The following is a 44158-nucleotide window of genomic DNA, read 5'->3' as shown; positions in this document are numbered from 1 at the left end:
GTGCTCAAATGAGGGCAAGGGAGGCGGGCCCCGTTATATAGGGCGCCCACATGTCCCTCGACCTCAAGCGCGTGGCCTCCGAGCCCCTCACTTCCGCCGCTCCCCTGGTGGAAGAGCTTCGCAAGGCGGAGAAGCCCCGGACCGAGCATCGGCTCGGGCTGGAGCACGAGAAGTTCATCTATCCGGTGGGGTCCGCCCAGCCCCCGGCCTACGAGGGACCGAACGGAATCGGAGCCCTGCTGGAGCGCATCGCCCCGGGCGGCTACGACCGCTTCCGGGAGACGCCCGAGTCGCCCGTCATCGCGCTGCAGCGTGGCATGGCGGCCATCTCCCTGGAGCCGGGCGGCCAGTTCGAGCTGTCCGGAAGCCCCTTCCGCACGGCGCGCGAGGCGCACCAGGAGAACCTGGCGCACCTGGAGGAGACGAAGGCGGCGGCGTCCAGCCTGGGCCTGCGGCTGGTGGCGCTGGGCTACCGGCCGGTGGGGACGCCAGGGCCTGGGGGCGTGGACATGCCCTGGATGCCCAAGACGCGCTACCAGGTGATGCGCCGCACGCTGCCGGAGCGGGGCCGGCTGGCGCTGAACATGATGCTGATGACGTCCACCGGGCAGGTGTCGCTGGACTGGGCGGATGAAGCGGACTGCGTGCGCAAGACGGTGACGGTGGCGCGCCTGACGCCGCTCCTGGTGGCGCTGTACGCCAACAGCCCGCTGTTGGAGGGCAAGCCCTCCGGTTACATGTCCTTCCGCAGCCGGGTCTGGGAAGAGGTGGACCCCACGCGCTGCGGCTACCTGCCGTCCTGGTTCGACGGCTCGTTCTCCTACAAGGCCTACGTGGACTGGGCGCTGGACGCGCCGCTCCTGTTCCTGCGCCGCGATGGCGAGTACCGCCACCCGAAGCTCACCTTCCGTCAGCTCATGAAGGAGGGCTACGAGGGCAAGCCTCCGGACATGGGGGACTGGACGGACCACCTGTCCACGCTCTTCCCCGAGGTGCGGCTCAAGAAGGTGCTGGAGGTGCGCGGCGCGGACTGTGCCAGCGCGGCCATGACGGGGGCCCTGGGCGCCCTGTGGCGCGGCATCCTCTACGACGCGCAGGCGCTGTCGGAGGCGGAGCTCTTGCTGCCGCGGCTCACCTTCACGGAGCACCTGGCGTTCCACGACACCGCGCGCCGCGAGGGCCTGGCCGGGAAGCTGGGGCCGCACGCGCTGCACCAGCTGGCCGCGGAGATGGTGTCCATCGCGAAGCGCGGGCTGCAGCGGTTGGATCCGGAGGACGCGCCGCTGCTGGCGCCGCTGGAGGCGGTGGCGGCTTCGGGCCGGTCCCCGGCGCAGGCGGTGCTGGAGGCGTGGAGGGAAGATCCGCGTCCGGAAGTGCTGATGTCGCGCTTCGAGCTGTGAGGCGGTGACGCCGCGTCCGCGGTGGTGTGCCGCGGACGCGGAAAGAGGACGCTAGAAGCGGCCGCCCACGGTGAGGTTGCCGTTGAAGAGGCTGCCCTTCGCGTCATCGTTGGTGCCGGGGACCTCGAACAGCTCCTCGCCACCGACGAGTCGGTAGGTGGCGCGCACGCCCGCGGACAGGTGGCCCATGCGGTATTCGATGCCCGCGGCCAGGGGCATCTCCGTCTGCCAGTCATTGTTGTAGACGTCCTGCGAGCCCGAGGACGCGTGCAGGTAGCTCAGGCCCAGGCCCACGCCCACGAAGGGGTGCCACTTGTGGTCGATGACGGGCCCCAGCTTGCCCAGGAACGTGCCGTTGTTGCGCCAGATGTTGTTGCCACCGAGCACGCGGGCATCGTCGATGGGGATGTTCTGGCCCTCGTAGCCGGCCTCCACGCCGATGTACTTCCACGGCTGGGCGTTGGCGGTGATGTTGAACAGCGCGCCCACGCCCGTCTCATCGCCCAGGTCGCCGGTGAAGCCGCCCAGGCCCACGCCCACGTCCAGGCCGGCCGAGGCGTCTTCTTCGCTGAAGCTGAGCTTGCGTGACACCTCGGTCGCGTCCACCGCGAGGGCCGGCCCCGCCACGCACGTTCCGGCCACCACCAGTCCTGCCACCATCGAAGTCCGTCTCATGACCAGGTTCCTCCCGCTTGAAGTGTGGGACCTGGAATGGAAGCTGGGACGGCGGGGCCCGACAGCGCACCTGCCCGCGCGGTGGAGCCAGGGGACCGGGGGCCTCTAGCGCCGGCCGAAGAGCTTCTTCAAACCGGAAAGCAGGCCGCTCGGCCGGGCCTCCGGTTCGGAGTGGAAGGGCGAGCGGGCGATGATGGCATCGCGGGAGGCGTCATCCAGGTCCTCCGTCGCGAGCGTCACCGGCTGCCGCTTCGCGCCGGGCAGGGTGGCGCTGAAGGCGATGGTGCCGTCGGTGGACAGCTCCAGGTGCACCTCCACCTCGCCGGGGCGCTCCACGGTGAGGGTGAGGGCGCCCAGCCATTCGTTCTCCACGGCGGTGGCGGCGGTGCCCTGGAAGAAGGCGAGCGACAGCGGACCGGGGACGGTGACGGGGATGACCAGCGTCTTGGCGGTGGGCAGGCGGGTGTTGCGCTCCAGCACGCGGCGGAAGGTGCCGGCGTCCTCGGCGACTCCGATGGGAGAGGTGAGGACTTCGGACACGCTGGCGGCGGGCTTGCCCGTCTCCGACAGCAGGAGCGCGTGGCCGAGCAGCGCGGCGCCGCGCACCACGGCGGTGCGGGCGTCCACGTCGTCGTCGCGCACGGGCACGCCCAGGCTCTCCTCCAGGCGGCGGCGCACGAGCGGAGAGCGGGACTGGCCGCCCACGAGGAGCACGGCGTCCAGTCCTTGAGGGGACAGGGCGTTGGACTCCAGCACCTCGCGGGTGACGGAGACGACGCGCTGGGCGAGGTCCGCGGTCAGGGCCTCCACGCGCTCGCGGTCGAGCCTGGGGCCGGGGCCGGTGGGCAGGGTGACGTCCACGGCGTCCCGCGAGGACAGGGACTCCTTGGTGGCTTCGGCGAGGGTGCGCAGGGGGCCCCAGTCGAGCGGGTGTTCCGGGCGCGGGTGGCCCTGTTCGGCGAGGTCGCTGACGAGCGCCTCGGCGATGCGGCCATCGAAGTCCATGCCGCCCAGGGTGGGGTCGCCGCCGGTGGTGACGACCTCCAGGTCATCGCCGGTGACCTGCACGACGCAGACCTCCAGGCCGCCGCCGCCCAGGTCCACGACGAGGACGCGCTTGCGCGCCAGGCCCCGGCCGTGGGCGTACGCGAGCGCCGCGGCGGCGCTGTTGGTGAGGACGCGGGGCACGTCCAGTCCGGCCATGGTGGCGGCTTCGCGAAGGGCGGCGCGCTGGCGTTCAGTGAAGTGGGACGGCGCGCAGAGGACGGCGCGCGTCACCTTGCGGCCCAGGTGCGTGGTGGCCGCGTGGTGCAGCTCGCGCAGCAGCATCGCGGTGAGGAGGGTGGGGGCGACGAACCGGTCACCGATCTCCACGCCCGCGTCGCCGTGCCGGTCGGTGGCGACGGAGAAGGGGAGCTGCGGGGAGAGCCAGCGCAGGTTGGGGGAGCGGGCGCGCACGCCGAGCAGGCGCTTGAGGCCGGCGGTGGCACGGCGGGGAGCGCGGGCGGCTTCGACGAGGGCGGCGGTGCCGACGAGGAGTGCTCCCCCGGCGTCCACCGCGATGACGGAGGGAAGGCCCGTGCCCTCGGTGCCGGGGATGGGGATGGGCGTGGCGACGCCGTCGATGAACGCGGCGACGCGAGCGTGCGAGGTGCCCACGTCGATGCCGAGCACGACCTCCGCCGCCGCGGGAGGCGCAGCGGACACGGCGGGAGCCATGTCGAAGAGCGTGCGGCGGCGGCTGCGCGCGGAGGCGGCGCTGCTCTGCGTGTCCGAGGTCGGAGGTGCTGCTTCGTCGGTGCGTGGAGGCTGCGGCGAGCCCGTGCTGACGGGCGCTGTGGCTTCGTTGGGCCGCTCGGCGGAGATTGGGTTCGAGCCCGTGCTGACGGGCGCGGCTTCGCTGGAGCGCGGGGATTCTGTCGCGGCCGGTGCGGGAGGCTGCGGCTGTTCCGAAGCCGTGTTGATGGGCGCAGCGGTGTCGCCAGCGCGCGGAGACTCAGTCGCGGCCGTTGCGGAGGGACGCACCTGTTCCGAAGCCGTGTCGCCAGCGCGCGGGGATTCAGTCGCGGCCGATGTGGATGGCTGAGGCGAGCCCGTGCTGCCAGGCGCGGCGGTGTCGAACTCGCGCGGGGATTCAGTCGCGGCCGATGCGGAAGGACGCACCTGTTCCGAGGCCGTGCCGACGAGCGCGGCTTCGCTGGAACGCGCGGATTCGGTCGCGGCGGATGCGGATGGCTGCGGCTGTTCCTTCGCTGAGGTGGCTTCGCTGGAGCGCGAAGACTCTGTCGCGGCCGATGCGGAAGGACGCGTTTGTTCCACCTCCGTGCTGATGGGGGCGGTCGAAGGCTGAGGCAAGTCCGCGCTGGTGTCACTGGCGCGCGAGGAGTCTGTCGCGGCCAATGCGGAGGGCTGCGGCTGCTCCTGTGCGGAGGTGGCATCGCTGGCACGCGTGGGCTCTGTCGCGGCCGATGCCTGGGGAGGCGGTTGTCCCGAAGCCGCGCTGATGGGCGTGGTGGCTTCAATGGACGATGCCTGCTGCGGCTCGGCCCGCGCAGGTGATGGTTCCGAAGTCGAGCGGACCGAACCGGCAGCTTCGGTAGCGCCAGGCTGGGGGTCTTCGTCCGAAGCGGCCGGTGACGAGGAGTCCTGCGCGGAAACCTGGAGGGACGTCGATTCCTCGACGGGCGACTCGGTTCCGGAAGCGAGCGTGTCCGAGGAGTCCAGGTCCGGCGGAGTGGAACCCGTTGGAGCCGGAGTCTCTTCGGTCGTCACCGTGGCCAGTGCTGCCGTGGATGCGGACCGCGTCTCTTCATGGGCTTCCGCATCCAGAGCCGAAGCGGGTGCTTCGTCTTGCCCGGGTGCTTGGACGGGCGCCGGTTCAGGTGAAGAAGGGGCGGAGGACCCAACGAGCGCCGTCCACGCATCTTCGGTCGGCAGTTCGACCACGACGACCGTCGATGCGTCCTCTTCCTCTGGAGCCGCGGAGACGGGCGCCCGGTCTGGAGGAGCATCCGCCGATGTCGTGACGGCTTGCGCGTCGTCAACGGGCTCCGTGGTGCCGACAGCCTGCTCAAGCGCAGCGCTGAACGGATCCACGTCCTCGGATTTCGTGCTGAGTGCGCTCGGAAGGGAGTCCGGGTCGATGCCCCATGCACGAAGGCGGTCGGCCTCCCTCTGGCTCGACGTCGCGACGGATTCGGGAAGAGGTGCCTCTTCCACGGCATCGGAACCCGAAGCATCCGCTGAAGAGAAGTCCTCCGGCTGCGGCGTCGTCTGGGAAAGGTCTTCTCCGGCGCCGGAGTCCGGCACCGCTGACGCGAGCGTTGCCTCCGGTTGCGTCGCATGGGCCTCCGATGCGAACGAGGGACCGGGTTCCGCGGGCGCGGGAGCCTCATCCGGCTCCATGCTGAGGTCGACGTCGAATGACGGAGCCGCGTCAGCCTGCGTCTCGCCAGACGCCGAGGCTGCTTCAACGCGTGCTGCTTCCGCTTCGCCTATCGCGGATGCGGAGCTCCACTCTGAATGCGTGGCTCCGAGCACGGCGTTCGGGTCAAACGCATCCACTGACGCGGGCGTGAACGCTTCGCCCGCACTGCCGTCATCAGCCTCGGACGCAGTCGATGCGCCCTCGGAAGCCTCGACTCGCGGAGGCTCCGTGGCCCACCCGGCTTCAACCGGGGGCGGCATCACGGCCGCGAAGGTGCCAGAAGCGGCGGGAGTCCGTTCCGTGGCCGGGGCCTCACCCGGCGCAGGAGGCCTCGGCTGGACCGTGAACATCTCCTGCGTCGCCCGTTGTTCGTCCACACCGACCGGAGGCTTCCGAGGCGTCCTCGGGAAGTCCACCGTCGGAAGTGGCGCGAGCTCTTCTTCCTCTTCCGCCGCGTGCTCCGGAAACAGCGACACCGGCTCATCCGGTTCCGCCAGGTCCGGCGGCGCTTCCACGACAGGCAGCTTCACCGCCGGCAACGTCATGGACGCTTTCGGCGTCCTCGCCTCCTCGCGGGAGACCTCCGGCACGGGCACCGGGGTGACAGGCCGTGCCGCCGGCGTCCGGCGCACCAACCCTGGCGGCAACGGCGCGGCAGGTGAAACCACCGGCGCCACCGTCCCACTCCGCCTCGCGACGATGCGATCGATGAGCGCCTTGCTCGCGGCGTCCAGCCTGGTGAAGCGCACCGTCATGCCCGTGCGCGCACTGCCCGCGTCCGGCTGTGCCTTGAGCACCACGCCTTCACCGCGCAACAGCCGCGTGCCGTCCGCGAGGACGAACTCGAACGCCAGCCCCGTGCCCTCGGGCTTGAGCGCGCGCGTGGCCACGAACACCCCACCGCGCCCCACGTTCGAGCCATACCGCTCGATGAACTCCTCCTCCCCTGTGTACGGGAGTCGGATGCGCAGGGGGAGGAGCTTGGGGGCCGGCCCGGTCATCGCAAGGGGATCCGCACGTCCCCGCCGGAGCCCTGCACCACGAGCGCCAGCCCATCGTCCTGCACCGCGTCCGGCGGCACCTCGAACAGCAGCACCACTTCCGTGCGCTGCTCGGGCGCCCACGTGGTGGGCAGGGGACGCGTGCCGGCCACCGCCTGCGCGTCACGCGCCAGCGGATACGTCTGCCCCTTCGCGTCCGTCACCTTCGCGCCATCCAACGTCAGCGGCGCGGGCGCTCCGCCCACGTTCTGGGTGATGAGCTCCACGCGCAGGAACAGGTCCTCCGTCGTGAGCCCCAGCCCCACCTTGCCGGAGCCGCCCTTCACCGAGTGCGACGTCTCCAGCCCCGTGACCTTGAACGCCACCGTGTCCACGTGCACGGTGTCGTTGTGCTCGGGCAGCCGCAGCTTGCGCGGCCCGCTGTCGCCCATGCCCGCCGCCAGGCCCGCGAGCTTCGACTCCTCGGGCTCCTGCTGGGGCGGCGCCGGACGCGTGGCCGGCGCTCCGCCCTGCTTCACCCGGTCCGCCTCCGCGCGCAGCTTCTGCAGCGTGCGCGCGTCGGCTTCCTGGCCCCCTTCGGACGTGGAGGTCTCCTTCGAGCAGCCCCCCAGGAGGAGGGCCGCCGTCAGGAACGCCAGGGTGCGGGATGAAGCGCGGGGACTCACGCCGGGCTCGCGCCCTTCACCAGCTCGAAGAGCTTCTCGAGCGCCACGGGCAGCTTGTCCGCGTCCGGGCCACCGGCCTGCGCCATGTCCGGCTTGCCGCCGCCCTTGCCGCCCACTTCCTTGGCCATCTCGCGCACCAGGTTGCCCGCGCTGATGCCCTTGGCGACGAGGTCCTTCGTGGCCGCCACCAGGATGACGGCGCGGCCGTCCTTCTCACCGCCAATGGCGATGATGCCGGAGCCGATGCGGTCGCGCAGCTGATCCGCCATGCCGCGGAACACCTTGTCGTCCGCGGGGTCCACGCGCGTGGCCAGCACCTTCATGCCGTTGACCTCGCGCGCCTGGTCCATGAGGTCCTTCTGCGAGGCCGACTGGGCCTTCACCGAGACCTCCTCCACCTTGCGCTCCAGCTCCTTCACGCGCTTCTGGGTGGCCTCGACGCGGGTGGCGACCTCCTTGGGGTTCGTGCGCAGCAGCGCCGCGACCTTCTTGAGCTCGTGCTCCTGCTCGCGGACGAACTGGAGCGCGCCCACGCCCGTCACGGCCACGATGCGCCGCACGCCGGAAGCCACGCCGCTCTCACTGGTGACCTTGAACAGGCCGATGTCGCCGCTGCGCTTCACGTGCGTGCCGCCGCAGAGCTCCGTGGACTCCGGGTGCACGGTGACGACGCGCACGGTCTCGCCGTACTTCTCACCGAACATGGCCACGGCGCCGGACTTCTTCGCGTCGTCGATGTTCATGACGCGCGTCTGCGCATCCGCGTTGTCACGCACCCAGGTGTTGACCAGGTCCTCCACCTGCTCCAGTTGCTCCTGGGTGGCGGGGGAGAAGTGGGAGAAGTCGAAGCGCAGGAAGTCCGGCGCGACGACGGAGCCCGCCTGCTTCACGTGCTCGCCGAGCACGCGCTTGAGCGCCTTGTGGAGCAGGTGCGTGGCGGAGTGGTTCGCGCGGATGGACTTGCGGCGCTCCACGTCCACGGACGTCTGCACCATGTCGCCGACCTTCAGCGTGCCTTCCTTCAGCTCCACGGTGTGGACGATGAGGCCCTGCACCGGGCGCTGCGCGTCCTTCACCTGCGCCACGGTCTTGCCGCCGTGCGCGACGATGCGGCCCGTGTCGCCCAGCTGGCCGCCGGACTCGCCGTAGAAGGGCGTGCGGTCCAGCACCACGTCCACCGTGGCGCCCGCGGAGACCTGCGGCACCTCCACGCCGTCCTGCACCAGCGCGATGACGCTGCCCTCGCCCTCGTGGCCCTCGCCCTCGTAGCCGAGGAACTGGGTGGGAGCGGTGCGCGACAGCACGGTCTGGAAGACCTCCGTGGTGGACTTCTTCTCGCCGTGGAAGTCCTGGCTGGCGGCCTCCTTCTCCTGGAGCACCTTGAAGCCCTCCAGGTCCACGTCGTAGCCGCGCTCACGCGCGATGATCTGCGTGAGGTCCCAGGGGAAACCGTAGGTGCCGTGCAGCAGGTAGACGACGTCGCCGGAGATCATCTTGCCGCCGGAGGCCTGGAGCTTGGCCAGCTCCTCGTCCATCAGCTTGAGGCCGCGGTCGAGCGTGCGGCGGAAGCCTTCCTCTTCGTGCTTCGCGACTTCGAGGATGAAGGTGCGGCCGTCGCGCAGCTCGGGGAACGCGTCGCCCATGAGCTCGATGACGCGGTCCACGACCTTGAAGAAGAAGGGCTCCTTGATGCCCAGCTGCTGATCCCCGTGGCGGATGGCCCGGCGCATGATGCGGCGCAGGACGTAGCCGCGCGCCACGTTGGAGGGCTGGACGCCGTCGGCCACGAGGAACGCGGTGGCGCGGGCGTGGTCGGCGACCACGCGCTGCGAAGCGCCGGTCTCCTGCGTGTAGGGCTTGCCGCACAGCTGGCTGACGGTGGCGAGGATGCCCTGGAACAGGTCGGTGTCGTAGTTGGAGCGCTTGCCCTGGACGACGGACGCGATGCGTTCCAGGCCGGCGCCGGTGTCGATGGACGGCTTGGGGAGCGGGATGAGCGGCGCGTCCTTCTCCTTGCGCTCGAACTGCATGAACACGAGGTTCCAGATTTCGAGCCACCGGTCGCAATCACACGCGACGCCCTGGCACTTCTTGCCCGCGGCCTCTTCGACACAGGGGATGTCGTCGCCCTGGTGGTAGTGGATTTCGGAGCAGGGGCCGCACGGGCCGGTGTCGCCCATGGCCCAGAAGTTGTCCTTGTAGCCGAGCTTCAGGATGCGGTCGCGAGACACGCCCTGCTTCGCCCACAGCTCGAAGGCCTCTTCATCCCAGGGGATGTTGTTCTCGCCGTTGAACACGGTGACGGCGAGCCGGTCGATGGCCAGGCCGAGCCGCTTCGTCACGAACTCCCAGGCGAACGCGATGGCGTCGGCCTTGAAGTAGTCGCCGAAGGAGAAGTTGCCGAGCATCTCGAAGAACGTGTGGTGGCGCGCGGTGTAGCCCACGTTGTCGAGGTCGTTGTGCTTGCCGCCGGCGCGCACGCACTTCTGCGAGGTGGTGGCGCGGCGGTAGTCGCGCTGCTCGCGGCCGGTGAAGACGTCCTTGAACTGGACCATGCCGGCGTTGGTGAACAGCAGGGTCTGGTCGCCAACGGGCACCAGCGAAGAGGAGGCCACACGGCGGTGGGCGCGCTCCTCGAAGAACTGGAGGAACGCCTCGCGGATCTGGGAGGCGGTGAGGGCGGAAGGCATGGTGTGGGTATATGCCACAAGAGGGCCGGGCGCAGCAGTTCCTGGACGGGTCATCCCCTGTGGGACGGGGCATGTAGGCAGGGCTGACGACCGGGGGGCAGGGGAGCGGACAGGGGCCCGGCCAGGCCAGCCCCTCCGCCACCGCCCCTCGCCATGTCAGCGCCCAGCCAAGGCGTTTCGCTCCATGGGGCGCGAGGACCAGTGCTCCTCGATGGCCTGGACGAACTCGGGGCGGACGATTTTCGCGCGCGCGAGCAGGAAGTCACCCTCATCACGGCGGAGGTAGAGGCCCTCCATGGGCGCATGAGTGAGGCGCGAAGGACCGAGCAGGTTCACCACGTCGTCCGCCGTGAGATGCGCGCGCGCGACGATGGGCACAGCCGCGAGGCCGAGCGAGGCCACGAGGGCGTCTCGTCTCAGGGCGGACCAGAATCGCCCGGCCCGCTTGTCGTAGACGTCGAAGGCGAGGAACCAGTCGGGCAAGGCGTCGTAGTGCACGCTGTGGACCGCGAAGCACCATTCGCCAAAGAGCATCAGGTGTTGGCCCAGTGTCTCGACAAGCTGCTGGCGCCTCGTCTCCAGCCAGGGCCACAGCGGCTGGAACTGGGGGGATGCTCCGGGACCGAGGTAGGCGCCGCGGTTCTGGGCTCGCAGCTCGCCGCCAGGGCCTATGGAGATGCCAAGGTTCGCCCCGTCTACCTTTTCCTCGATGAGGACCTCGCCATCGAGGAATTCGCGCGCCTCGGGAGGAGAGAGCACCTTGTCATGGCGTACCGGCCTGGCGGAGAGCCAGGCGAGGTGCGGGGTGTGGGGGAACTTGAAGAAGTCGTCAGCCATCACTCCCCACCCTTGCGCTCGTGGAGTTCCTCGATGTCCCTTGGGCAGAGAAAGTGGACGCGGACCCCACAGCGCTCGAACTCTCTCCGCAGCCCCCACCATTTGCTGTCCGTTGCCTGCAGGATGGGCGGTCGCTCCTCGTGGGCACAGCTCGCCGCGACGAACTTGCGGTCCGCTGGATCGAAGCCGGCAAGCGCTTCGTCGCGGGGAAACTCCTCGAAGTCGCGGGGATCGTCCTGGCGTGGCGTCAGCGAGACCTGGGCGCAGCGAGCCGGATTGGCCTGATGGGTCAGGACCCACTTGAGGAATCGGTCTCCCACTCCTGGTTGGCCTGTAGAAGACAGCTTGTGCTTGTACTCGTTGATGATGCGCCAGTCGTCATCAAGAACGATGCGTCCGCTCTGGGTTACTGCGTTGATCGCCCGGACACAGGCCTGAACGCAAGCGGGGCTGACCGTGTTCGCATTGTTGGCGGTGAGCGGCACATTGGTGTCGACGACGAATAGCGCAGGGGACGCGTTCATTGCGGGTCCTGCTCCTGCTGGCGCTTCATCGCCGCCTCGGTCATCGCGACAAGGTCGCCCATGTCATCGCCGAAGAAGTCTTTCGGCCAATTGATGATGTTGCCGTATTCGTCAAGCTTCAGCTTCTCGATGCGTGAGCCATCAGGCCCGGGTGAGCAGAAGTAGAGTGCGGTCTCCTCCGGCCGCAGTTTCCCTTCCGCGATGCGCCGCTGGATCCGGCGCAAGAGGTGCTCGGAGTGGCTCTCGATGAGCAGCTGGATGTTTCGAGGCTTCCCATCCTCACTGGCGTGAATCGCATCAATGAAAACGTCCGCGAGCTCCGTCTGTGCCTTTGGATGAAGGTGGAGCTCGGGCTGCTCGAAGAGCAGCGTGGAGCCGGGCTCGGTGTAGAAACACTGAAGCAATACAGGCATGACCTGGGACACACCGAACCCGACGTCCGGCAGACGAACCGCCATCGGGCTGCCAGGCGTGCGAACAAAGACTTCGTATTCTTTGCGATGAGGGGCGATGGGCCGCACCTCGAAGGAGTCCAGCAGGCCCATGCTGACCAGCCTCTCCGCGATCAACTGCGCGAAAGGACGGGCAGGGTGGCCCTCCACCTGGATTGAGCGCTCATTCGAAGCCAGAAGCGCTGCAACCGCGAGGCTGCCGTCATCGCCTACGCTCTCGGGGGCCTCACCCGACCAGAGATAGGTTCGATGCGGAGGTTGTCGCAGTGGCCCCAGATACTGGATTGCGTCCAGTTGGTCTTCGAGAGCGAGCGCAAGGCTGTCGAGATCGCCGAGGGACTTGTAGTGGGCTTCGGCTTCATGGGGGAAAGCATAGAAATGGCTGGGGGCTGAGAGCACCTTGCTGGCAGTCCCTTCTCTGGGGGGCCCCCAGTTCTCCAGAAGCAGTTCGTACCCTGGCCCATGAGTGCGCCTGGCCATGCCGACGCAGTGCGTGGAATGAGGCGTATTCAGTCGGTAGATGAACTGCTTGACCTCGACTCTGGCGGACTGTTTGTCTTCTTGGCCAATCAGGGCTTCAAAGGAGATGGTGTCCGGTCCTCCTTCCTGCTGCATCCTCATGCTCCACTCCATGTTGAAGCGGAGGAGCGCGGCAGTGTCCTGGCGGAAGAGCATTTCCGGGAAGGTGCCCATGTCGACGAGCGTGCTCTCATCGCCCAGGTGGAGCACCCGCTTCCGGTCTCGCGACTGTGCTGTCTGCTGCAGCAGGAGGAGGAAGTGCTGGATGCTCGACTTCCCCGAGCTATTCGTCCCGAAGAACATCGTCAGCGGCGCGAGCTGGATGTCGCCCGTGTCCTTCCACGCCTTGAAGTTCTGCAGGTGGAGCTTCTTGAGCATGCCTCCTGTTCTACCTCACTCCTGCTTCTTCGGAGTCGAGCCTCCGTGCTCAGCGCGTCGGGAGCACGACCTTGAAGGTCGTTCCTTCTCCCGGCCTGCTGAACAGCTCAATGCTCCCGCCGTGCGCGTCCACGATGCTCCGGACGATCCACAGCCCCAGCCCGAAGCCTCCGGCGTGGGACTTCGGCGACAGCTGCACGAACCGCTCGAAGACGCGCTGCTGCGCTTCCTTTGGGATGCCCGGCCCGCCGTCACTCACGACCAGGGTGGCGCTGCCCTCGCTGGCGTGCACCGACAGCTTCACGTCGGTGCCGGGGGCGTACTTGATGGCGTTGGACAGCAGGTTCGTCACCAGCTGCTCCAGGCGCATCCGGTCCCAGTGGCCCACGACCGCGCTGTCCGCTTGGACGCGCAGCCGGCAGCCGGCGCGCTGAAGCCCTTCCGCGAAGTCCTCGCTCACGCTGCGCGCCATCTCCGCCAGGTCCATGGGCTCCGGCTCGATGGGCAACGGGTCGTCCGACAGCGAGGCCCGGGACACATCGAGCATCGTGTTGATGAGGTTCTCCAGGCGCCCGCACTGCTCCTTGACCCGCAGGAGCTTGGGCGCCGCCTGGTCGGGCGTCAGCGTGCCCCGGTGGTTGGCGCGCAGCAGCGTCTCCACGTAGAGCTGGAGCGAGGTGATGGGCGTCTTCAGCTCGTGCGACGCCACGGAGAGGAACTCCTCGCGCATCCGGAGCGCGTGCTGGAGCTCCGCCGTCCGCTCGCGCACGCGCTGCTCCAGCTCGGTGTTGAGCTTGTGCAGCTCCGCCTTCGCGCTCTTCATCGACGCGCTCTCAATCAGCTCCCACTCGCCCGCCTGACGGATGAGCGCGAACTGGTGGTTGCGGACCACCTCGAGCACGTCCATCGGGCCGCACCGGTCCAGGCAGTAGCTGCACATCCCGATGATGTTGTGGCTCCTGAAGGTGTCGGTGACGCGGGCTTCGTAATCGACGAAGCCGGACCAGTCCTTCCGCTCCAGCCAGTAGGTGTTCCCCGTCAGGCGCAGCCCCGCGTACCCCTGCGCGAGCGCTCGTCCGTGGCGGTCCACCCAGCCCTGGAGCACCTCGTCAGCGCTCTTGCCGCCGGACTGCATGTACCAGTCGCGATGGTCGATGATTTCAATCTGGCCCCGCGATATCCGCTGATCCAGGTCGGGCACGGCGTTGCGCAGCATCGTCCGGGCGTCCTGGGCGCCGAACGGCTCGGAGGTCACCCACAGGCAGTGCTCGTTGTTCTCCAGGCCCGCCTTGAAATAGGGGACCAGCGAGTCCACGAGGTCATCCCGGTCGCCGTAGAACTGGCAGAAGTGGGAGCCCCAGGGCAGGTCCCCCACCGCGGGAATGCCACTGGGACGCAGGGGGAGGTTCATGGGGCTTGGTACCTTGTGCATGGGGCCACAACAACAACGCGACTGCATGAATCCGTTCAGCGCTGAACAGTAAGCCCGGCCAGCGTGCAGGCAGCACCGCTGGGAGTCAGGACCGCCGCGCTGCGCCACGCGCCCGGAGTCTCGGCTTCTCACGGCTTGAAACAGGGCACGCAACTCCCAGCGTCATTTGCCGACAATGTAGGCAAGCCTCTCCACTGCTCAACTCGGCTCCCCCTTCCGAGGTCCCCTCATGGTCCAGGTCACGCGTCCCACCAGCCTCACGCCGTCCACGCAGACGCGGGTTGCTCCGGAGGCTCCTGCCCGGGCGACGGGGCCTCAGGGCTTCAACGCCATCGTGAAGGGGGACAGCTTCACGTCGGGTGCGCGTGTCGGGGCGCAGCAGGTCAATGCCCTGCGCATTCCGCTCCCCTGGCCTGGCAAGGGCGAGGCGGACAAGATCGGCTGGATCCAGAAGGCGTATCCGCCGGCGAAGGACTCCACCGCGGAGTTCATGAAGATCAACCAGGCCGTGCGCGCGGGCCAGAACGTGATGCCGCCCGAGGCCAAGGACTGCGTGTTCCTGGCGGTGGGCGGCCTGCTGTCGGAAGCGGCGCCCAAGCAGGTCTACTTCGACAAGAACCTGGACGCGCTCGAAGCGCAGGGCCTGCAGGTGGGCCGCGTTCCCGTCGACACGGACATGGGCGTGGAGCACAACGCGGCCATCGTCCGTCAGGCGGTGCTGGAGGCCTCCAAGAACGGCAAGCAGGTGGTGCTCATCGGCCACAGCAAGGGTGGCCTGGACTCGGCGGCGGCGCTGTCGATGTACCCGGAGATTCAGGAGCACGTGCGCGCCCTGGTCACCATCCAGTCGCCGTACGGCGGCTCGCCCATGGCGCAGGATCTGCTGGACAACCCGCTGGTGCGCTACGGCGTGGGCGGCGCGGTCGAGGCGCTGGGTGGCAGCATCCAGGCCGGTGAGGACCTGACGTACGACTCGCGCAAGGCGTTCCTGGCGAAGCACCCGATGCCCGAGGGCATCCCCACCGTGAGCATGGCCTCCACCACGGCGAACCCCACGTCGCCGCTGTTCCTCATGGAGGAGTACATGCAGCAGCGCTACGGCGTGAAGTCAGACGGACTGGTGCTCCCGCAGGACGCGTTCATCCCCGGCTCCAAGTCCGTGACGCTGTCCGGGCTGGATCACCTGGACTCGACCGGCACGACGCTCAACCCGTTCAAGCCCTACCAGCCCGAGGACCTGACGCTCTCGCTGGTCGCGATGGCGCTGAAGATGCCCAAGGGCAGCTGAAGCCTCACGCTCGAAAAGCACCGCGGTGAGAAGGACAACTCCTCTCGGAGGAGCCGACGCGGGATGCGCCAGCCTGGCATCGTTGCCCGCGTCGTGCGTCAATGCGCCGTCCCCTTGATGGGGGCTGCCAAAGCGCAACCCCTGACGCCTGCATGGGCGCACCTCTCTGGACCCTCACGGCGATTGTGCACGCAGAGTGAGCGAGTTCTGTGGTATGTCCGTTTGTGAATAGACGGACTGCGGCCGGGTTGTCCGGTTCTGTGTAAAAGTACAGACGAGGCACAAACTCAAAATGTGGCATGATTGTCTGCGAGCTGAACCGAAGGGTTCGAGCCGAAGGAGAAGGCTCGCCCTGCTGATGGTGCTGATGGGTGGAGGGATGGGGTGCAGCGAAAGCCCTGCCAAGCCCGCTGCAGTCAAGAGTTCCCCGGCAACCGCAGCGGTCCTGTCGGAGCATCGGTTCAAGGCCAATGCTTCGAGCAATGGGTTCCCGCTGGGACATGATTGCTCTACGGGCGGCGTCTCCGACTGTGCGTCCGGGCTCTGTGTGCACGTCGGCGCGCAGCGGGATGCAGGCTATGTCTGCACGGAGCCGTGTGACGCCAGGCGCCCCTGTTCCAATGGTTGGCGATGCGCGCAGGTTCACCCCACGGATCCTTCGGCTCGAGTCTGTCTTCCCTGAAGGCAGAACCGCTGCACATTGAAGCGCAATCCGGTCTGCCGGTCAGGCTAAATCATTATGTCGAGATGGATTTCAATGATTTCTCTGGAAACACGATGAGCCAGCGCGGTCCGTACGTCATGGGTCTGCTGCTGGCAGGCCTCCTGCTCATGCCAGACACCGTCCTGGCCTACGGCGCGTTCAGTTTCTGCGCGCCTCCTCCCAGTGGTGGGAACACACTGGTTCAGTGGACTTGCACCTGTCCTGATGCCAACGGCAATACAGGGGCGCTGTACTGCAATGGCAATGACCCGAATGGGGAGTGTCATCTGCAGACATGCCTTTATCCTCCGAATGGAAGTCAGACGGATATTGGCAACTATACATGCTGCCCTACCGGCATCACCTGTGGATCGAACTATGCGGCGTTCAAGGTCCTCAATGAAAGCTGCTACGGACCGGACTGGGAGTGCGATCTCGGCACCGAGTGCACGGCTCCGGATGATGTCTGCAAGACGGGGTACTGTGAGGCGAAGGTTGATGGAGTTCTTCCCTCGGGGGAGCCCATCAACAACCAAGCGCAGTGCAAGTACAGCGACTACTCCGCCTGTGATGACGAGGATGAGGACGATGTATGTAGTGGCGTGGGTGGTCCCGGGCTGGTAGGCGACCCTGTCATCGTTGCGTCGCGGGGGACCCGTCACCCGGTGACTGACGTGGAGCTCAAAGGGACGGTGGGGGGACTCTCACTGGAACGTGTCTATGTCTCATCCGTGAGGAAGTGGGCCCACCAGAAGAGCCTGGGCGAGCTCGGAGGCCCGTATCTGGCGCGCCCGTTTGGAGCCGCCGCAGAGAGCCGCGAGTCGCTGCACTGGTGGCACAACTTCTACAGCTTCGTCCATTCCGTGGGCAGCGGTGGAGGCGAAACCTGGAAGCTGCGTGAGGGAAGCGGGAGTTTGCTCGAGTTCACGGGGTGCACCCGCTCCGCGACGTCGTGCCTTGCACAGCCCGCATCCGGCTCCAATGAAACTCCGGCGCGGCTGGTCTGGGAGAGCACCGGTACCGGCACCGGTTACTTCGTCCTGCACAAGCCTGGCGAAGGGCGCTTCTTCTTCGAAGCGCTCTGGATCCCCACAGGCAGCGCCAGTTTCTCTGACACCCGCTACTTCCTGACGCGAATCGAGGATGCCCAGCACCCGGCTCCAGGCGGTCTGCCCCGGACTCGTGCCACCTTGAGCTATGCCACGCCTCCTGGCCTGACGTGTCCTGGGGGGGGCGCCGGAGCAACGGCAGGAGTTCCCTTTCTTCACGAGGTCAGCTCCTCGGAGGGGACCCGCCTGCGCTTCATCTACAAGAAGCTGCCCAGCGCACGTGCGGAAATCGGAGAGGAATGCGTCCTCGCAAGTGTGTCACTCATGGGCGACGCCGGCGTGCTGATGCCACTCGTGGAATACACCTATGCGCCCACCGGATCGGTGAGCGAAGTCGGAGGGCGCATCGCCCAGGCGAAGTGGCCTCAACGCGGGGGCATGATCGAGAAGTATGAGTATCAGGACAACACGGGTGCTCCTACCTGGAAGGTCAGTCGAGGCGGTACTGCCCAGACGCAGCACACCTACCAGAATGGCTATGTCACGTATGATTCCGAGTCCTTGAGTGGCTGGTTCGACATCAACGTGCAGATGGCCACCCGGGCCACCGGGGCATGTGATTCCAGTTCCTCGCCGGAGTGCCTGGAGCGGATTTCGAGCACGGTGGTGAAATATGGCTACCAGGGGAACGGCGGTGGGTACGCGGGTTACGAGGGGCGGAACTACGTCCAGGAGCGGACGGGCTTCGCGAGAGCCCCCCGGGTCAAGAGCATTGGGGTGGGATGTTCCGGGACCAGTTGCACCCGGATGCAGGAGTATGTCTGGAGCACCTTGTCCAACGGTGTCGTCGTCAACCGTGCGAAGAAGGACTGGAATGGCGCCTGGACGACCCGTGACTGGGTGGTCCCCACGGGGGCGAGCACGTCCACTCTGCCGGAACTCCGCACGCTGGCAGTCGGCGCGACCGCCGCTGACGGGACAGGGGCCCTGAAAACCACCCACTATACATACGAGGAAAGCACCGCCGGAGCCGGGGTCGTTCTGGGAGAGCGCCTGCGCGTCGAGGAGAAGAAGGTGTCGCTTCTCCAAACTGGCGCCGACGCTGTTCAGCGCAATGTGTACGACCCCCTGACGAATCGGCTCCAGGCGGTCATCCGAAGTGGCTACACGGAGGGGCTGGGCTCGGGTGGCGCGGCTCCAGTGCCAGTGCTCAAGCATCAGGCGACCTTCTATTTCACGCGTCAGGTGTGTTCGGGAGGAACGACTGATGATGCCTTGGGCCGGGTGCTGGAGGTTCATGGCCCGTGCTGGGTGAGTGGCCCCACGGCCACAGATTGCTCTGCAACACTCAACGCGACGATTCCCGTCATCCAGTATGAGTACTGGTCAGCAGGGACGGGCAACTCCAATGCCAACCGCCTGAAGAAGGTCTCCCGTTATCCGCAGGTGACCTCCGCGACGGGGTGCTCGGGGCAGACGGCGCTGGAGACCCAGTATGCGAACTACGACGTGCGGGGAAATCCCCGGAGCGTCACGGACCCCAACGGCATTGAGACGACCTATGCCTATGAGGAGGACCGGGTCACTTCCATCACGACGCAGGGGGCGACCTGGGAATACCTTTATGACAACGGGATGATGACGGCCGTTCACTTCCCACGGGGTGATTACGAGCGTTTCTGCTACCGCGGTTCAGGGTTCGGCCATTGTACGAGCGGCTGGATGGGGAAACTCACGCTGCGAGCCAAGCAGGCGTTTTTGAACAGCTACACCTGGAGTGAGGAAGTCCAGTACGATTACGGGGCGGACCAGCGACCGAAGCGAGAAACATTCCATTCCAACTTCGGCTCGGATATCGAGCGCAGGCAGCGCAGCCTCCAGGTAGACATGAATGGAAATCCCACCTACGAGTTGGTGGGAGGACGAGGCGGCGGCTATCCTCCCTGGTACATCCGTCCGAAGCTGTTTGATGGAGCGAGCCGATTGATTGGCGTGGGCCTCGCTTACAATTCGCCTCCTGCGTTGTGCGGTGGATTGGATGTGGACGGCCGGCCTGTGTCACCGCTTTGTAATGCGATGAGTTACGACCGGGCGGACCGGTTGACCGGCGTGGATGAGTATCCGGAGATTGGAACGCGGACGGGGGGAACACGGACGTGTATGTCTTACGATGCGCACGGAAACATGGCGACGGTGCGCACGGGGTGTCCAGCCACAGGCTCGGGTGGGGACTGCTCTGCTTGTGCTCAGCCTGAGTCCACCTATCGATACGACGACTTCGGACGAGTCATCGCGGTCAAGCTGCCCTGGCAGGGGGGCGATGGGTGGACGCGCTACGACTATGACGCAGCCGGCAATCTCCTGGCGAAGCAGACGCCGCAGATGCGCGCGGATGGAGAGCACCTTGCCTATGCCTACGATGCGATGGGGCGACGTTTGTCCGCGACGCGTGTCGTGGGCGGTTCCGCGCCGCTCATCGAGACGCTCTACACGCTGGGCTACGACAACTCCGCGACGCCAGATTCCAGCTGCCCGCAGCCCGTGAATACTAAAGGCCGGATGCTTTTCCGGAATGACTCCTTTGGACAGACCTGGCTGTCGTATGACGCTTGGGGTCGGGTGACGAAGGAAATCAGGGTGAGGCGTTCCGCGGGGAACACGTTCACGTGCCCGAGTGATACGCCGGCAAGCACACTGCATACGAGTTATGCGTATTCCACGTCAGGTGACCTGTTGTCCGTGACCTACCCCTATGGGCATCGTGTCACCTACGGGTATCGCTTCTACCCCAACACCACGGTGCCTTCGGACCGCGTTGGAACTGTCACGGTCGAGCGTTGGAGCGGGAGTGCATGGACGGCGCTCGCCAGTGTGTCGGACATCCTGTGGGAGCCCTATGCGGGCCTCCGTTCCTACAAGGTCAACTCCCCAGGGGCCGCGAATCCCCTCTACGTGGAATACGCGCTCGGAAACAACCGTGATGCACCCCCTGTGTCGCCATGCTCGGAAGCGGCGCCTCCCTATCCGGATTTTACGGGGCGCCAGCGCAATGTCTGGGTTTCGTCCGCAGGGTTCTCCTGGTCGGGAGGTACGGGGAATCTGTACCGGCGGGTGTATACCTGGAAGGGGGATGAGATCATCCAGGAGGATACGTGCCTCCTGGGAGGGCCGACTCCCACGACCGTGAAGTATGAATACGACGGACTTGGTCGGCTCAAGAACGTCACCCGTCCCGCTGGGAATGTCGCCGCAGTGGGGGGGACAGTCGGCTCCCGGAGCTATGGGTATGACGGGCGCGGCAACCGGATCAGTCAAGTCGAGGATGGAACAGCGCTGACCTTGACTCATGGCACTGGAGCCCTGGTTGACCGACTTGAGCGCAGGCAGGGGAGCGCTGCTGGTTCGATGCTGGATTACCAGTATTCGTATGATCTGGACGGCCGGACCATCGGGAAGCGCTGGGTGGAAGTCGCGGGGACGCCTGTGTACCAGTTGCAGTTCAACCACGGTGCGTCCGTGGGGGGGGCGTCGGAGACGGTGTTTCGCTCAGTGGATGTCAATGGAAGTACCTACGAGTACTTCTACGACGCGATGAATCGGCGGCGGCTCAAGCGCTATCCGACCACGGTAGAAGATGAATTCTTCTACGATCTAGACCATTCGCTTCTGGTTGATCGGGGCAACTCATCGGTGTCACCGCCAGTGGGGGGCTTTACTCATTATGTGGATGACACCTATGTGTGGCTGGACGATCGGCCAATCATGGTAGTGCGCGGTCAGTTGACATCGGAGAGGGCACGCGTCGTGAACCCGGTGGGGGACTGCTCCCGTAATGGTGAGGCTGCTGCATGCGGCGTGTATTTCCCGGTGACGGATGCGCTTAGAAAGGCAATCGTAATTTTCGATGCCGCCGCCAAAGTCGCAGGTGCCGCTGACTACGAGCCATTTGGCAAGGTCAATCGGGTGTCTCTGTATCAGGACTCCCTCCATCCGCTTCCTGGCCTGGACGGAGGAACTCCGCAGGAACTGCTCCTTGCGGAGATGAATCAGCCGGTTCCCGAGGATGGGGGTGTGGTGATTCGGGAACGCGCGCTATTCCATCTGTTGGGCACGGCGAATGTGGCTCATGTGGAACTGCGCAATCAAACGGATGGTGCGACTCTGGCGCCTTCACTGAGCGCTACGGCAGAGGGGCATGTTTGGACGCCTTGGATTACTCCTACGCAGGGGAAGTCTTCGGCCGTGCTGGTGACGACAGGGATGTCTGGGACACCGCCCTCGGTCGGGGTCGTGGCGGAAGGCTATGAATATCAGCGCTACCAACAGGGCGGGCAGCCCTACTGGGTGCCACTACGGTTCCCAGGTCAATATCATGACGCTGAGACTGACCTGTTTGAGAATTGGAACAGGTATTATGATCCGGACATTGGGCAATACCTGCAGGCAGAGCCGATGGCCTCGATGGGGGCAAGGGCCGCATCTTGGCCTGTGTATGGCTACGCAGAGAGTAATCCGGTAAGGCGGTCCGACACTACTGGACTCTACGTTCTCGATGGCACTCCCGAAGATGTATGCCCCAACTGGTCTCAAGCTCTCCAGCGCGCGAGGCAAGCGGCGGGTTGCGATGTTGGAGCGCAGAAGTGCGGATGCCCTGGTAAAGTGCCTCAAAAGATTTGCGAGATACTTGCGGATGGTATGGGGCCCCCTGCGTTTATTGTTGATATTCCTGCCACGTCGCTAACGCGACATGGCGGTGTTCCTTTCCCTACGGCCCCTCCAAGGCTCGGAGGGGATAATTATGGTGTTGTTATGGCTGTGGGGCCTAGGGGAGGGGAAGGTGAGTTTGGGATTGGGCCAATTATGGTTTGGGCTGAGTTTCGCTATGGGTTGTGCTATTCGGGTTCAGAGGAGCATAAGGAGTTGCTGGCAAAGTCTCTGCTTCATGAGTCGTTTCACGCGTATAAACAGTACATGGGGCCAGATCCCAGGACGAATCCCGAGTATCCAACTTGGATGAAAGATCCGGGATTCATGAGGGGTATGTTCATGGGTGTGAGTGGATATGCGGCAGGGCTTACGGATGAGTGTTTTGGTGGGTGACAAGGGACAAGTAGGTCGGGTTGTGGTGTTGCTGGTTGGGTTGGTTTGCTTGTCTTTCTTGGTTTATGGGCTGTTTTTTATGGTTTCAATTCGCATTGAGTGTGTTGCCGACGTTATGTGCGGTGAGGGCTGGAGTTGTGTCGATTGGAGCGGGAGACGGGACGCGCAGGGGCGAACAATTGTTGAGACTGCTTGTGTGAAACGCTGCGGGACGAAGTCAGGGGGATGCCCAGAGGGATTCGTGTGCGCGATGCATGACCCTGGACCAAGTGGTATGTATTGTGCAGAGTTGCATCCGCGAGAAACACAATAGGCCGTACTCGTTGGAGGCATGCTCACGGCGTCATTGGAGGGCCCTGCTTCTTCGGCGCGAGCACTGGAGGCTCAGCCACCGTGGTTCTTGGCTTCGGGGCCTTCAGTGCGTTCGTGATGGATTCTTGGCGCCGTCTCGAACGTTTGCGAGCCCTGTCACACGCAGGTTTGGCGCCGTTTCCTGGCTCGGGCAACTTCATCGCTATCAAGTCGAGCTACTCGCCATAAGCTCGAGTGTCTGCGCCGATGCGTCGTGTGCTGGGGGTTTGGCTTCGCACGGACGCATATGCCCAAGGGCGGCTGAACTTCACGTCCCCGTGGGCGGGGCCTTCTGCTTCAGCTCCCGCGCGGGAATGCCCGCCACGGTGGCTCCTGGCACCACGTCCTCCATCACGAGGGCGTTGGCGCCAATCTTCGCTCCGTCTCCAATCACCACCGGGCCCAGCACCTGGGCTCCCACGCCGATGTAGACGTCGCGGCCCACGCGCGGGACTCCGTCGACTCCGGGCAGGGGCTCCAGGCTCACGTTCTGGGAGATGAAGCTGCGCTCTCCAATCTCCACGCCCGGCGCGATGATGACCCCGATGCCTCCGTAGCCCAGCTCCACCGTGGGGTGGAGCACCGCCTTCGTGTCCACGTGGCTGTTGTGGATCCGGTCACCCACCGTGGCCACCACGTTCGCGAGCCTCGGGTGCGCCTGGAGCCGCTTCGCGGCCCGGTAGAACGTCAGCGCCGTCGGACCCATCTGCCCACCATCCTTTTCGCCACTGGAGCCCAGCGGAACTTCGACCGCTGCAACGTCTGCCCCATCCACGTGTCCCGATAGATGAACAGCCAGTGGTGCTGTCGTACCTGGTCCGTCCACTCGCGCTTGTAGGGGGCGTCGTCCCCCAGCAAGTCCAGCTCGCCCACGCCCCTCCCAATGCAGTCCTGGATCAGGCTCTCCGTCAAGAGATGCCCCGGGCTCACCTCCGACAACGTCTCGTCGTAGCCCGGCTTCATCGCCAGATATCGGCCGCCGTACTCCAGCCCGTACTGGAAGGCGATGGGCCGCGAGTCCAGTCGCAGGAAATACAATCCCAGCCAGCCGCGCTCCGCCGCCGTGCGCGCGAGCCCCGTGTAGAAGCCGCGCCGGTGCTCCGCCTGCGCGATGGCCGTGCCCTCCCGCGCTTTCCAGCCGCTCTGTTCCAGGGCGAAGGCCTCCTCCAACCTCGACCCCAGGCCCTCCACTTCGGCCACGCGCTCCACCTCCACGCGGCCCTTCTCCTCCAGGCGCCTGCGCCTCCTGCGCAGCGGCTTCGCGTTGCTGCGGCCCTTCGTCCACGCCTCCACCGTGGAGGGCAGTAGCAAGTACGGCGAGCGCGCGCTCGGCCACGCGCCGCAGGGCATCCCCGCGCCCTTCGCCGCGCTCAGCAGCTCCCACGCCGCGCCGCCTTCCGGCACGTCCGACAGCCGCAGCACGTCCCAGCTGGGGTCGCCCATCAGATGCGATAGGAAGGCCACCGCGGCGCGCCGGGGCTCGTCGGCAATCAGGTCGAAGCGGCACGAGTGCTTGTTCGTCAGCGACGACAACTGCCGCACCGGCACGCCGTACTGGTGGCCCTGCTCCTCCTGGAGCCCCAGCACCGCCACCAGCACGCCCAACGCGTTCCTCGCCGTGAGGATGCGTAAGGCAGCACCGGGCGCGAAGTGCTCGACCCAGCAGCGCACGAACTCGTGCCGGTAGAACACCTGGTCGTCCACGCGCTTCACCAGCGCGTTCCACTCGGCCTCCATGGCATCGAAGGCCGCGAGGCTCCGGACCTCCTCCACGCACAGGGGCTCCACGCGCCCGCGCGACACCGGCTCCACCGCGTTGGGGCGGGGGAGGGTGAGAACGCGGCCCCCGAGCACCGCGTCCGTGATGGGACTCTCCTCCATGAACATCGCTCCTCGGGTTTCTGGCTCGGAGGGACTCAGGACAGCGGCTCGCCGGCGTCATCCGCCGCTTCGGGCCCCAGCATGTCCGGTCCCTGCTTCTTCAAGGGCTCGTCGCGCAGCAGCACGGGCCCCTCCACCTTCGTCAGTGCGTGGGTGTCCATGGGGACGTGGTGCACCTGCACCGGGACCTTGGTGCTGGGGAGCTCCGCCGTCGTCTTGAACACCGCATCCGCGCTCGCGGGCATTGCCGGCGTGGGCGCCTCCACCCCCGGCACCGGCGCCGTCCGCTTCGGCTGCTTCTTGAGGCCGCGGAAGAGCCAGCCGCCCTTCTGGCGCTCGTACAGCTTGCGCGTCTCCACCGCCGCCCGCGCGTGCGACACGCGGCCCGTCTCCAGGTCCTCCAGCAACATCTCGCTCAGCCGGCGGCGCGTCACGCTGTCCAGGTAGTCGAAGACCTTCTCCAGCTTGCGCACCACCACCTGCGTGGTGCCGCCCGCCGCCGTGTGCGTCAGCGCCGAAATCTTCAGCTCGTGCCGCGCCCGCGCGCGCTCCGCCAGCTTGCGCAGCCGGTCCGCTTCATCCGGCGACGCGGCCTTGCTCACCAGCCCCGGCAGCACCGTGCGCGCCAGCCCCGCGTCCACGAAGCCCGAGTCCTCGAACGTCTCCAGCGACTCCAGCGCCCGCCGCCGCGCCTCCACCGACGTGCCCTCCAGCGCCTTCAGCGCCGTCGTCACCCGGTCCAGGGCCATCCAGCGGTACACCCAGTCCAGGCCCGTGCCCTTGATGTTCTGCGCGCCCATGATGCTCACCTGCATCCCGGGAGCCACCGCGCGGGCGCACGCGTCCACCACCTGGTCGCCCGTCGCCTGCGAGTCGGACACCGGCACCAGCTGCTCCAGCATCATCGCCCGGTAGGCGTCGCGGAACTTCGCGTGGAACGCCTTCACGCGTCCCTGCGCGTCCGCCTCACCCCGGGGCAGCAGCGCCTTCAGCCGCGCGTGCACCGCCATGCGCGCCAGCAGGTAGAGCGCGTGCTCGCGCACCTCGTCCTTCGTCGCGGCCGTCAGCACCTCCGGCAGCGGCGAAGGCTGCGCGCGCGACACGGGCGACAGCGCCTCGTCGATGAGCGGGCCCACCTCGCGCTCCAGCGCGCGGCGGACCTTCTCCACGCCCACCTCGTCGTCGCCGCCCTCCAGCGCCTTGCCCACCGCCGTCGTCAGCGCCAGCGTGGCCGTGGCCTGGAGTCCCGCGCCGGCTGCGTACCGCTCCAGCCGGTCCATGAAGGTCGCCATCGTGGGACGCGGCACCTTCAGCTTCGCCAGCTCCTTCGCGAGCCGTGCCTCCGCGCGGGCCTGTCCCTCGGGGCTGGAGACCTCCTCCGCCGCGACGACCTCCGTGCTGAGCAGGTGCCGGTCCAGCGCGTCACGCACGTACTTCTGCAGGCCCTCCAGGTTCGTGCCGATGAGCACGTGCCGGTCCGCGGGCGCGTCCTCCACCATGATGCGCGCGAAGACCTCCGAGCGCGACACGCGGTCCCAGCGGTTGTTGATGACCGTGATGACCGCGCGCTCCGGGTTCGCGTCCGGGTCCACGTCCCCCAGGCCCGTGCGGATCCAGTTGTTCATGAAGCCCGTGCGCTCGTTCGCCGAGTGCCCGTTGATGAACTGGAGCTGCCGCCCGCGCACCTTCGCTGGCGGGAAGACCTTCAACACGCCGATCTCCGGCTGCACGTGCTCGGCCATCAGCGCCAGCGCGTACGGCCGCGACACGCCCAGCTGCTCCGCCAGCGTCGCCACCAGCGCCATGTTGCGCGGGTGCTCGCGGTAGGGGAACAGGGCCAGGAACTCCTCGGGAATCAGCTCCGCCTCCCACCACGCGCTGTGCAAGAGCGTGGTGTCCTTCTCCTTCGCCGCCTGCTTGAAGAGCGGCAGGAAGTGGTCCTCCGTCGTCACCACCCGGCCGCCCCTGGGCATGAAGTTGGTGATGACGGACGCGACGTTGATGCCCGCCGGGCCCTGGATGTCCTCATGGTCCGGGTAGGCGTTGGTCAGCGTGGCGAAGTCGTCCTTCATCCAGTCGTTCTGGAGCAGCTCGACGAAGTTGGGCTGCAGCGCCATGCACTCCCAGAGGAACACTTCCGTGCCCAGGCGCGCGCCCAGCTCCACCATGTCCTTCTGCTCCCAGATGGTGGCCTTGTCGTAGGGGCGGAAGATGAAGAACTCGGACGGCCCGGCGCCCGGGGCGCTGTGCACGAACATCGCCTCGGAGCCCGTCGTCTTCGCGAAGACCTCGAAGCCCATGCCGGAGAAGAGCGCCGCCTTCAGGCGCTCCGTGCCGGACTTGCCGCGCGTGCCCCAGCCGCCGATGACGAGCGGAATCTTCTCCCGGGACTTCCGCACGCTCTGGCGCTTCACGTACGTGTCGCCCAGGAAGATGGAGAAGAGCGCCGCGGTGAAGAGGCCCAGCGCCGCGATGCCGTTGCCTCCCATCCCCAGGAAGTAGCCCTCGTTCTCCATGATGCGCTCGGTGAGGAGCGCCAGGAATCCGCTCTGCAGGCCCAGCACCGCGGGCGTGTGCAGCGTGGACGGGGGCTTCGGCGCGGCCTCCGGCTCGTGGAAGAGCGTGGCCAGCGGCGCGGGGACCTGCTTGTTCTGTCCGTACGGCGTGAAGCGCACCTGGACGCCCAGCTCGCGCTCCACCTGCTCCACGAAGCGGCGGCGCTCGCGGGGCTCTTCACCGCCCAGCGAGTCCAGCCGCAGCGACGCGAGCTTGCGGTAGTCCTTGGACACCTTCAGGCGGTTCGTCAGTCGGCGCAGGCGCGAGGCGGGCGGCACCAGCACCGTCTCGCCGTGGCTGCTGAACAGGTGCACCTTGCCGTCCTTCGACAGCGGAATGTCCAGCAGGTCGTCCACCGTGGGCAGGTGACGGCCCCAGCTGCCCTGGCTCGCGACGTGGACGCGCTCGCCAGGGACCAGCGTCTCCGTGATTTCGTCCAGGTGGCCCGGGTGCGCGCGCAGCGTGCCGGACATGACGCGGCCGGTGGTGTGCAGGAACGCCTGGCGCTTGTTCGGCGCGGGGCGGCCCAGCTCGTGCCACATGCGCCACAGGCGGCGCTCGTGACGGTCGCCGTGCCACAGCGTCAGCGTCTTGTCCGTGCGCTCCGCGTACAGGCCGTGCCCGTCCTGCGACAGGTCCGCGAGGATGGCGCCCAGCCACGCGGGGCCCTCCGGCATCGGCGGCAGGTTCTCCGGCGCGGGTTGCAGCGGGATGCGCGTGCGGCTGCCCGGGCGGAGCTTGGAGACGCGGCCGGCGAGGAACGCCGTCCACGCCTGACGCACCGGATCCTTCACCCGGCGCAGCACCTGCGCGGCGGCCGCGGCGGCCTCCACCACCGGGCCCGAGGCTCCCGGCTGCGTCGCCAGTGATTCCACCGCGTCCAGCAGCGCCGCGTGCGCGGGGCCGAGGCCCGAGGCGCCCAGCGCTTCAGCCAATGCGGCGGCACGTTCACACGACACGCGCAGCACGAGCGGCGCGGTGTCACGGCCGAGCACGTCCACCAGCACCTGGAGGGCAGGGCCCTTCACCTTCGGCGCGGCCAGCGCCGCGTCCACCGCGGCCAGCACGGCGGCGGTGCGCACGCGCGGGCTCGGCTCTGAAAGCGTCTGTCCCGCGACGGCCGGCACCTGCTCCAGGCCGGCCAGACGGCGCAGCAGCGGCTGTCCGTCCGGGCGCTGCGCGATGAGGGCGCACAGGCCCATGCGCACGTACTCGCTGGGGTCGTTGTGCGCGACCTCCGTGAGCAGCGGCATGCGGTGCTCTTCCGACAGCAGCGGCGCGCACTGCTCCAGCACCTGGCGGCGGAAGAGGAAGTCCTTGTCCGAGGGGGCCTTCGCGCGCAGTCGCATGCGCAGCAGGGCCAGGCCTTCGAGCACATCCACGGTGAGCAGCGCGCGCAGGGCCTCCGCCTGGAAGAACGGGCTCACGTCCTCCTGGCCCGCGAGGCTCGTCAGCGTGGGGCCCACTTCAGGCAGCGACGCGGCGACGCCCGGCACCGTCTGCGCGAGCTGCCGGAAGGCCTCCAGCGCGGCGAAGCGGTTCTGCGCCCGGGGCGCGTCCACGGCGCGGTCCAACAGCTGCCTCGCCAGCGGCACGGCGGCGGCCCGCAGCTCCTGCTCGGAGGCCGTGGCCAGCACCCCCGTCAGCGCGCGCAGCGCCGTCTCTTCTTCGATCAGCAGCTTGTGGCGGCGCTTCTCCTGCCGCTCGCGCAGGGCGTCGAAGCCCATCCACCGGTCCAGGGCGCGCAGGTCCTCCTTGCGGTCCTTGCGGTCCTTCACCGTGGCCTTGAGGTGATCCACCAGCACCTGGCGGCGCGCGGCGTCATCCAGCGCCTCGTTGTACTGACGGGTGAACTGGACGATCTCCGTGTGGATGGCCGCCAGCTCCGTCTCCAGGGCCTCCAGCGCCACGCCCAGCCACGGGGCCAGTCCCTCCAGGCCGGCGGGGCGGGGGCAGGTCTCCACCAGCCGCCGGGCCAGGACCTCCACCGAGGCCCCGCGCACGCGACGGTGCAGCGGGGGCAGGGCTTCCAGCAGTTGGGACTCGAGAGATTCGTTCGCCAGGTGCATGTCGCGGCCAGAGCTATTCATTGCTTGAGAAACCTGCCCGGCCCCCCCAGGCGCCCGTTCGGATCACGACAGCTCAGGGCTGCAAACGTCGTTCATCCAGCAGCTCCTCGAATTCCTCCTCGGTGGGCGTGACGTCCTGCAACCCACGTCCACCTGTCCAATCCCACCGCGCTCCGAGTGAAAACATGTTCTGCATCCCGTACGGGCCGGAGAGGAACGCGCGGTCTTCCGCGAAGAGCATCAGGCGGTTGCCGCCCTTGCCCATCCACACGTTCCAATCCAGGCGGCCCGACACGCGGTGGCGCAGGTACGCGGTGGCGCGGTGCTCATCCTGGAAGCGCTGCGAAGCGCCGTAGCCCAGCTCCACGCGCGTGCCCTGGAGCCTGCCGCCCAGGAGCGCCGCCCAGCTGGCGTACGCGCCCGCGTTGTCCACCGTGTAGAGGTTGGCGTTGCTCACGGCGGACATGCCCACCGTGGCCACGTGGTCCTGGAAGGGCTGCCAGCGCAGGGACAGCCGGGGCGACAGGCGCCGCGGGTGGTCCTTGCCGTAGAGCCAGTAGACGTTCTGGTCGTAGCGCGTGGCGTCCACCGCGCTGCCGCCCTGCATGGACTCCAGCGTCAGGCCCAGGCCGGGGATGAGGCCCACGTCCGGGGACAGGCGCAGGTAGCGGTCCGCCGCGATGCGGCCTCTCGCGCTCCAGCGCATGGCGCCGTCGATGGTCTGCGAGAACACGGAGCCCTGCATGGACAGGCGCAGGTCGCCAGGCAGCTGGTTCACGTAGCCCGCCACGGTGCCGCCGAGCACGGCGGTCTGGTTGAGCGGGTAGCGCGCCTCGGGCGTGAAGCGCAGCCACGCGCGGCCCGGGGACAGCTCACGGCGCAGGGAGAGGCGGACCTCCAGGCCCGTCTGGAGCGGGCGGTTGAGCAGCTCGCCTTCCTCCACGTCCTCGCTGCGGTAGCCCATCTCCGCGGACACCATGCCCAGGCCGGTGGTGCGCGCCTCGGGCGGCATGCCGTCCGGCAGGAGCGCCAGGCTGGGCGGCAGCGCGGGCCAGGGCAGCGGCTCCAGGCCCGTGGTGCCCTGGGCCCACGACGGGGCCGCGAGCGCGCTCGGATCCGAGGCGACACCCAGTTGCACCTGCACCAGGGCTTCACCGTTGGGCGACTCCAGGCTCACGCGGTGCGGACCGCGCGAGGGGAGCAGCAGCCACGTCTCGCCCATGCGGCCCAGCGGCTGGGACGCGCCCTGGAGGCCGGGGTCGGCGTCCTCGGGCAGGCCCAGGTGCATGAGCGGACCTTCCTCCGCGCTGGAGCCGCCCGTGCCGTCACCGGAGGGCAGGGGCGTGCTGCGCAGGAGCAGCTCTCGGCCCGCGGACGGGGACAGGGCGGTGGCGCGCACGCGCAGGGCGGTGGGGCCCAGCACGGTCATCACCACCGGCGCGCCGGGGCGGCTGCGCAGGAGGGACAGGGGCTGCGGGGCGGCCATGACGCGGGCGTTGGCGGTGGCCTCCTCGGAGTCCACGAAGCGCACGAGGCCGGTCTGCTGCGTGTCGGCGCGCGCCATCACGACCTCGACCTGGTGGCGGCCGGGGACGTCCAGGCGCGTGCCCAGGATGGCGGTCTCGCCCTCGGCGACCTGGAGCTCGCGCACCACGCGGCCGTCCACGCGGAGCGCGAAGGCGCAGGTGCCGGCGGCGTCCACGCCCGGACGCGGGGTGGTGCCGCAGAGGACCTCCGCGCCCAGGGGCCGGGGCTGCTTCACCACCAGGCTCATGACGCGCGAGGCACCGGCGGGAAGGAGCTTCGCTTCGGACAGCTTCCACGGCGGCGCGAGCAGCGCCTTGCGCACGGCCATGGCGACGTCCTCGTCCTCCGTGCCGGCCTCCGACGTGGCGACGAGCGAACCGGCGGTCTCCTCCGCGTCGCGCAGGCCTTCCCAGCGAGTCCAGCGGCCCGCGACGAAGCGCATGCGGCGCACGTCCGGGTGGTCGGCCCAGGCCTGGAGCTGGCTCGCGAGCGCCGCGCCCAGGGGCGCACCGCCGTCCTTCCAGGCCTGCGGCGAGTCCTGCAGGCGCTCCAGCATGCCCAGGGCTTCCAGGCCCACCTGCGGCAGGCCCGTCTCGCGGTACAGCGCGGCCATGGCCAGCGCACCCGCCGCGTCCTCGCCGGAGGCGGACAGCAACCGGGCGCGCAGGTAGCGGCCCGTAAGGCTCTTGTCGCCCGACAGTGCCGCGAGCGCCGCGTCCGTCTGGCCCGCGCGGACCTGCGCGCTGAGCGCGGCGAGAGACGTGTTACCGGCCGGCACCGTGTTGGCGTTGCGCGCGGAGGCGCTGTTGGCCGCGAGCGTGCTGTTGCCCTGCGTGTCCGCGTTGGCGGCAATCGAGGCGTCCATGTCCAGCGCGGGGAACGCGGGGGACACGAGCGTGGGCTGCGTGATGGCTTGCGTGAAGCGGACCGTGCGCGGGGCTGCCTGCGACAGGCGGTCCATCAGCGCTAGCAGACGCCGCTGCTGCTCCGGCGTCAGCTTCGCCTGCGCGTCCAGCAGCCGGCCCACGTCCGCGCGAGCGAAACCGTCCTCCTGCAGCGAGGACAGCAGTTCGGCGCGCGCGAGGCGCGGTTCAATCTCTCCAGGCTGCGCGCGCAGCGTGCGGGAGAACGCCTGAAGCGTCTCGTACGCCGTGCCCGCCTGCGGCTGTTGCGGCGGGGCAGGGGACTCCTCGGACGTGGCCACCTCTGCACGGCGCACCGCCAGTGAGACGGCGAGCTGCGCCTTCGGATCCTCAGGCTCGAACCAGACCTCGCGCGCCTGCGCGGGCAGCGTCACCACCGCGGACACCGGCGCGGACGACGTGCCCTTCGCACCCTCCAGCGCGACGTGACGCTGGCTGGCTGCGCCCGGCATCAACACCAGTCGACGCGGATGGCCCACGTCGGTGTTCATGCGCACCACGAGGGGCTTGCCCGCCTCCGCGTTCAGCGGACGGAACTGCACGCGCACCGGCGAGGGCAGCTTCGCGTCCGGCACCCGGAAACGCACCGCCTTCTTGTCCACCTTCACCGGCCACTGCGAGCGCACGTAGCCCACTTCGCCCGGCGTCCCTTGCGCCTGCGCGGGCGCGAGCGACAAGAACGCGCGCGTGCCCTCCGCGCCCTCCAGCTTCAGGGCGTGCTCACCCGGAGGCAGGGCAATCTCCACCGGCTCCACCGCCGACAGCGGCAGCAGCGGGAACGCGTTGCTGCCCACGCGCAGCACCGGGTTCGCCTTCGCGCCCGGCGGCATCATCACGTAGGCGCGCAGCAGCGTCGGCGCCTCGGCGAGCCCCTTGGCCTGCACGCGCGTGGTGCCTCCCACGGCGAGCGGCCACAGCGCGCTGCCCGTCATCGACGCGTCGGCCTCCATGCCCTGGAGGTCCAGCCACTGCGAGGACTTCACCTCGGTTCCATCTTCACGAGGCGCGGGCGTCACCTGCGACCAGCGGCTCGCGCGCCACCACGCGGCGCGATAGCTCCGGCGGATGTCCTCCGACAGCGGCTCCGCGCGCCACGCCAGCTCCAGCGCGGCCAGCTCGCGGCTGCGCAGTGGGTCGCCCAGCGGCAGGCGGGCCACCAGCTCCGACGCCTCGGCGGTGAGGAAGCCCGCGTCCGGCAGCGCGGGCGCGGTGCCCAGGAGCGCGTGCGCGACGTCCGGCTTGTTTCCATCCAGGAGCTTCTTCGCGGTGAGCAGCCGCAGGTGCCACGCGAGCGGCGACGCATCCGCGCCCTTCAGCGACTCCACCGCCACGTCCGTGTCGCCATCCGCCAGGGCCGCCATCGCGGTCAGCAGCGGCGACAGGCCTTCCGTCTTGATGCGGCCGTACGTCCCGCGCGCCAGGTCCGGCATCAACGCCACCAGCCGCTGACGCAGCAGGGAAGGCCGGGCGGCGGGGTCCTGCTTCACCACCTCCCACGCCTTCTCCGCCAGCTCCGTCCAGTGCGTCTGGTGCGACAGCGCCTCGGACAGCGTGGGCCGGCGCGTGGCGACGCGCGCACGCAGCATGGGCGCGGGGCCCTTCCAGCTCACGCGGTAGTTGTGCTTGCCCGGAGGCAGCGCCACGCGCATCTCCTCCACGATGCCCACGCGCTCCCCCGACGCGAGCATCCGCGCGGTGCGCCCATCCGGCAGCGCGGCACCTTCAGGCGCCTCCGCCCACGCGGGCTGCGGCGTCAGCTGCGCGTGCGCGAGCACCCCGCCCACGCCGTACACCTCCACCGACGGCGCCTCGGCGGGCGCGCCGTTGCCCATCACCGTGCGCGCCTCCAGCGAGAAGACGCCCGGGCCTTCCAGCTCCAGCGCCCAGACCGAGCCCTTCACCTCCGGGCGGACCCAGGGCGCGTCCATTCCCTCCAGCACCACCTCCGTGCCGGTGGGACGCGGGCGCTCCACGCGCACCGCCTGGCCGTAGAGCGGCGACACCAGCGCCCACTCGCGCAGCGCCGCGGCCTTGCGCCAGTCGCGCACCGCGGTGCGGAAGGCCGAGGTCGCGGGCTCGTCCTTCACGAGCTCCGCCTCCAGCGCCGCGTCCACGTCCAGGCGCGCGCGCGTGGCCGCGTCGAACGCCAGCGCCGGGCGCGGACCCTTGCCGTCCACCCACTTGAGGAGCGCGTCCCGCATCCGCTCCTCGGTGCGAGCCGTGGACGTGTGCGTGGGGCGCTCCACCACGATGCGGGCGTTCTTCGTCGCCGTGACCCACCAGATGCTGCCGGCGCCCATGGGCTCCGCCAGGTACCAGCGGCCCGGACGCTCCGGCACGCCCTCTTCCTCCACGCGCAGCTCGGGCGCGTCGTCGCCGTCCGACAGCGGCACGCGGGTGAAGCGCAGCGCTCCGGCCGGGCCGGTGACGCGCACCACGTCCAGCGGGCCCAGCCACACGGCCGCGCCCTTCTGGGACGTCACATCGATGGCGCCCGTCACCTGCGGCACGCCGGACGGCACATAGGGGGCGTGGCCCCGGAGGTCCTCGAGCGCCACCGGACCGCGGACGGCGCGAGGCTGCCAGGTCATGCCCTCCTCGCTGCGGGCGATGACGGACGGCTGCGAGACGGCGGGCTGCGCGATGACGGGCAGCGCCGCGAGCGCTCCCACGAGCAGGGTGTAACGGGCGCGGCGTCGAACAGGAAACATCGGCGCTCAGTCCTCCAAGGGTGCGAACAGAATCTGGGCCAGCCGGTCCAGGCGCGCCGGGCTCGCCAGCGCTTTGCGCGTACGGGATGACATTTCCAGGTGCAGGAAGCGGGCGAGCGGGTAGGCCTGGAGCAGCCGGGCCTGCGCGTTCTGTGTTCCACCGAGCACCTGCACCCCGTCCGGGAACAGCTTCACTCCGGGACCCATCACGTCCTCCAGGGGTGAAGACACCTTCCGGGCCCACATTCCGGGCTTGCGCGAGCCGTCGCTCACCACCGCCGCCAGCGTCTCCGTGCGGCCCTTCTGGACCTTGGACTCGCCGAAGCCATGCAGCTGCACCACGCGCAAGGCGGGCAGCTGGCGCGCGGCCAGGTCCGTCACGGTCTGGAAGAGGTGCTCCGGGTTGTGCGCGACGTCGGCCGGGTGCTCCGGGGCCTCGGGCGTCTCACCGGGCGTGCCCTTGTAGCGGTGCGCGGTGGCGGTCATGAACAGGCGCGGCGCGTGGCCCTCCGGCGGGCAGGAGAAGAGGCTGGCGCCGATGTCCTCCGTGCCGATGTCGAAGTACGGGTGCGGCACCTGCACCACGTCGTGGGAAGCCTCCCCCGTGCGGATCACATACGCGCCCGCGCCGTGGTAGCCGTCCGGCCGTTCACGCAGGACCCAGAAGGTGTCGCGAGGCGTGGTCCACGTCTCCAGGAAGAAGCCCACGGACGCGGCCACGTTCGTCAGCTCCGGCGGCACGTCCTTCTGCTTCGGCGCGGCGGCGAGCAGCGCGGGCAAGAGCTTCGAGAACGCGGCCCGCTCCTCCAGCGTGGTGGGGTGGAACGTCACGGCGTCCACGCGGGGCCACAGCCCGGAGAAGCGCGCGTCCACGCGGCACCCGGAATGCTCGGGCACGTTCACGGATGGATCCTCCTGGGGCACGCGCTCCTGCCTCGGTGACGGCCTTGGCGCCGCCTTCGCGGCCGCCTGGGCGTGGGCGCTCACGGAGGCGCCCAGCACGGACACGACTCCCGCTGCCACCAGCGGGCGCCACGACCCGGTCCTCCCGAGGAACCTCACAACATGTCCTCGTCCGGCTGCCAGCCACCCCGGTTCCACATGCGCGGCGCGGTGTTCTCCACCGCCTGGCCGAACATGAAGAACCGCGCCCACATGGGGCCCGTGCCCAGCGCCTGGATGCGCACGGTGTGCACGCCCGGCGCGATGTCCTCGCCCAGCGTCACCGGCACGGTGCGCGCGTACCACTTCACGCCCGGGCGGCCCACCGGCATGGCCGGGTCGCGCTCGGAAGGAGGCAGCACCACCGTGCGCTCGGCGCGCGTGACGTGCGGCACCAGCACGCTGGCGCGGCGCACGGGGTTGCCTCCATCCACCGTCACGGACAGCTGGGGCTCCGTCGCGCCCTCCGCCACCGGCGTGTAGACGACCACGTTGAGGGTGACGGCGCCCGGACCCGTCTTGCGCACCGGCACGCGCAGGCCGCCCTGGCCCACCGGATACACCGTGCGCGAGCGCAGGCCGCTGCCCGCCGCCGGAGGCCGGTTGAGCAGCGCCGTCAGCCCCGGCGCCGAGGAGCGCAGCAGCACCTCATGCTCCCCCGGCGGCAGCGGCGGCAACAGCTCCCGAGCCCGCGTGGAGCGCACGGTGAAGCGGTGCAGCGGCTCGCCATCGAGCAGCACCTCCACCTCGTTGCCCAGCGCCGCCGCGTCCTTCAGCGACAGGCGCACCTCCGGACGGGTGGGCGTGCGCGCGTCGAAGCGGGCCCGCACCGCGCGGCCCGGCTCCAGCACCGTGGACAGCGCCTTCACCATGTCCACCGTGTCCGCCTGCGCGGACTCCAGCACCTCCACCACCGCGGGCGAGCCATGGGGACGCACCACCACCGCGTCCCCCGTCGGCGGAAGCGACTCCTCCACCGGACCCACGGGCTCCAGGCGCACCTGGCTCAGCAGCTCCAGCCGGGCGCCCCCCTGCAGCAGCGCGCTCAGGTTCGCAGGACGCATGGGGTGCCACGCGCGCGAATCCACGGGCGCGTTGCGCCAGCGCACGCCGGTCAGCGCGTCGCTCGTGTACGGCGCGGACGCCACGATGGGCTGGCCGCTCGACAGGAAGCTGTAGAGCTGCACGATGGTCGCGCGCGGCGCCTCCACGCGCAGCTTGCGCGCGCCCATGGGCAGGAACACCCGGGCGCTCGCCGGACCCGACACCCACGCCGGCAGATCCGTGACTTCTCCGGAGCCGGCCGAACCCGCGTCGTCCGCCGCCTTCGCCACGGTCGTGCAGGGCAGGGCGCCGCCCGGCAGCGGCACCAGCGCCGCGCTCTCGAACGGCGCGGGCTCCGGCGTCGCGTCCAGCGCGGCCTGACCCAGCGGCTGGCCCTGCGCGTCCAGCACCGTGAGGCTCAGGTGCAGCGGCTCACGCGAGGGCGCGCGGTCCAGCGAGCGCGCGTCGATGCGCACCAGCCGCCCCACCGCGTCCATGCGCGGATCGATGTCCAGCTCCAGCACCGGGCACGCCGGGCCGGTGGCGAACGCCTCCGTGCGGCGCAGGTCCGGCAGGAAGGCCACGCGGCCCTCCGACGCGACGCCCGGCTGGGGGCGCGACTCGGCGGGCAGGAGCCACGACTCGAACGGGCCCTCCACCGTGTAGCGCAGGTCCTCCTGGCCGTCGTTGCGCACCATCACCGTGTGCACGCCCGCGGGCAGCTCCAGCGGATGCGACATGGGAGACCCCGCCACGGGGCCCGGCAGTTCCATGGTGTGCGCCGTGCCGTCCGCGGACAGCGTCTGCACCGTCACGGGGCCGTGCGGCTGCGCCTTCGCGTCCGTCGCGTCGCTCCACAGCCACAGCACCGGCTTCGCGGGCCCGGTGACGTTGAGGGCCACGGCGCGGCCCGCGCCCAGGCGCTCCTGCACGGACTCGGTGGCCTCCACCAGCGGCAGCCGGTAGGTGGTGCGGTACACGGGTTCAATCTGGTAGTCGGTGCCCGCCTCGCCCTCCGCGTTCAGGCGCTCCCAGTGCTCCTCCGCCAGCCAGCGGCGCGTGTCGGGGGAGAGCTTCTCGAAGGGCTCGAAGGTGGCGCGGCCAGCGCGCACCTCCGCGCGGGCCTGGGCCAGCTTCTGCGACGCGAGCAGCGGCAGCGTGCGGTGCGCGCGGACGTAGACGCGCGCCAGCAGCGTGTCGCTGGGGCTCGCGGGCCGCAGGTACAGCACGGCGTAGTCCGGCCGCTCCTTGGGCAGGCGCAGCACGAACTCGCGCTCGTCCGTCACCTGCTGAGCCGCGTGCGTGGTGAAGGCGCTCTCCTCCAGGAACGTGCCGTCCTCCTGCGGCTGGCCCTTGCTCTGGCGCGTGCGCGTGAAGATGGAGCGCTCCAGGAGGACGCCGTCCGGACCGCGCAGGATGGCCTTGAGGCCGTACTGGTACTGCTTCTCCGGCGCGTAGGGCGTGCCGTCCGGAAGCAGCTCGTGCGTGACGATGAGCAGCTCCTCCGCTTCCGCGGGGACGCGCACGCGCATCTCCCGGCCCGGCTCCAGGCGGTAGAAGATGAGGCGCTCGGCGTTGACGAACTTCGCGTCGCGCCGCGCGGTGGGCGTGTCGGTGTTGCCCAGCACGGCGAAGCTGGCGCCCCAGATGAGGGCCAGGCCCACCATCAGGCCAAGGAGCGCCACGAGGGCGCGGCTGCGGGTCTTCATCGACGGGCCTCTTCGCGGGAGACTTCCCCGGTCAACACCACCGGACGGCGGTGCCGCAGCGCCAGGTCCACCGTGCTCGCGAGCTGCGCGTCACCCGCGGTCAGCTCCGCGCGCTTCGCCGGCGACGGGTGCTGCTGAAGGAAATAGACGGCGCGCAGCACCTGCTTGCCCTGCCGTGCTTCCACCAGGAGGAAGGGCAGGCCGTATTCGGCGCTGAAGCCGGACTTCACCACTCGCGTCACGTTGCCCACGCGCTTCGTCTGCGCCAGCGCGCGCAGGTCATGCACGTTCTGCTGCGCCACGTAGCGCTCCGCGCTGGCGGTCAGCTCCGCGAAGTGCTCCTTCAGCGCGCTGGACACCGGCTGCGTCGGCGCCACCAGCCGGTCCGCCAGCAACGCGCGCTCGGGAGACTCGCGCGGCTCCTCGGGCAAGAGGCCCGTGATGGCCAGCTCCTCCGCCACCAGCCGGGGGCCCACGAAGGCGCCGCGCAGCGGCTCGGACAGCCACAGCGTGGCCAGCCGCGCACCGCCAAACGTGCGGGAGAAGACCTGCTGCGGGCTCGCGTCGTTGAGGCCCGTCAGCTCCGGAGAGCCGTCGTGGTAGCGCACGCGCTGCCCCAGCCAGCCCAGCGGGCCCTCCCGCGACAACAGCTTCTCCAGGTCCGCCGGACGCTGCGCCGGGGTGAGCACCGGGCTGCCCACGTCCACCAGCACGTCCGCTTCCACGGAGGGCCGGCCGGAGAAGCCGCGCAGGTGCAGCACCCAGCCCTGCTCCTTCGGCAGCGCGCGGTGCACCGCCTGGTGGAACGCCTGGAAGCTCGTGCGCAGCTCACCGAAGGTGGCAGGGTGGGGCAGGTCTCCGGACGCGGTGGCGAACACCAGCGCGGTGGAGCGCGACTCGTGCCACAGCTCCGCGGCCACCGGCAGCGTGCCCGCCTCACGGGCCGGAGACGGCACCTCCAGCGCCAGCGGCGAGCCGCCCGGACGCACCAGCAGCCCCGCGCCCAGCCGGCCCGGCGTGCCTTCCGCGTCCGTCACCCACCAGCAACCGTTCGCGCCCGCGCACTCCGTCACCGGGTGCACGCGCAGGCCCAGCAGCGCCGCCATGGCGCCCGCCCAGCGCGGACGCAGCGCCAGCGGCACGTCCGCCATCCCGCCGCCCAGCAGCGGCGACGCCACCTGCTGCTCCAGCACCAGCAGCTCCGCGTCCGAAGGCCGCACCGCCGGCACGCGCGCCACCTCCGGCGTCACCATCAGCGTCCCCAGCGCCTCGCGCTCCGTCATCGGCGCGGCCAGCGGCTGCGCGTGCTCCAGCACCAGCGAGGCCAGGTCCGCGGCGCCCGCGCGCAGCACGCTCACGCGCGCCTCGCCCCAGGTGTCACCGGGCTCCGGCGGCGGCTCGGCCGTCACCTTCGCGCCCGGCCACAGCAGGTCCAGGCCCTGCGGCGCCTTGCCGTCCGGCGTGTGCAGCACCACCTGGCCCGGCTTGAGTGAAGGATCCACGCGCAGCTGCACGCGCTCCCGTGACGACAGCGCGTCGTGCGCCTGGCGCAGCGGCGTCTCCGACTGCGACAGCGCGTCACCCAGCACCAGGCCCGCGCGGTGGGAATCCACGCCGCTGACGATGACGGCGCGGCAGTGCACGCGCTCGCACAGGAGCGCGGCGGCCTCGGCGCTCGGCGCCTCCGTCAGGGGACGCGGCACCTCCAGCACAGGGCCCTGCGCGCCGGGCACGAGCAGCGACGTGTCCCAGCCCGCCTTGCCAACGCCCTCCACGCGCTCCACCAGCGCATAGCGCGCGGGCGCGCCGTCCTGCTTCGGCAGCTCGCGCAGCTCCAGCCCCAGCGCCACCGCCTGCGTCTTCAGCGCGGTGAAGCCCTCCGCGCGGCCCGACTCCAGCCACGCGTCCAGCCCGTTCCACAGCCCGTTGTACGCGCGCAGGTCGCCGTGCTTCAGCCGCAGGGACTGGCCGCCCACGTCGCTTTCGCGCGCCGTGGCGCGGCCCATCACCATCAGACCCAGCGGAGACTGGTCCAGGCCCAGGCCGGGCACGTGCTCGCGCGGCGCCTCCGCGGTGAGCGCGGTGGCCGGACGCGGTTCGATGAGCGACAGCCCGAAGCCCGCGAGGCTGCCAATGAGGAAGCCCGCCAGCGACGTGTGCAGCGTGGGCAGCAGCACGCGCGCAATCACCTGCTTCTGCAGCATCTTCACCGCCAGCAGCGTGGGCACCAGGTAGCCGAAGCCGAAGAGGTCCGTGACCTTGAGGCCGGGGATGCGGCCGCCCATGGCCCAGCCGATGCCCCACTTCACGAGGAAGCCCAGACAGAAGACGAGCACCGTCTTGCGCGGGCCCTCCAGGTTGAGCGTGCGAAGCCCCGGCACGGACAGCACCGCCTTCGCGGCCACCACCAGGAGCAGCACCTCCGCCAGGGTGGCCACGAGCTTCAGGGGCTCCAGCCACGTGAGCGCCAGCAGCGCGGGCACGAGGATGCCGTTGAAGTCCCAGCCGTACTTGAGGTTGAAGCGCGCGGCGAGGAACGCCGTCGTCAGCAGGATGATGTAGGCCTTGGGGCTGGACAGGAAGTCCTGCGCCACGTCCTCGTACATCAGCTCCAGGCTGGAGAAGGACAGGTTGGTGCCGGGCAGCAGCACGAAGCGGAGGATGACGTACGTCAGCGCCACCGGCACGAACACCTGCCAGAGGCCCCGGCGCAGCTTCAGCTTCCAGAAGGCGTTCGCGGTGAGCGGCACCAGCACCAGGCCGATGCTGTGCAGGCTGCGGTCGACGATGAAGGACGTCCCCCACCGCTCGTCCATCCAGTGCCCCAGCACGGGCAAGAGCCACGTCTCGCTGACCGCGCGCACCACCACGCTGGCGAGCACCACGGCGAAGAAGCGATCCCGGCCGAAGAACTCACTCCAGGCGCCCGTGCGGGACAGTCCACTGGAGAACGCCAGCGCCAGGCCGTAGGTGAGCAGCGACTCGGCGACGACGGTGCAGCCCGCCTCGGGGTGGATGACGAACACCGAGGCCAGGTAGCCGGGGACGACAAGGCCCACGAAGACCCACCCCAGCGTCTCCGTCAGGAGCGCCAGGATGAGCACGCCCACGAGCACCGCCACCAGAATGGAGGTGTCGAGGGAGTAGGCCGGAAAGAGTGTCAGGGTCGAAAGGAGCGCCATGGTGGCCGCTCGAATCTAGGGAGGCTCCCGGACCCGACCAGGGTTGCCTCTCTCGCCTGCCGAGAAGCGTCCGCTGTCCAACCGAAAATTCGAGCCTCCAGTGTCACTGAATGCCCGGCCGCGGACAGTGGACCTGGACCCTGGGACGGATCAGCCCGCCTGCTTCACATGAGGCGAAGCAGGTTGGCACGGCAGGTGAGGACGTCGTCCACGCGACACTTCACGGGCAGTCTTGCGCGGCCACCGCCTGGCAGCCCAGGCCGGAGCCGGCGAGCGTGCAGGGCACGGTGTCCGCGAGCGCCTGCATGACGGCCCTGGACGACGCGCCGGTGCCGCGCAGCGTGGCGGACTGCTCCAGGTGGATGAAGCGGTCCGTGGCGGCGGGGGCCTCCGAGTAGCAGGCGTCCGCGGCGCCGTTGTCGATGCGGCCCTGCACGTTGCTGGTGCCGCACAGCGTCCGGTGCTTGCCCGAGTCCTCCGCCGAGTTGCAGGAGAAGGCCTTCTTCGTGCCGGCCAGATGGGTGTTGAGCGCGTCGCGCAGGCGGTTGGAGAGCGCCTCCGGGCGCGGCGTCCCGGTGCCGTCGCTCACCACGGCGGCCTCGGGGCCGTCACCCGCGTCCATGCCGTGGATGCTGGCGGCGATGGCGTCCGGGTACGTGTCGCGCAGCGCGCGGTGCGCGGCGGTGAAGAAGTTGTTGCCGTAGTGCGCGGTGTCGGAGATGCGCAGGCCCTTCGTGCCGCACACGCTGGTGGATCCGCTGCACGGGCTGGCCGTGGTGACGGCGCAGCGGTTGCTGCCGGTAATCAGCAGCGCGCGCGCGCCCAGCGTCACCAGCTGCGAGGCCGTCTGACGCAGCGTGCCCTCATCAGAGTCAGCGTGAGGCGCCTCCAGCCACAGGTTGCGCGCGGGGAACAGGTTGATGATGAACGTGCCGCCGCCGCGCGGCAGCAGGCCCTGCTCGCGCACCACCAGCCACCCGCCGCCCGAGTCATTGCGGAAGGTGGACACGCCGTAGCCCAGCTTCGCCAGGTCCTGCACCACCTGCGGGTTGGGCCCTTCAGTGAGCAGCGTGCGGAACGCGCCTTCGAACGCCGCGAGCTCCGTGCCGCCCGGCTCCTTGAAGCCGCCGCTGTTGGGCGGGGTGATGGGGGCCGTCAGCAGCCACGTCGCCAGGTTGCCCGTCAGGCTGGTCAGCGAGGTGAGGGGCGCGCACACGCTCGCGGAGGGAGCAGGCGCGCTGACGACCGGCGGCTCGGCCGCGGGCGTCTCCGTGTCTGGCGCCTGCGTCACCTCTTCCACGACAGGCGTGGTGGGAGAGGTGGGCGCCTGCGAGACGGTCCCCGGAGAGGACGTGGAGGGAGACTCCGCCACGGCGGTGCTCGTTCCGGCGCCAGCATTGCTGCAAGCGGCTGCGACGAGCAGGAGGCAGGAAAGGGATGCGCGCAGGGAGGACGAGGACATGGTCCTGTCCCGAACAGCATGCCCTGCGCATGCATTCGCATCCCGTCAACTCGGGATGACAACCGGAGCGGCGCCCGCACGCCCGTCCGCTCTATGTCGCCTGCCCGCTCAAGGCAGGGTCCGCAAGAGGCCCTCCGCGTCGGGTGCGCCCCAGCCGGTGGGGATGTCCCAGCCCGGTCCGGCTTCGTACTGCTTGTCGGTGACCCCCTGGGTGACGTCGCGGAACGTCTTCTGGACGTTCGGCAGCGTGTAGAGCTGCGAGTTGAGCCAGCCCACCGGCGGCTTCGCCACCTCCGAGCGCGCGCCGTTCACCACCGCCATGAGCCCCGCGAAGATGGGCGAAGCGAACGACGTGCCGGTGTTGGGCGTGGTGACGCCCAGCCACGTGTACCAGTAGCCCGTGTCCGCGTTGAGCGCGACGTCCACCACCGCGCGCTTGGCGGGCATGGGGACCAGGCCCTTCTGCCACTCCGGCGTGGCGAAGGTGCGGGTGATGCCGGAGCCCGAGTAGTACCAGGCCGTCTCACCCGTCACCGTCATGCCGTTCATCTTCAGCTGCGTGCCGCCCACGGCGGTGACGTAGGGGCTGTTGCCCGGGACGTCCACGCCCGCGGAGTCACCGCTCGCGGCGGCGACGGTGATGCCCAGCGCGGCGGCCATGGCGCTCGCGTGGCTGTAGGCCTCGTGCACCGCGCGCGGCTCGGAGTCCTCGCGGTGGGCGAAGGACGTGGTGATGACGCTCACCTCGCCCCGGCCAATGGCCTCGTTGTACGTGTAGAGCATGGACGTGTTGCGCGCGTCCGGGCCCATGTAGACCAGCACCTCCGCCTTGGGCGCCATCGCCGCGGCCCACTCCACGTCCAGCGTGCCCTCGCGGTAGCGCGTGACGGGCGGCTCCATGGTCTGGATGATTTTGGGGTCCTCGCGCTCGATGCCCCACATCTTCCAGAAGGCGCGCACGTCCTTCCAACGGAAGCTGGCGCCAATCACCACGCCCAGCTTCGTGCCCTGGCCCCGGTGGCCCTGCTCATAGAGCGAGTCCACGTTGTACGCGCGCGCCACCTGCTGCGGCGTGAGGCCCCGGCTGACGGGGTTGGGCGGCTCCGTGGACGGCTGGCCGAACTCGCCGGGCAGCGTGCCCGTCTCCGCCGGCAGGTCCAGGGCCACGACGGCGTGGATGCGCTGCTGCACGAACGCGGGCGCCTTGACGCCCTCCGTGAGGCCGTAGACGTCGTGCGGATCATTGCCGCCCTGGGGCGACTTGCGCTCCAGGACGATGAGCTTCACGCCGAACGCCTTGTTGAACTGGCCCACCGTCCCCACGAACTGCACCAGCAGGCGGTTGGTGGCGACGAAGTTCACCTGCATGCCCTCGGACTTCAGCCAGTCCGTGACAATCTTGACGTCCTTCTCCAGCGGGGCGTGCTTCGCCATCCACTCGGCCTGCGTCATGTACTGACGGAAGCGCTGGCTGTCCGGCTTGTAGATGTCCGCGATGCGCTGCTCGAGCCCGGCCTCGTCGCGAAGCGGGAACGACACGAGCCCGCGGATGAGGTCCGTCTCCGGCGCCTCGCCCTTGTCCGTGTAGACGCCTGGCAGAGGCCCTGGGACGCCGTCCGTCGTCGGGACGGGCGTCGGATCCAACACCTCCGCCTCCGGGT

Annotated in this window: 22 protein-coding genes and 1 pseudogene; 5 read left to right on the top strand and 18 right to left on the bottom strand. The window is 69.2% G+C overall.

Going from position 1 to position 44158, the window contains the following annotated elements; translation table 11 throughout:
* Nucleotides 1-50 precede the first annotated feature (50 nt).
* Entirely contained in the window at nt 51-1400 is a 1350-nt protein-coding gene (locus D7X55_RS03200) for a glutamate--cysteine ligase (protein WP_120547908.1), read from the top strand.
* Between the two features lie 51 nt (nt 1401-1451).
* On the opposite strand, the gene D7X55_RS03195 is transcribed toward D7X55_RS03200, so the two are convergent.
* Nucleotides 1452-2075, bottom strand: a complete 624-nt coding sequence (locus D7X55_RS03195; RefSeq protein ID WP_121722188.1) for an outer membrane protein — start codon at nt 2073-2075, stop codon at nt 1452-1454.
* 105 nt (nt 2076-2180) lie between these two features.
* Entirely contained in the window at nt 2181-3794 is a 1614-nt protein-coding gene (locus D7X55_RS44480) for an Hsp70 family protein (protein WP_121722191.1), read from the bottom strand.
* Between D7X55_RS44480 and D7X55_RS44475 the strand changes: the two genes are divergently transcribed.
* Both D7X55_RS44475 and D7X55_RS44470 read left to right on the top strand, forming a co-directional pair.
* Nucleotides 3793-4161: a hypothetical protein gene (locus D7X55_RS44475; RefSeq protein WP_233609534.1), complete on the top strand. Its 369-nt coding sequence runs from the start codon at nt 3793-3795 to the stop codon at nt 4159-4161. The two genes, D7X55_RS44480 and D7X55_RS44475, sit on opposite strands and share 2 nt — an antisense overlap.
* Before the next feature lie 27 nt (nt 4162-4188).
* Complete coding sequence (locus D7X55_RS44470; RefSeq protein ID WP_233609531.1) at nt 4189-4425, top strand: hypothetical protein; 237 nt, start codon at nt 4189-4191, stop codon at nt 4423-4425.
* 1784 nt (nt 4426-6209) lie between these two features.
* Here D7X55_RS44470 and D7X55_RS03185 read toward each other — a convergent pair.
* The 7 genes and pseudogenes from D7X55_RS03185 to D7X55_RS03155 all read right to left on the bottom strand — a co-directional run.
* Nucleotides 6210-6503 (bottom strand): annotated as a pseudogene (locus D7X55_RS03185) (TIGR02266 family protein); the annotation flags it as partial.
* A complete protein-coding gene (locus tag D7X55_RS03180; protein WP_120547910.1) occupies nt 6500-7168 on the bottom strand; it encodes a hypothetical protein in 669 nt (222 codons plus the stop codon). The pseudogene D7X55_RS03185 and the gene D7X55_RS03180, both read right to left, overlap by 4 nt.
* Nucleotides 7165-9858, bottom strand: a complete 2694-nt coding sequence (gene alaS / locus D7X55_RS03175) for an alanine--tRNA ligase (RefSeq protein WP_120547927.1) — start codon at nt 9856-9858, stop codon at nt 7165-7167. Before alaS ends, D7X55_RS03180 begins: the two co-directional genes overlap by 4 nt.
* A 156-nt stretch (nt 9859-10014) precedes the next feature.
* Entirely contained in the window at nt 10015-10695 is a 681-nt protein-coding gene (locus tag D7X55_RS03170; protein ID WP_121722187.1) for an RNA ligase family protein, read from the bottom strand.
* Entirely contained in the window at nt 10695-11219 is a 525-nt protein-coding gene (locus tag D7X55_RS03165) for a hypothetical protein (protein WP_199746842.1), read from the bottom strand. Before D7X55_RS03165 ends, D7X55_RS03170 begins: the two co-directional genes overlap by 1 nt.
* Nucleotides 11216-12568, bottom strand: coding sequence for a DUF3696 domain-containing protein (locus D7X55_RS03160; protein WP_121722186.1), 1353 nt, complete (start codon nt 12566-12568; stop codon nt 11216-11218). The genes D7X55_RS03165 and D7X55_RS03160 overlap by 4 nt, the downstream gene beginning before the upstream one ends.
* A 49-nt stretch (nt 12569-12617) precedes the next feature.
* Nucleotides 12618-13979 (bottom strand): MEDS domain-containing protein, encoded by a 1362-nt coding sequence (locus tag D7X55_RS03155; RefSeq protein ID WP_158616200.1) that lies wholly within the window; start codon nt 13977-13979, stop codon nt 12618-12620.
* A 250-nt stretch (nt 13980-14229) separates the two neighbouring features.
* Between D7X55_RS03155 and D7X55_RS03150 the strand changes: the two genes are divergently transcribed.
* Nucleotides 14230-15288, top strand: a complete 1059-nt coding sequence (locus D7X55_RS03150; protein ID WP_120547914.1) for a triacylglycerol lipase — start codon at nt 14230-14232, stop codon at nt 15286-15288.
* 630 nt (nt 15289-15918) lie between these two features.
* Nucleotides 15919-22140, top strand: a complete 6222-nt coding sequence (locus D7X55_RS03145) for an RHS repeat-associated core domain-containing protein (protein WP_233609528.1) — start codon at nt 15919-15921, stop codon at nt 22138-22140.
* 619 nt (nt 22141-22759) lie between these two features.
* On the opposite strand, the gene D7X55_RS03140 is transcribed toward D7X55_RS03145, so the two are convergent.
* The 9 genes from D7X55_RS03140 to D7X55_RS03100 form a co-directional block, all read right to left on the bottom strand.
* Nucleotides 22760-23197, bottom strand: coding sequence for a serine O-acetyltransferase (locus D7X55_RS03140; protein WP_121722184.1), 438 nt, complete (start codon nt 23195-23197; stop codon nt 22760-22762).
* Entirely contained in the window at nt 23179-24372 is a 1194-nt protein-coding gene (locus tag D7X55_RS03135) for a GNAT family N-acetyltransferase (RefSeq protein WP_199746841.1), read from the bottom strand. Before D7X55_RS03135 ends, D7X55_RS03140 begins: the two co-directional genes overlap by 19 nt.
* 35 nt (nt 24373-24407) lie before the next feature.
* Nucleotides 24408-29018 (bottom strand): hypothetical protein, encoded by a 4611-nt coding sequence (locus D7X55_RS03130; protein ID WP_147470016.1) that lies wholly within the window; start codon nt 29016-29018, stop codon nt 24408-24410.
* 52 nt (nt 29019-29070) lie between these two features.
* Nucleotides 29071-34158, bottom strand: coding sequence for a hypothetical protein (locus tag D7X55_RS03125; RefSeq protein ID WP_147470015.1), 5088 nt, complete (start codon nt 34156-34158; stop codon nt 29071-29073).
* A gap of 6 nt (nt 34159-34164) precedes the next feature.
* On the bottom strand, nt 34165-35181 hold the full coding sequence (locus D7X55_RS03120; RefSeq protein ID WP_147470014.1) for a hypothetical protein: 1017 nt from the start codon (nt 35179-35181) through the stop codon (nt 34165-34167).
* A gap of 35 nt (nt 35182-35216) precedes the next feature.
* On the bottom strand, nt 35217-37853 hold the full coding sequence (locus D7X55_RS43220; RefSeq protein ID WP_158626307.1) for a hypothetical protein: 2637 nt from the start codon (nt 37851-37853) through the stop codon (nt 35217-35219).
* Entirely contained in the window at nt 37850-41035 is a 3186-nt protein-coding gene (locus D7X55_RS45465; protein WP_121722180.1) for a poly-gamma-glutamate biosynthesis protein PgsC/CapC, read from the bottom strand. Before D7X55_RS45465 ends, D7X55_RS43220 begins: the two co-directional genes overlap by 4 nt.
* A 220-nt stretch (nt 41036-41255) precedes the next feature.
* Nucleotides 41256-42407: a hypothetical protein gene (locus D7X55_RS03105; RefSeq protein ID WP_120547920.1), complete on the bottom strand. Its 1152-nt coding sequence runs from the start codon at nt 42405-42407 to the stop codon at nt 41256-41258.
* A gap of 198 nt (nt 42408-42605) precedes the next feature.
* Nucleotides 42606-44158: protease pro-enzyme activation domain-containing protein (locus tag D7X55_RS03100; RefSeq protein WP_233609523.1), on the bottom strand; the 1553-nt coding region annotated here is incomplete at its 5' end.

Origin of the sequence: Corallococcus sp. AB049A, from assembly GCF_003668885.1 — a bacterium.
GTDB lineage: Bacteria > Myxococcota > Myxococcia > Myxococcales > Myxococcaceae > Corallococcus > Corallococcus interemptor.
This window is presented reverse-complemented; position numbering and strand designations above follow the sequence as displayed.

Bases quoted from the DNA above. Each gene is read 5' to 3' on its own strand.
- D7X55_RS03200 (WP_120547908.1), top strand. From the start codon at position 51: ATGTCCCTCGACCTCAAGCGCGTGGCCTCCGAGCCCCTCACTTCCGCC.
- D7X55_RS03195 (WP_121722188.1), bottom strand. From the start codon at position 2,075: ATGAGACGGACTTCGATGGTGGCAGGACTGGTGGTGGCCGGAACGTGC.
- D7X55_RS44475 (WP_233609534.1), top strand. From the start codon at position 3,793: ATGTCGAAGAGCGTGCGGCGGCGGCTGCGCGCGGAGGCGGCGCTGCTC.
- D7X55_RS44480 (WP_121722191.1), bottom strand. From the start codon at position 3,794: ATGGCTCCCGCCGTGTCCGCTGCGCCTCCCGCGGCGGCGGAGGTCGTG.
- alaS (WP_120547927.1), bottom strand. From the start codon at position 9,858: ATGCCTTCCGCCCTCACCGCCTCCCAGATCCGCGAGGCGTTCCTCCAG.
- D7X55_RS03170 (WP_121722187.1), bottom strand. From the start codon at position 10,695: ATGGCTGACGACTTCTTCAAGTTCCCCCACACCCCGCACCTCGCCTGG.
- D7X55_RS03165 (WP_199746842.1), bottom strand. From the start codon at position 11,219: ATGAACGCGTCCCCTGCGCTATTCGTCGTCGACACCAATGTGCCGCTC.
- D7X55_RS03160 (WP_121722186.1), bottom strand. From the start codon at position 12,568: ATGCTCAAGAAGCTCCACCTGCAGAACTTCAAGGCGTGGAAGGACACG.
- D7X55_RS03155 (WP_158616200.1), bottom strand. From the start codon at position 13,979: ATGAACCTCCCCCTGCGTCCCAGTGGCATTCCCGCGGTGGGGGACCTG.
- D7X55_RS03150 (WP_120547914.1), top strand. From the start codon at position 14,230: ATGGTCCAGGTCACGCGTCCCACCAGCCTCACGCCGTCCACGCAGACG.
- D7X55_RS03145 (WP_233609528.1), top strand. From the start codon at position 15,919: ATGCGCGCAGGTTCACCCCACGGATCCTTCGGCTCGAGTCTGTCTTCC.
- D7X55_RS03140 (WP_121722184.1), bottom strand. From the start codon at position 23,197: ATGGGTCCGACGGCGCTGACGTTCTACCGGGCCGCGAAGCGGCTCCAG.
- D7X55_RS03135 (WP_199746841.1), bottom strand. From the start codon at position 24,372: ATGGAGGAGAGTCCCATCACGGACGCGGTGCTCGGGGGCCGCGTTCTC.
- D7X55_RS03130 (WP_147470016.1), bottom strand. From the start codon at position 29,018: ATGAATAGCTCTGGCCGCGACATGCACCTGGCGAACGAATCTCTCGAG.
- D7X55_RS03125 (WP_147470015.1), bottom strand. From the start codon at position 34,158: ATGTTTCCTGTTCGACGCCGCGCCCGTTACACCCTGCTCGTGGGAGCG.
- D7X55_RS43220 (WP_158626307.1), bottom strand. From the start codon at position 37,853: ATGAAGACCCGCAGCCGCGCCCTCGTGGCGCTCCTTGGCCTGATGGTG.
- D7X55_RS45465 (WP_121722180.1), bottom strand. From the start codon at position 41,035: ATGGCGCTCCTTTCGACCCTGACACTCTTTCCGGCCTACTCCCTCGAC.